This is a genomic window from Bradyrhizobium sp. WSM1743 (genome assembly GCF_000473065.1).
GTDB lineage: Bacteria > Pseudomonadota > Alphaproteobacteria > Rhizobiales > Xanthobacteraceae > Bradyrhizobium.
Genome location: NZ_AXAZ01000049.1, coordinates 1 through 55,459 on the forward strand (window position 1 = coordinate 1; position 55,459 = coordinate 55,459).

The 55,459-nt window shown below is 63.2% G+C and carries 55 protein-coding genes (1 of these 55 cut by a window edge); 26 read left to right on the forward strand and 29 right to left on the reverse strand.

From position 1 onward, the window contains the following. Window positions 1-920: 920 nt before the first annotated feature. The gene (locus YU9_RS0125485; RefSeq protein ID WP_027575341.1) at window positions 921-1,484 is read left to right on the forward strand and encodes an SRPBCC family protein; all 564 of its coding nucleotides are present in this window, start codon (window positions 921-923) and stop codon (window positions 1,482-1,484) included. A 2-nt stretch (window positions 1,485-1,486) separates the two neighbouring features. Further along, window positions 1,487-2,440, forward strand: a complete 954-nt coding sequence (locus YU9_RS0125490; protein WP_027575342.1) for a cytochrome D1 domain-containing protein — start codon at window positions 1,487-1,489, stop codon at window positions 2,438-2,440. A 79-nt stretch (window positions 2,441-2,519) separates the two neighbouring features. On the opposite strand, the gene YU9_RS0125495 is transcribed toward YU9_RS0125490, so the two are convergent. The 6 genes from YU9_RS0125495 to YU9_RS0125525 all read right to left on the reverse strand — a co-directional run bounded on the left by YU9_RS0125495 (window position 2,520) and on the right by YU9_RS0125525 (window position 10,114). Beyond that, complete coding sequence (locus tag YU9_RS0125495; RefSeq protein WP_027575343.1) at window positions 2,520-3,152, reverse strand: HAD-IA family hydrolase; 633 nt, start codon at window positions 3,150-3,152, stop codon at window positions 2,520-2,522. Window positions 3,153-3,414: 262 nt separating this feature from the next. After that, window positions 3,415-3,993, reverse strand: a complete 579-nt coding sequence (locus tag YU9_RS0125505; RefSeq protein ID WP_027575344.1) for a YcxB family protein — start codon at window positions 3,991-3,993, stop codon at window positions 3,415-3,417. Between the two features lie 195 nt (window positions 3,994-4,188). After that, on the reverse strand, window positions 4,189-7,167 hold the full coding sequence (uvrA, locus tag YU9_RS0125510) for an excinuclease ABC subunit UvrA (RefSeq protein WP_027575345.1): 2,979 nt from the start codon (window positions 7,165-7,167) through the stop codon (window positions 4,189-4,191). A gap of 276 nt (window positions 7,168-7,443) precedes the next feature. Next, window positions 7,444-8,199: an outer membrane protein gene (locus tag YU9_RS0125515; protein WP_027575346.1), complete on the reverse strand. Its 756-nt coding sequence runs from the start codon at window positions 8,197-8,199 to the stop codon at window positions 7,444-7,446. Window positions 8,200-8,435: 236 nt separating this feature from the next. Then, on the reverse strand, window positions 8,436-9,107 hold the full coding sequence (locus tag YU9_RS0125520; RefSeq protein ID WP_027575347.1) for an outer membrane protein: 672 nt from the start codon (window positions 9,105-9,107) through the stop codon (window positions 8,436-8,438). Window positions 9,108-9,346: 239 nt separating this feature from the next. Continuing rightward, window positions 9,347-10,114 (reverse strand): outer membrane protein, encoded by a 768-nt coding sequence (locus tag YU9_RS0125525; protein ID WP_027575348.1) that lies wholly within the window; start codon window positions 10,112-10,114, stop codon window positions 9,347-9,349. A 440-nt stretch (window positions 10,115-10,554) separates the two neighbouring features. On the opposite strand from YU9_RS0125525, the gene YU9_RS0125530 reads away from it, so the two are divergent. Then, entirely contained in the window at window positions 10,555-11,049 is a 495-nt protein-coding gene (locus YU9_RS0125530; RefSeq protein WP_027575349.1) for a single-stranded DNA-binding protein, read from the forward strand. Window positions 11,050-11,411: 362 nt separating this feature from the next. Continuing rightward, complete coding sequence (gene gyrA / locus YU9_RS0125535; protein WP_027575350.1) at window positions 11,412-14,150, forward strand: DNA gyrase subunit A; 2,739 nt, start codon at window positions 11,412-11,414, stop codon at window positions 14,148-14,150. Window positions 14,151-14,159: 9 nt separating this feature from the next. Here the strand turns inward: gyrA and YU9_RS0125540 are convergent, their stop codons facing one another. The 4 genes from YU9_RS0125540 to YU9_RS0125555 form a co-directional block, all read right to left on the reverse strand. Next, window positions 14,160-14,378, reverse strand: coding sequence for a hypothetical protein (locus YU9_RS0125540; protein ID WP_027575351.1), 219 nt, complete (start codon window positions 14,376-14,378; stop codon window positions 14,160-14,162). Further along, entirely contained in the window at window positions 14,378-14,602 is a 225-nt protein-coding gene (locus tag YU9_RS49200; RefSeq protein WP_198028301.1) for a hypothetical protein, read from the reverse strand. The genes YU9_RS0125540 and YU9_RS49200 overlap by 1 nt, the downstream gene beginning before the upstream one ends. Before the next feature lie 3 nt (window positions 14,603-14,605). Then, a complete protein-coding gene (locus YU9_RS0125550) occupies window positions 14,606-16,459 on the reverse strand; it encodes a potassium transporter Kup (protein WP_027575352.1) in 1,854 nt (617 codons plus the stop codon). 191 nt (window positions 16,460-16,650) lie between these two features. Further along, window positions 16,651-16,908, reverse strand: a complete 258-nt coding sequence (locus YU9_RS0125555; protein ID WP_027575353.1) for a hypothetical protein — start codon at window positions 16,906-16,908, stop codon at window positions 16,651-16,653. A gap of 261 nt (window positions 16,909-17,169) precedes the next feature. Between YU9_RS0125555 and coaD the strand changes: the two genes are divergently transcribed. From coaD to queA, 5 genes are all read left to right on the forward strand, one after another. Then, window positions 17,170-17,664: a pantetheine-phosphate adenylyltransferase gene (gene coaD, locus YU9_RS0125560; RefSeq protein WP_027575354.1), complete on the forward strand. Its 495-nt coding sequence runs from the start codon at window positions 17,170-17,172 to the stop codon at window positions 17,662-17,664. A 37-nt stretch (window positions 17,665-17,701) separates the two neighbouring features. Then, complete coding sequence (locus tag YU9_RS0125565) at window positions 17,702-18,265, forward strand: peptidylprolyl isomerase (RefSeq protein ID WP_027575355.1); 564 nt, start codon at window positions 17,702-17,704, stop codon at window positions 18,263-18,265. A gap of 8 nt (window positions 18,266-18,273) precedes the next feature. Next, on the forward strand, window positions 18,274-18,684 hold the full coding sequence (locus tag YU9_RS0125570; protein ID WP_027575356.1) for a hypothetical protein: 411 nt from the start codon (window positions 18,274-18,276) through the stop codon (window positions 18,682-18,684). After that, window positions 18,681-19,145, forward strand: coding sequence for a peptidylprolyl isomerase (locus tag YU9_RS0125575; RefSeq protein ID WP_027575357.1), 465 nt, complete (start codon window positions 18,681-18,683; stop codon window positions 19,143-19,145). Before YU9_RS0125570 ends, YU9_RS0125575 begins: the two co-directional genes overlap by 4 nt. A 164-nt stretch (window positions 19,146-19,309) precedes the next feature. After that, a complete protein-coding gene (queA, locus tag YU9_RS0125580) occupies window positions 19,310-20,380 on the forward strand; it encodes a tRNA preQ1(34) S-adenosylmethionine ribosyltransferase-isomerase QueA (protein ID WP_027575358.1) in 1,071 nt (356 codons plus the stop codon). Window positions 20,381-20,558: 178 nt separating this feature from the next. Here queA and YU9_RS0125585 read toward each other — a convergent pair whose 3' ends face one another. From YU9_RS0125585 to YU9_RS0125600, 4 genes are all read right to left on the reverse strand, one after another. Next, window positions 20,559-21,596: an aspartate-semialdehyde dehydrogenase gene (locus YU9_RS0125585; RefSeq protein WP_027575359.1), complete on the reverse strand. Its 1,038-nt coding sequence runs from the start codon at window positions 21,594-21,596 to the stop codon at window positions 20,559-20,561. A 234-nt stretch (window positions 21,597-21,830) separates the two neighbouring features. Beyond that, entirely contained in the window at window positions 21,831-22,433 is a 603-nt protein-coding gene (locus tag YU9_RS0125590) for a PepSY domain-containing protein (protein ID WP_027575360.1), read from the reverse strand. Between the two features lie 251 nt (window positions 22,434-22,684). Continuing rightward, window positions 22,685-23,431: a TetR/AcrR family transcriptional regulator gene (locus YU9_RS0125595; RefSeq protein ID WP_027575361.1), complete on the reverse strand. Its 747-nt coding sequence runs from the start codon at window positions 23,429-23,431 to the stop codon at window positions 22,685-22,687. A 134-nt stretch (window positions 23,432-23,565) separates the two neighbouring features. Continuing rightward, window positions 23,566-24,750 (reverse strand): patatin-like phospholipase family protein, encoded by a 1,185-nt coding sequence (locus YU9_RS0125600; protein WP_027575362.1) that lies wholly within the window; start codon window positions 24,748-24,750, stop codon window positions 23,566-23,568. Between the two features lie 215 nt (window positions 24,751-24,965). Between YU9_RS0125600 and tgt the strand changes: the two genes are divergently transcribed. Further along, window positions 24,966-26,111: a tRNA guanosine(34) transglycosylase Tgt gene (tgt, locus tag YU9_RS0125605; protein WP_027575363.1), complete on the forward strand. Its 1,146-nt coding sequence runs from the start codon at window positions 24,966-24,968 to the stop codon at window positions 26,109-26,111. Between the two features lies 1 nt (window position 26,112). On the opposite strand, the gene YU9_RS0125610 is transcribed toward tgt, so the two are convergent. Then, on the reverse strand, window positions 26,113-26,331 hold the full coding sequence (locus tag YU9_RS0125610; protein WP_027575364.1) for a hypothetical protein: 219 nt from the start codon (window positions 26,329-26,331) through the stop codon (window positions 26,113-26,115). A 219-nt stretch (window positions 26,332-26,550) separates the two neighbouring features. On the opposite strand from YU9_RS0125610, the gene cysK reads away from it, so the two are divergent. Both cysK and YU9_RS0125620 read left to right on the forward strand, forming a co-directional pair. After that, a complete protein-coding gene (gene cysK, locus YU9_RS0125615; RefSeq protein ID WP_027575365.1) occupies window positions 26,551-27,528 on the forward strand; it encodes a cysteine synthase A in 978 nt (325 codons plus the stop codon). Window positions 27,529-27,531: 3 nt separating this feature from the next. Then, the gene (locus YU9_RS0125620; RefSeq protein ID WP_027575366.1) at window positions 27,532-27,771 is read left to right on the forward strand and encodes a BrnA antitoxin family protein; all 240 of its coding nucleotides are present in this window, start codon (window positions 27,532-27,534) and stop codon (window positions 27,769-27,771) included. A 236-nt stretch (window positions 27,772-28,007) separates the two neighbouring features. On the opposite strand, the gene YU9_RS0125625 is transcribed toward YU9_RS0125620, so the two are convergent. Both YU9_RS0125625 and YU9_RS0125630 read right to left on the reverse strand, forming a co-directional pair. Next, a complete protein-coding gene (locus YU9_RS0125625; RefSeq protein ID WP_027575367.1) occupies window positions 28,008-29,441 on the reverse strand; it encodes a caspase family protein in 1,434 nt (477 codons plus the stop codon). A 200-nt stretch (window positions 29,442-29,641) separates the two neighbouring features. Further along, window positions 29,642-30,517: a DMT family transporter gene (locus tag YU9_RS0125630; protein ID WP_027575368.1), complete on the reverse strand. Its 876-nt coding sequence runs from the start codon at window positions 30,515-30,517 to the stop codon at window positions 29,642-29,644. Between the two features lie 151 nt (window positions 30,518-30,668). Here YU9_RS0125630 and YU9_RS0125635 point away from each other — a divergent pair, with 151 nt between their 5' ends. Then, the gene (locus YU9_RS0125635) at window positions 30,669-31,067 is read left to right on the forward strand and encodes a RidA family protein (protein WP_027575369.1); all 399 of its coding nucleotides are present in this window, start codon (window positions 30,669-30,671) and stop codon (window positions 31,065-31,067) included. Window positions 31,068-31,118: 51 nt separating this feature from the next. Here YU9_RS0125635 and YU9_RS0125640 read toward each other — a convergent pair whose 3' ends face one another. The 3 genes from YU9_RS0125640 to YU9_RS0125650 form a co-directional block, all read right to left on the reverse strand. Next, window positions 31,119-31,664 (reverse strand): hypothetical protein, encoded by a 546-nt coding sequence (locus tag YU9_RS0125640; protein ID WP_027575370.1) that lies wholly within the window; start codon window positions 31,662-31,664, stop codon window positions 31,119-31,121. After that, on the reverse strand, window positions 31,609-31,959 hold the full coding sequence (locus YU9_RS0125645) for a hypothetical protein (RefSeq protein WP_027575371.1): 351 nt from the start codon (window positions 31,957-31,959) through the stop codon (window positions 31,609-31,611). Before YU9_RS0125645 ends, YU9_RS0125640 begins: the two co-directional genes overlap by 56 nt. A 211-nt stretch (window positions 31,960-32,170) precedes the next feature. Next, the gene (locus tag YU9_RS0125650; protein ID WP_027575372.1) at window positions 32,171-32,758 is read right to left on the reverse strand and encodes a formyltransferase family protein; all 588 of its coding nucleotides are present in this window, start codon (window positions 32,756-32,758) and stop codon (window positions 32,171-32,173) included. Window positions 32,759-32,947: 189 nt separating this feature from the next. Between YU9_RS0125650 and YU9_RS0125655 the strand changes: the two genes are divergently transcribed. Beyond that, entirely contained in the window at window positions 32,948-33,232 is a 285-nt protein-coding gene (locus YU9_RS0125655) for a hypothetical protein (RefSeq protein ID WP_027575373.1), read from the forward strand. On the opposite strand, the gene YU9_RS0125660 is transcribed toward YU9_RS0125655, so the two are convergent. Continuing rightward, window positions 33,229-33,450 carry a hypothetical protein gene (locus tag YU9_RS0125660; protein WP_027575374.1) on the reverse strand — a complete coding sequence of 74 codons (222 nt, stop codon included), beginning with the start codon at window positions 33,448-33,450 and terminating at the stop codon, window positions 33,229-33,231. The genes YU9_RS0125655 and YU9_RS0125660 overlap by 4 nt on opposite strands. A gap of 214 nt (window positions 33,451-33,664) precedes the next feature. Between YU9_RS0125660 and YU9_RS0125665 the strand changes: the two genes are divergently transcribed. Both YU9_RS0125665 and YU9_RS0125670 read left to right on the forward strand, forming a co-directional pair. Beyond that, window positions 33,665-33,883: a hypothetical protein gene (locus tag YU9_RS0125665; protein WP_027575375.1), complete on the forward strand. Its 219-nt coding sequence runs from the start codon at window positions 33,665-33,667 to the stop codon at window positions 33,881-33,883. Window positions 33,884-34,052: 169 nt separating this feature from the next. Then, window positions 34,053-34,469 (forward strand): hypothetical protein, encoded by a 417-nt coding sequence (locus tag YU9_RS0125670; protein WP_027575376.1) that lies wholly within the window; start codon window positions 34,053-34,055, stop codon window positions 34,467-34,469. Between the two features lie 26 nt (window positions 34,470-34,495). On the opposite strand, the gene YU9_RS0125675 is transcribed toward YU9_RS0125670, so the two are convergent. After that, the gene (locus YU9_RS0125675; RefSeq protein ID WP_027575377.1) at window positions 34,496-34,798 is read right to left on the reverse strand and encodes a hypothetical protein; all 303 of its coding nucleotides are present in this window, start codon (window positions 34,796-34,798) and stop codon (window positions 34,496-34,498) included. Between the two features lie 106 nt (window positions 34,799-34,904). After that, entirely contained in the window at window positions 34,905-35,132 is a 228-nt protein-coding gene (locus YU9_RS0125680) for a hypothetical protein (protein ID WP_027575378.1), read from the reverse strand. A gap of 325 nt (window positions 35,133-35,457) precedes the next feature. On the opposite strand from YU9_RS0125680, the gene YU9_RS0125685 reads away from it, so the two are divergent. Next, window positions 35,458-36,537 (forward strand): AI-2E family transporter, encoded by a 1,080-nt coding sequence (locus YU9_RS0125685; RefSeq protein WP_371259197.1) that lies wholly within the window; start codon window positions 35,458-35,460, stop codon window positions 36,535-36,537. Between the two features lie 144 nt (window positions 36,538-36,681). Beyond that, complete coding sequence (locus tag YU9_RS0125690; RefSeq protein ID WP_027575380.1) at window positions 36,682-37,074, forward strand: NUDIX hydrolase; 393 nt, start codon at window positions 36,682-36,684, stop codon at window positions 37,072-37,074. A gap of 1 nt (window position 37,075) precedes the next feature. On the opposite strand, the gene YU9_RS0125695 is transcribed toward YU9_RS0125690, so the two are convergent. Next, window positions 37,076-37,360, reverse strand: coding sequence for a hypothetical protein (locus YU9_RS0125695; protein WP_027575381.1), 285 nt, complete (start codon window positions 37,358-37,360; stop codon window positions 37,076-37,078). Between the two features lie 175 nt (window positions 37,361-37,535). Beyond that, a complete protein-coding gene (locus tag YU9_RS0125700; protein WP_027575382.1) occupies window positions 37,536-37,775 on the reverse strand; it encodes a hypothetical protein in 240 nt (79 codons plus the stop codon). A gap of 708 nt (window positions 37,776-38,483) precedes the next feature. On the opposite strand from YU9_RS0125700, the gene YU9_RS0125705 reads away from it, so the two are divergent. Both YU9_RS0125705 and YU9_RS0125710 read left to right on the forward strand, forming a co-directional pair. Beyond that, window positions 38,484-41,591: a DEAD/DEAH box helicase gene (locus tag YU9_RS0125705; protein WP_027575383.1), complete on the forward strand. Its 3,108-nt coding sequence runs from the start codon at window positions 38,484-38,486 to the stop codon at window positions 41,589-41,591. 1,326 nt (window positions 41,592-42,917) lie between these two features. Further along, entirely contained in the window at window positions 42,918-43,586 is a 669-nt protein-coding gene (locus YU9_RS0125710) for a hypothetical protein (protein WP_027575384.1), read from the forward strand. Window positions 43,587-43,689: 103 nt separating this feature from the next. Here the strand turns inward: YU9_RS0125710 and YU9_RS50150 are convergent, their stop codons facing one another. The 3 genes from YU9_RS50150 to YU9_RS0125725 form a co-directional block, all read right to left on the reverse strand. After that, window positions 43,690-43,848, reverse strand: a complete 159-nt coding sequence (locus tag YU9_RS50150) for a hypothetical protein (protein WP_245266525.1) — start codon at window positions 43,846-43,848, stop codon at window positions 43,690-43,692. Between the two features lie 99 nt (window positions 43,849-43,947). Further along, window positions 43,948-44,106: a hypothetical protein gene (locus tag YU9_RS49205; protein WP_164936882.1), complete on the reverse strand. Its 159-nt coding sequence runs from the start codon at window positions 44,104-44,106 to the stop codon at window positions 43,948-43,950. Between the two features lie 167 nt (window positions 44,107-44,273). After that, window positions 44,274-44,468 carry a hypothetical protein gene (locus tag YU9_RS0125725; protein WP_027575385.1) on the reverse strand — a complete coding sequence of 65 codons (195 nt, stop codon included), beginning with the start codon at window positions 44,466-44,468 and terminating at the stop codon, window positions 44,274-44,276. 296 nt (window positions 44,469-44,764) lie between these two features. Between YU9_RS0125725 and YU9_RS48110 the strand changes: the two genes are divergently transcribed. Continuing rightward, window positions 44,765-45,004 (forward strand): hypothetical protein, encoded by a 240-nt coding sequence (locus YU9_RS48110; protein WP_156952117.1) that lies wholly within the window; start codon window positions 44,765-44,767, stop codon window positions 45,002-45,004. A 432-nt stretch (window positions 45,005-45,436) separates the two neighbouring features. Here the strand turns inward: YU9_RS48110 and YU9_RS42465 are convergent, their stop codons facing one another. Beyond that, window positions 45,437-46,720 carry an adenylate/guanylate cyclase domain-containing protein gene (locus YU9_RS42465; RefSeq protein ID WP_084299056.1) on the reverse strand — a complete coding sequence of 428 codons (1,284 nt, stop codon included), beginning with the start codon at window positions 46,718-46,720 and terminating at the stop codon, window positions 45,437-45,439. A 1,267-nt stretch (window positions 46,721-47,987) separates the two neighbouring features. Between YU9_RS42465 and YU9_RS48115 the strand changes: the two genes are divergently transcribed. The 5 genes from YU9_RS48115 to YU9_RS42485 form a co-directional block, all read left to right on the forward strand. Next, window positions 47,988-48,149 carry a hypothetical protein gene (locus YU9_RS48115; RefSeq protein ID WP_156952118.1) on the forward strand — a complete coding sequence of 54 codons (162 nt, stop codon included), beginning with the start codon at window positions 47,988-47,990 and terminating at the stop codon, window positions 48,147-48,149. Between the two features lie 3,293 nt (window positions 48,150-51,442). Beyond that, on the forward strand, window positions 51,443-52,651 hold the full coding sequence (locus YU9_RS42475; RefSeq protein WP_198028300.1) for a site-specific integrase: 1,209 nt from the start codon (window positions 51,443-51,445) through the stop codon (window positions 52,649-52,651). Further along, a complete protein-coding gene (locus YU9_RS48120; protein ID WP_156952119.1) occupies window positions 52,648-53,187 on the forward strand; it encodes a hypothetical protein in 540 nt (179 codons plus the stop codon). The genes YU9_RS42475 and YU9_RS48120 overlap by 4 nt, the downstream gene beginning before the upstream one ends. Before the next feature lie 106 nt (window positions 53,188-53,293). Further along, the gene (locus YU9_RS48125) at window positions 53,294-53,512 is read left to right on the forward strand and encodes a hypothetical protein (RefSeq protein ID WP_156952120.1); all 219 of its coding nucleotides are present in this window, start codon (window positions 53,294-53,296) and stop codon (window positions 53,510-53,512) included. 840 nt (window positions 53,513-54,352) lie between these two features. Then, window positions 54,353-55,459 carry the 5' portion of a replicative DNA helicase gene (locus tag YU9_RS42485; RefSeq protein ID WP_051380510.1) on the forward strand. 345 nt of this gene lie beyond the right edge of the window, so 1,107 of the gene's 1,452 nt are visible here — the first part of the coding sequence; its start codon is at window positions 54,353-54,355; the stop codon falls past the right edge of the window.

The window sequence follows — 55,459 nt, forward strand, 5'->3', positions numbered from 1 at the left end:
AAGCCCTACTTGCTGGCACACCTCTTGATCATCCTGCTGCTCGAGCCGCTTGCCCGCGACTTCGAGGACTCTCCCCGCTGGATGCAGGCCGCCTGACGGCACCTGGCGCTTGGCGTGTTTTGCAACAACTCGTTGCATCCTTGCTACAAGCGATCATTCCACAACCAACCATCCGTTGCTTCCGCCGCAGAAAGCGAGCGCTTGGGCGGCACCTGCGCGAGCCTCCTCGAAAACGTCCGTATCAATCGATGCTCGCGCTACCTTAACGCCTATGGGGAAGGCCGGGTGCCGGCTGGCACCCGCGGTCCGCTGTGCGCGTAATGCGCTGGAAGTGATGCACAGCGGCATACAGGTAAAGCCAAACATCCGGCCTTCCCTGCGCAGTGGTTTTACGGCTTATGTCGTGCTCTCCCCGGGGAGCGATGCACTATTGCCCCCGTCGCCTTGCGGATGGCTGATGCGCGCGCCCGGTCGGGCACGACGCATCACCGCAAGCCTTGGCGCACAGACCCCGGGCGCCAGGACCACACGATTTTGCCGTACGCAGGCTGCGCCCGTCGTGTGCGCGCCTCGCCTGCTCACGGAGTGACCCGCCCTGCAAACCACCTGCGCGCGACGCTGCCTGCGTCCACCACGTCCCATCCCGCGTTCGTGACGATCGCGATGCGCCCCTCGGCCCGGGTTGGGGTGGCCGGAAGATGCGATAATTCCGAATTCGAGTAAAGCGAATTATTTTGGGTGCGCTACGTTGACCCCGATCTCGCGTGTCTTGCCCGTCGGGCAATGCAAGGGATGGTGTGGATGACCTGCAACGGCCCCGCCACAGCCGTGCCACGAACAGGTCTCCCCATGGTCCAAAAATGCGCTACGATGACCTCAGCGCGCCCAAAGTCGCGCAGGTTGAGGAACGAGGAAACGACATGAGGATGACGATGGGAACGGCGATCGCCGGGGTGGCGGCGCTGGCGGTTGTGGGAATGGCTCTGACGGCGGCTTTCGAGCCGGTCCGGGCCCATGGGCCGACCCGGCAGAAGGTCCGGGAATCCATCGAGATCAGTGCGCCGCAGGACAAGGTCTGGGCCGCAATCCGCAACTTCCAGGACATGAGCTGGCTGCCGCCTGTGACCAAGACCACGGGCGAGAGGGGCAACGAGATCGGCGCAACGCGGACGTTGACCCTGACGGGCGGTGCGACCGTCGAAGAAGAGCTCTACAAATACGAGCCCGACATACAGAGCTATTCGTATCGCATCACCAACGTCGACGTGAAGGTGCTGCCGGTGACCAATTATTCCTCGACCTTGACGGTCTCGCCGGCGCCCGACGGAAAGGCGAAGCTGGAATGGGCCGGCGCGTTCTATCGGGGCTATCCCAACAACGATCCGCCGCCGGAGCTGAGCGACGAAGCCGCCAAGACTGCCGTGAGCGGGCTGTACAAGGCCGGGCTCGAGGCGCTCAAGAAGAAGATTGAGAGCGGCAGCTGATCGTGAGGGTGCTGGTTCTGGCGGCGCTCGCCGCCAGCCTTTGTCATGCGAGCCTCGGCAGCGCGTACGCCGAAGAGGCGTTCGTCACCAACCAGCTCAGTGACGATCTGATGATCGTGGACCTCGCGACCGCGCGCAGCGTCGCGACCATTCCCATCGGCGGCAAGCCGGCCGGCGTCGCCGTCAGTGCGGATGGACGCTTTGCCTATATCACGAGCCCCGACGCCAAGGCAGTGACGGTGGTGGACGCCGCCGCGCGGCAGGTCGCAGACCGCGTCGATGTCGGCGGTGGGCCGCTCGGCATTGCCGCGGCGCCTGATGGCCGCACCGTCTATGTCGCCGACTGGTATGCCGCCGCGGTGCGAGTGATCGATACGGCCTCGCGCAGCGTCACCGCCAGCATCGCGGTCGGCGCCTCACCCTCGGGCCTCGCCGTGACGCCTGACGGCAAGCTGCTGCTCTCTGCGGACCGTGACGACGACAGCGTCTCGGTGGTGGACACCGCGACGCGCCAGCGCAAGGCGATCACCAAGGTCGGCACGCGTCCGTTCGGCGTCACCGTCGACGCCGATGGCAGGCGCGCCTACACCGCCAATGTCGGCTCCGACGACGTCTCGGTCATCGACATCGCCGAAGGCAAAGAGATTGGCCGCGTGCCGGTCGGGATGCGTCCCTATGCGGTGGCGCTGACGCAAGAGCGCGGCTTCGTCACCGACCAGTATGGCGGCACCGTCAGCGTGTTCGACCTCGCGACGCTGAAGCCGATCAAGCGCATCAATGTCGGCGACTATCCCGAAGGCATCGCGGCGACCGCCGACGGCAAGCGCGTCATCGTCGCCTGCTGGGAAAGCAACACGCTTCATATCATCGATGCGGTCGAGCTGAAGGTGATCGGCGAGATCAAGACCGGCGATGGCCCGCGCGCGTTCGGGGCGTTCCTGCGCAGGACGGAGTAGGGCGGGTGCACTTGTAGCCCGCATGGAGCAAAGCGGAATGCGGGGCCACTTTCCCGGATTGCGCTTTGCTCCATCCGGGCTACGGCACCGGAGAAAACATCGACGCAATCTCGTCCATCCGCTCGAACACATGGTCCGGCCCGAGCGCCCGCAACGCCGCCGGCGCCGCATAGCCCCAGCACACGGCGCCGCAGGCGATGCCGACGGCCCGCGCCGCCTCGATGTCGCGGACCTCGTCGCCGATCGAAATGACCTTGCTGGGCTCGACACCCGCGCGCCGAATGACCCGGCGGAATTTTGCAGCCTTGCCGAACAGTGATGCAGAGCAGTCGAAATGTGCGAACAGCGCCGCGGCCTCGCCGAGCTTCTCGCGCGCATTGGCTTCGCTGTCGGAGGTCACCAGCGCGAGCTGCACGCCGTTCTCAGCCACCGTCCGCAGCATCGCCTCGACGCCCGCAAACAGCGAAATCTCAGCGGCTGCCTCCGCCTTCAGCCGCCGCGCATGCCGCGCGATCGCCGGCAGCTTCCACAAGGGCACCTCGAGCCGGGCGAGGATCTCGCGGCTCGATGCGCGCCGCAGCTCTTCAATCTCCTCAATCGCGACGCGGCGAAAATTGAAGCGATCGGCGACATCGTTGATGGTGCGCAGGAACCAGGGAAAGCTGTCGGCGAGGGTACCGTCGAGGTCGAAGATGGCGAGGGAGTAGGGCATGGGGGCGGATTTTGAGCTCACCGACGACCGAGAGGTCGCGTGCTAGTATTCGCGAGTTCGAGCACAGCCATGCGACACGAGCGGATCGAAATCAACCTGCAATCATCGGCGGCAAGCCTATGCTCTGGCTCGCCGATGAGTGCATCGCTGCCTCCCCTGTACGAGAGCTGCGCGCCGCTGGTCACGACGTGCCTTATATTGCCGAATATGCCGCGAGCCTGAGCGACATGGAGGTAAGGGCGCTCGCGGCCCGGCATCGCCATTAAGCGGACTTGACGGCGCTCGAGGAAACGGTGGCGGACCGCAGCCGCTCACTGGCCCATTCGGCAAAAGCAGCGCGTGCGGAGGGATTGGAAAAGGCTCGCGCCGGTATGAAAAAGCCTTGCCCTGAATTGTACCATATCCCCACCATGGTCGGCGCATCTGTCACGCCCTTGATGGAATGCCAGGACGTCCGGCGTTCGCTGCCGGAGGTTCTGACGACAATCGAGCTATCGTCAAGAGTGACGTGCCACGTCATTTGCTCTATGCGGTCTAGCTCAAATAGCTTGTCGTGAATTCGTCGGATGATCTGGCCTGTTACGAAAACCGCGTGAATCTGTCCAAGCACAAAGCAGACTATCAATACAAACAGAGTTTGCGGTGTAGGCCATTCTAGAGCCAGGGCAAGAAGACCCAATATCATCAGGACGGCCGCAATAACCAGCCCTTGAACTAGGTTGGCTTCCCAATCGATGTGGGCCTTTAGACGGTTGCTTATAAGTTTTCGGAAGAACCTGTCTTCCTCTCTGGAGATATTGAATTGGAATCGAAAGCTTGACTGATCAATGACGTCGCTCAAATCTTATCTCCGCGGCAAAGTCAGTTGAGTATAGCCACCATCCGCGAGATAACCATAGGTTGTGTCGGCGAACGAGGTCTTAGTCGTCAGAACGACTATCCACGGATGGGCCGATCGACGTGGCGCCCCTGTCTCCGATATTTGTCTGATTGCAGACCTTTGGCTTTGCGTAGATTGGCCGAGTCCAAAGCGACGTTACTCCGCCGCCTCGCTCGCCGCACGCCTTCGCTTCGGGTTCCGCGCCTTCTCCAGTACCGGCGCCAGAAACTTGCCCGTATAGCTGCGCGGCGCCTTGGCGATGTCCTCCGGCGGGCCCCAGGCGACGATCTCGCCGCCGCCGTCGCCGCCTTCGGGGCCGAGGTCGATGACCCAGTCGGCGGTCTTGATGACCTCGAGATTGTGCTCGATCACAACGACCGTATTGCCCTGCGCGACCAGCTCGTGCAGCACCTCGAGCAGCTTCTTGACGTCGTGGAAGTGCAGGCCGGTGGTGGGCTCGTCCAGGATGTAGAGCGTGCGACCGGTGGCGCGCTTGGACAGCTCTTTCGCAAGTTTGACGCGCTGGGCTTCGCCGCCCGAAAGGGTGGTCGCTTGTTGCCCCACGTGGATATAGTCCAGACCGACCCGGTGCAGGGTCTGAAAAGTCTCGCGCACGCGCGGCACCGCTTTGAAGAACTCGGCGGCTTCCTCGACGGTCATGTCGAGCACGTCGGCAATGCTCTTGCCCTTGAACAGGACCTCCAGCGTCTCGCGGTTGTAGCGCTTGCCCTTGCAGACGTCGCAGGTGACATAGACGTCGGGCAGGAAGTGCATCTCGATCTTGATGACGCCGTCGCCCTGGCAGGCCTCGCAGCGGCCGCCCTTGACGTTGAAGGAGAAGCGGCCGGGCTCGTAGCCTCGTGCCTTCGCCTCCGGCAGGCCGGCGAACCATTCGCGGATCGGCGTGAAGGCGCCGGTGTAGGTCGCGGGGTTGGAGCGCGGGGTGCGGCCGATCGGCGACTGGTCGATGTCGATGATCTTGTCGATGTGCTCGAGGCCCTCGATGCGGTCGTGCGGCGCGGCGCCTTCGCTGGCATTGTTCAGCTTGCGGGCGATGGCGCGGTAGAGCGTGTCGATCAGAAGAGTCGACTTGCCGCCGCCGGAGACGCCGGTGACGCAGGTGAACAGGCCGAGCGGAATCTCCGCCGTGACATTCTTGAGGTTATTGCCGCGCGCGTTCACCACCTTGATGGTGCGGCGATGGTTCGGCGGACGCCGCTCCGGCACCTCGACCTCGAGCTCGCCGGTGAGATACTTGCCGGTCAGCGATTTCGGGTTGCGCATGATCTCGGCGGGCGTGCCTTCGGCGACGATGTTGCCGCCATGCATGCCGGCGCCGGGGCCGATGTCGAGCACGTAGTCGGCAAGGCGAATGGCGTCCTCGTCATGCTCGACCACGACCACGGTGTTGCCGAGGTCGCGCAGCCGCTTCAGCGTATCGAGCAGGCGGGCATTGTCGCGCTGGTGCAGGCCGATCGACGGCTCGTCGAGCACGTAGAGCACGCCCGTCAGCCCCGAACCGATCTGCGAGGCCAGGCGAATGCGCTGGCTCTCGCCGCCGGACAGCGTGCCGGAGGAACGGGACAGCGTGAGATAGTTGAGGCCGACGTCGAGCAGGAAGGTGAGGCGCTCGCGGATCTCCTTCAGGATCCGCCCCGCGATCTCGTTCTGCTGCTTGTTCAGCGCCTCGGGCACGCCCGCGAACCACTCGCCGGCGCGCTTGACCGACAGCTCCGAGATCTCGCCGATATGCTTGCCGCCGACCTTGACGCAGAGCGCCTCGGGCTTGAGCCGAAAGCCGTGGCAAGCCTCGCAGGGCACGTCGTGGAAATACTTCGCCAGCTCCTCACGCGCCCACTCGCTTTCCGTCTCGCGATAGCGGCGGTTGATATTGGTGATGACGCCCTCGAACGGCTTCTTGGTGTCGTAGGAGCGCACGCCGTCCTCGTAGGAGAACTTGATCTCGTCCTCGCCCGAGCCGTAGAGGATCGCGTTCTGCGTCTTCTTCGGCAAGTCCTTCCACTTGGTGTCGAGCGTGAACTTGTAGTGCTTGCCGAGCGCGGTCAGCGTCTGCACGTAATAGGGCGATGACGATTTGGCCCAGGGCGCGATCGCGCCCTTGCGCAGCGTCAGGTCTTTCTCGGGGATGACGAGATCCTCGTCGACATGCTGCTCGACGCCGAGGCCGCCGCAGGCGGGGCAAGCGCCATAGGGATTGTTGAACGAGAACAGCCGCGGCTCGATCTCCGGAATGGTGAAGCCGGAGACCGGACAGGCGAACTTTTCCGAGAACAGGATGCGCTCGGGCCCGCTCTTGTCGTGGATCTTGGCTGTCTTCTTCTTTTCCTCGACGGGCGCGGCCGCCGGCGTGTCGGCGAACTCGACGACGGCAAGGCCTTCGGCGAGCTTCAGCGCGGTCTCGAAGCTCTCGGCGAGGCGCTGGCCGATGTCGGAGCGGACCACGATGCGGTCGACCACGACGTCGATGTCATGCGGGAATTTCTTGTCCAGCGTCGGCGCTTCCGCAAGCTCGTAGAAGGTGCCGTCGATCTTGACGCGCTGAAAGCCCTTCTTGAGCCATTCGGCGAGCTCCTTCTTGTACTCGCCCTTGCGGCCGCGCACGACCGGCGCCAGCAGATAGAGGCGGGTGCCTTCGGGTAGCGCCAGCACGCGATCGACCATCTGCGAGACGGTCTGGCTCTCGATCGGCAGGCCCGTGGCCGGCGAGTAGGGCACGCCGACGCGGGCCCACAAGAGGCGCATGTAGTCGTAGATCTCGGTGACGGTGCCGACGGTGGAGCGCGGATTCTTCGACGTTGTCTTCTGCTCGATCGAGATCGCCGGCGACAGGCCGTCGATCTGGTCGACGTCGGGCTTCTGCATCATCTCCAGGAACTGGCGGGCATAGGCCGACAGCGACTCGACGTAGCGGCGCTGGCCCTCAGCGTAGATGGTGTCGAAGGCGAGCGAGGATTTGCCGGAGCCGGAGAGGCCGGTGAACACCACCAGCTTGTCGCGGGGAATCTCTACATCGATGTTCTTGAGGTTGTGCTCGCGCGCGCCGCGGATCGTAATTGCGCGCAGGCTGGAGCCCGCGTTCTGTTGTTGGCGCTTCGCCCTGATCACTTCGTCCATCCCGCTGGTCCTCAAGGAATCCAAAGACGCGCGATCGCGCCAATGCAAAAGGCGCGCTTCGCCCGGAACCGGGATCGGCGCCGATGGGTGTGGCAGCGAACGTAGGAAGAACGGCGGAGGATTTCCAGTGGGACTTGCGAATCGTCAACGGATTGTTGGCGTGCTGGCGGCATCTGGCAGCAGGAAACACGAGGAACTACGGGGAACGCGCCCGCCCCAACTAAAAGGCCGGCGGTAAAGCCGGCCTTTCGTGACGATGTGACGTCGGTGACAAGATCAGTATCTCGCGACGACCGGGCCGCCGAACGTGTAGTTGAGGCGAACGGTAGCCATGTCCACGTCCTGCTTGATGCTGTCGGTGCGGGTGTTCACGCCGAGGAAGGTGAAGGTCTCGTTGTGCCTGCCCATGAACAGGTGGTTGTATTCGACGCCGACCGACCAGTTAGGGGCGAAGCCGAATTCTATGCCGGTGCCGACAGTACCGCCCCAGCGCGTTTCGTTCGCGGTGTCGATCGTAACGCCCGCAAAACTGCCACTGTACTTGTTGTGAGTGACGGCAGCGCCGCCCTTCACGTACCAGAGCACGTTGTTCCAGGCATAACCGACCTGGCCGGTGAAGAGGCCGATGGCGTCGATCCTGGTCTCGTTCACCACCGGCGCGAGCGCGGCAGGCGAGCTGACGTTCGAACCCTTCAGGTCAGCCCAGTCGCCCTGGGCTTCGAGACCGAACACCCAGTTGGCGGACTGCCAGCGATAACCGATCTGGCCGCCGACGAGTGCGCCGGTCGCATTGTGACAACCTTCGGCCACTGCCGGGGCGACCGCGAAGGGGCCGACACTGGTGAGATCCCAACAATTGTGGCTCCAGCCACCGCCGGCGTTGGCGCCGATGTAAAAACCGGTCCAGTTGTAGATGGCGGCCGGAGCGATCGGCGCCTTGGTGTAGGGGCGCGCCGCGAGATCGGCGGCCGAGGCCGGTGCCAACGCGCTGAGTGCGAACAAACCGGCCGAAGCCAGCAAAAGCTTCTTCATATCCATTCCCCAGTTCCGTTTCTCTTTCTCGCCTTCCGCGAAGCGGAAGAGCAGCGGACCCTATGACCCAACTGATGCCATTGCTACACCATTAAAGCTAAAGGTTGTGTCACCCGGGAGCCACATCTCGCCGAAAACGCTAGTGGCGGGCTGGCGTATATTGCTACGCGTGAAAACAACAAAAAGGCCGGCGCGAGGCCGGCCTTTCGTAACGCGGGTAGCGTCGGAGACGAAGCTTAGTACTTCGCGACGATCGGGCCGCCGAAGTGATAGTTCACGCCGACCTGCACGGTGTGGTACTCGAGCGTGCCAGTCGTGAGAGGGGCACCGATACCCGAGAAGTAGGTCTCGCCGCCGAGGTTGCGATAGAGGTACTCGCCCTTGACCGACCACTGCGGAGCGAAGAACGCCTCGACACCGGCGCCGACAGTCCAGCCCGAGTGCCACTTGGAGTCGGAGATCGACACGGCGCCCGCGGTGGCGGTGATCTTGTTGTCGACCCAGGCGTAACCGCCGGTGCCGTAGAACAGCACATTGTTGACGGCGTAGCCGATGCGGCCGCGCACGGTGCCCATCGCGTCGGTCTTCGACTTCACGGAGACGCCGAGAATGCTGACCGTGTCGCTGGCGTCAGCCCACGCACCGTCGGCCTCGACACCGAACACGATGTTGCCGGTCTGCCAGTTGTAGCCGGCGGTGCCGCCGACGAAGCCGCCCTTCATCTTGATGTCGGATGCGTTCTGCCAAGCACCGCCGCCGACGATACCGAGGTAGAAACCGGTCCAGTTGTAGACAGCAGCGATCGGAGCGACCGGAGCCTTGGTGTAGGGGCGGGCTGCCAGATCAGCTGCCGACGCGGGGGCCGCAAGAGCGAACAAACAGGCCGAAGCCAACAAAACCTTCTTCATTTTCAACTTAATCCCAGTCCCAGTTTCTGTTGTTGCCTTCCGTGACGGAAGGGCAGCGGACTCAACGGCCCAACTGACGCCGTCTCTACACCAGCAAAGCCGCAAGTTGTGTCTCCGAAAAGCCACATAGCGGCAAAAGGTGATGGTTGCTGACTTATTACGCTTAAGCGAATTCGCGCCCAAAACAAAAAGGCCGGCGCGAGGCCGGCCTTTGTTTTTCAAATAATATCAGCGAGATATCAGTACCTTGCGATCGCCGGGCCGCCCCAGCGATAGTTCACGCGGATGAGGCCGATATCGACGTCTTGGCTGATGCGCTCGGAACGCGTGACAACACCGAGCGGGGCAATGCCGAAATTGCCGGATCCGGTGAAGTTGATCGTGCGGTTGCCGAGGAAGATGTGATCGTACTCGAAGCCGACCGACCAGTTCGGCGCAAACCCGAATTCGATGCCTGCACCGACCGTGGCACCCCAACGGGTCTCGTTGGCCCGATCGAATTCGAGGCCTGTCGCCAGATCGTAGCTCCGATAGCGATCACCGACCACGGCGCCGCCGCCCTTCACGTAGAGCAGCACGTTGTTCCAGGCGTAGCCGACCTGGCCGGTGAGCAAACCGAAAGCGTTGATCTTGGAACGGTCGCGGAGGCCGGTCAGCGGGCTGACGTTGTCGCCGGAAAAGTCGGCCCAGTTGCCCTGGCCCTCGAGGCCGAACACCCAGTTCGCCGACTGCCAGCGATAGCCGGCCTGGCCACCGACCGTGCCGCCCGTCGCGTTGTGGCAGCCCTCGCCAAGAACACCGGTCACCGGCGTCACGAAGTCCCAGCACTTGTGGCTCGTGCCGCCGCCGCCGTTGATGCCGATATAGAAGCCGCTCCAGTCGTAGATGGCAGCGACCGCCGGCGCCGGAGCCTTGGTGTAAGGACGCGCAGCGAGATCCGCCGCGCTTGCCGGAGCCGACAGGACCAACGCCATTGCACTGATTGCACTAAACAGAATCTTATTCATTGCAGTCTCCCCAGTTTCGCCCGCTTCTCGAAGTCCCCGAAGCGGCTGATCAGGCGCGACGCCCATATGAACTAATTCCGAGGCAACCGTAGCCTAAGGAAAGGGCAGAGTCCGTCTCCGAAATGCCACACTCGGCCACCGACAGAAGTGGCTGCAACTTGATGAAGGTTAAGAGGTTTTCATCGTTCGCGGGAACCCGAAAAAGTTCCATCCGAGGGCTGCCTTTTTCACCGGCGTTGCGGCTGAGTGCTTTGGCGCGCCGCCGCGAAGAACAAATCTGGAACAGAGCCGAGGGCGATGCTATATGTGGGGATAACCTTGAGGGTGGCGGGCTGATCGGTGCCCGCAAGCGTATAGGGTCGCCTCGACAGGGCGCGGAGGAACGCGGGCAGCGAATTCGCCCTTTTGAAATTCAGTGGCATTCGGAGTGGAGAGCGGCGATGGCGGGAAGCGTCAACAAGGTCATTCTGGTTGGAAATCTCGGCAAGGATCCTGAAATCCGCCGCACCCAGGACGGGCGGCCGATCGCGAATTTGAGCATCGCCACGTCGGAGACCTGGCGTGACAAGAACACGGGCGAGCGCAAGGAAAAGACCGAGTGGCACCGCGTCGTGATCTTCAACGAAGGGCTCTGCAAGGTCGCCGAACAGTATCTGAAGAAGGGCGCGAAGGTTTACATCGAGGGTGCGCTGCAGACCCGCAAATGGACCGACCAGAGCGGCGTCGAGAAGTACTCGACCGAGGTCGTGCTCCAGGGCTTCAACTCGACGCTGACCATGCTCGACGGCCGCGGTGGCGGCGGAGGAGGCGGCAGCTTTGGCGACGAGCCGGGCGGCGATTTCGGCTCCTCCGGTCCGGTCAGCAGCGCACCGCGCCGTCCGGTGGCCGCCGGTGGGGGCCGCAACAGCGACATGGACGACGATATCCCGTTCTGAGCGGGTGGACGGCTTGACGAGGGCGCGCCGGCGGGCTCCGGCGGCACCTCCAGCGTCGTGTCAGCAAATCTTACTAATTGATAGGGCGGGCTCGGATTTTCCGGGCCCGCTTCATGTTTGGGATGAGGTCCGCATGGCGCCCACGCGAAGTCGGCTGACAGGGCCGCTTCCCGCGTGATCAGGCAGGCGTTGCGGGTGGTTCTGGAAGGGCCGATTCCGGGGCCGTCCAGGGCGCTGCTCCAGGGGCCTTAAGTTATTGGAAAAATAAGCGGAAAAAGCGCTTTCCGAGGGGGCTGCAAGGGTGGTTATCCGACCCCGGATGCGCTATATGATTCCCAGATAAAACCTCACCGGATTTCCCCTTGGCTGACGACGACAACAAGCCCGGCGACCAGCCGGCGCAACCCTCGGACATTCGCCCCGTCTCCATCCTCGACGAGATGAAAAAGTCCTACCTCGATTACGCCATGAGCGTGATCGTGTCGCGTGCGCTGCCCGATGCCCGCGACGGTCTGAAGCCCGTGCACCGCCGCATCCTGTTCGCGATGAACGAGGAAGGCTACACGCCCGACAAGAAGCACAAGAAGTCGGCCGGCATCGTCGGCGACGTCATGGGCCAGTATCATCCGCATGGCGACCAGGCGATCTATGACGCCCTGGTGCGCATGGCGCAGCCCTTCTCGATGCGCGAATTGCTGGTGGACGGGCAGGGCAACTTCGGCTCGGTCGACGGCGATCCGCCCGCGGCGATGCGCTACACCGAGTCGCGCCTGACCAAGATTGCGCTCAAGCTGCTCGACGACATCGACAACGAGACCGTTGATTTCCAGGACAACTATGACGGCTCGACCAAGGAGCCGGTGGTCCTGCCGGCGCGGTTCCCGAACCTGCTGGTCAACGGTGCTGGCGGCATCGCCGTCGGCATGGCCACGAACATCCCGCCGCACAATCTCGGCGAGGTGATCGATGCCTGCCTTGCGTTGATCGACAATCCGTCCCTGACCATCGACGAACTCAACAACATCATCCCTGGCCCGGATTTCCCGACCGGCGGCATCATCCTGGGACGCCAGGGCATCCGCAGCGCCTATCATCTCGGTCGTGGCTCCATCGTGATGCGCGGCAAGGTCACCTTCGAGACGATTCGGAAAGAGCGCGAGGCGATCGTCATCACCGAGATCCCGTATCAGGTGAACAAGGCGACGATGGTCGAGCGCATCGCCGAGCTCTACAAGGAGAAGAAGATCGAGGGCATCTCCGATCTGCGCGACGAGTCCGACCGCGACGGCTATCGCGTCGTCGTCGAGCTCAAGCGCGATGCCGTGCCCGACGTGGTGCTGAACCAACTCTACAAGTTCACGCCGCTGCAGACGAGTTTCGGCGTCAACGCCGTTGCACTCGATTCCGGCCGTCCGCAGACCATGAACCTGAAGGATATGCTGACGATCTTCGTCGGCTTCCGCGAGCAGGTCGTCACCCGGCGCACCAAGTACAAGCTGCGCCAGGCGCGCGAGCGCGCACATGAGCAGGTCGGCCTCGCCATCGCGGTCGCCAACATCGACGAGATCATCAAGGTGATCCGCACCTCGCCGACACCGGCGGCCGCGCGCGACACCCTGATGACGCGGGACTGGCCGGCGCGCGACGTCGAGGACATCATCACGCTGATCGACGATCCCCGCCACCGCATCAACGCGGACGGTACCATTCGCCTGTCGCTGGATCAGGCCAAGGCCATCCTCGAATTGCGCTTGGCGCGGCTCACTGCGCTTGGCCGCGACGAGATCGGCGACGAACTGGCAAAGCTTGCCGGCGAGATCGGCGACTATCTCGAGATCCTGCGCTCCCGCGCCCGCATCCTGGACATCATCAAGACCGAGCTTGCCGAGGTGAAGGCCGAGTTCGCCACGCCGCGCCGCACCGTGATCATGGAGCAGGAAGGCGAGGTCGAGGACGAGGACCTGATCCAGCGCGAGGACATGGTCGTCACGGTCTCGCACGCCGGCTACGTCAAGCGCGTGCCGCTGTCGGCCTACCGGGCGCAGCGCCGCGGCGGCAAAGGCCGCGCCGGCATGCAGACTCGCGACGAGGATTTCGTCAGCCGCCTGTTCGTGGCCTCCACGCACACGCCCGTGCTGTTCTTTTCCTCACGCGGCCAGGTCTACAAGGAAAAGGTCTGGCGGTTGCCGATGGCCGCGCCGAACGCACGCGGCAAGGCCATGATCAACATCCTGCCGCTGGAGCAGGGTGAGCGCATCACCACCATCATGCCGCTGCCGGAGGATGAATCGACCTGGGGCCAGCTCGACGTGATGTTTGCCACCACGGGCGGCAATGTCCGGCGCAACAAGCTGTCCGACTTCGTCGACGTCCGCCGCTCCGGCATCATCGCCATGAAGCTCGACGACAACGAGGCGATCGTCGACGTGCAGATCTGCACCGAGCGCGACGACGTGCTGCTGACCGCTGCCGGCGGCCAGTGCATCCGCTTCCCTGTCACCGACGTGCGCGTGTTCACCGGACGCACCTCGATGGGCGTGCGCGGCATCGCGCTCGGCGAAGGCGACAAGGTGATTTCGCTGGCGATCCTGCGCCACGTCGAGACCACCTCGGACGAGCGTTCGGCTTACTTAAAGATGCGCCGCGCGGTCGCGGGTGAGGCCGCCACGGAAGAGGCGCCAGCGGATGCCGAGGCCGAGGAGACCACGGGCAGCTTCCAGCTCCCGCAGGAGCGCTATGTCGAGATGTCGGCGCAGGAGCAGGTCGTGCTGACGGTCTCCGTCAACGGCTACGGCAAGCGGACCTCGTCCTACGAGTACCGCACCACGGGTCGCGGCGGCAAAGGCATCGTCGCCATGAGCGTCAACAACCGCAACGGCAACCTCGTCGCGTCCTTCCCGGTGGAGGAGGCCGACCAGATCATGCTGGTCACCGACAAGGGCCAGCTGATCCGCTGCCCGGTCGAAGGCATTCGCATCGCCGGCCGCTCGACGCAAGGCGTGATCGTGTTCGACACCGCCGAGGACGAGCATGTCGTCTCGGTCGAGCACATCACCGAAGAGGCCGAGAACGGGAGCGGCGAGAACGGCAATGGGGCGTGACGCCCCATTCTAAGCGGCGTTTGCAAGCTCTCTCGTCAAATCAGCAAGCGCCTCGTGCTTACCGATCTGTGCCATCCAGCACCATAGCTCCAGCGTGCAGTAGAGGCGATAGAGACGAAGCGTCTCCTGCCAGTCGGGACGCTCAATCTTGCCATAGCCCGCGAGCAGTCCCTCTCGTTTCGGCGCATCCTTCGGCGTGAAATAGTACAGCGCCTTCGCAATATCCATCAGCGTATGACTGCGTCTGCGTCGCGCTTGGCGATGAACACGTTCGAGCAGACAATTTTTGCCGCATACGAGGAGGTGAGCTGCAACAATTCCGGGCGGACAAAGGCGAGCCCGCTCAGCCCCAAAATTCCCAGAAGTAGAACCGCTACGAGAATTTTGAAGAGTGCCAGAACACGACGCAGCCCTCGTCTTTGTTCGACTCGCATCGACCCGGCTGAGTCCACGCCCTAAATCTCCAGCTCCGTCCCGAACTCCACCACCTGCCTGGTCGGCACGCCGAAGAACGCGGCCGAGCGTTCGGCGTTGCGCTGGAGGAAGGCGAACACGCCTTCGCGCCAGACCCACATTCCCGGGACGTCCTCGCGCGGAATGATGGTCTCGCGGCCAACATAGTAGGTGATGTCGGAGAGGTCGATGCCGGGCAGCTTGCCCTGGCGGCAGACGAGCTTCAGTCCTTCATAGATCGTCGGGTTCTGCATGAAGCCGTAGTGCAGGATCACGCGGGTGATGCCCGGGATGATCTCAACTATCTCGGCGCGTTCCTCGTCGGGAATGTGCGGGGATTCCTCGATCAGCAAGGTGACCAGCAGCACGCGTTCGTGCAGCACGCGATTGTGCTTAACGAACTGGGTCAGCGCCAGTGGCACGCCGCGCGGTGCAGAGGCCAGGAACACCGCGGTCCCAGGCAGCCTCGCCCTGCACTTGTTCACCGCGGTCTCGATCAGGTCCTCCTCGGGTTGGCGCAGCCGCGCCCGCGCCGCCTCGACCAGTTTCACGCCGCCCCGCCACGTCAGCATCAGGAACGCGACGAGGCCGGCGAGCAGCAGCGGAAACCAGCCACCCTCGAACAGCTTGATCGAGTTGGCCGAGAAGAAGATCAGATCGATCACGAAGAAGAAGCCGTTCACGGCAACGACGAGCCAGGGCGAAAAGCCCCACTGGATCGCCACCAGCGCGGCCAACAGCGTGGTGATCGCCATCAGCAGCGACACCGCGATGCCATAGGCGCCGGCGAGGGCGTCCGAGGAGCCGAAGCTCAGGACCGCCCCTAACGTTGCCGCGGCGAGCAGCCAGTTCACCAGCGGCACGTAGATCTGGCCGATCGCATGGCTGGTGGTGTGGCGGATCTGCATGCGCGGCAGAAAGCCGAGCTGGATTGACTGCTGCGTCAGCGAAAACACGCCGGAGATGATCGCCTGCGAGGCGATCACGGTCGCGACCGCCGAGAAGGCGACCAGCAGATAGTGCAGGGCGTCCGGGCAGAGCTGGAAGAACGGATTCTCGATCATGGCGGGATCGGTGATCAGAAGCGCGGCCTGGCCGAAATAATTCAGCACCAGGGCTGGCAGGCAGACCGCGAACCAGGCGAGGCGGATCGGGAAGCGGCAAAAATGGCCCATGTCGGCATACATGGCCTCGCCGCCCGTGACCGCGAGGAAGGCGGCGCCGAGGATTCCGAAGGAGACGTGGAAATCCTGGTGGATCAGGAAGTCGAAGGCATAGAGCGGGCTGAGCGCCGCCAGCACCGCCGGCGCCTTGACGATGCCGTGGATGCCGAGCGCGGCAAGCACGACGAACCAGGCCAGCATCACCGGGCCGAAGACACGGCCGATGAAGCCGGTGCCCTGCTTCTGCATCATGAACAACCCGATCAGGATAGCGATGGTCACGGGCACCACGGCGGGTGCCAGCGAGGGGGCGTCGACCTTGAGGCCTTCGATGGCGCTGAGCACCGAGATCGCCGGCGTGATCGCGCCGTCGCCATAGAGCAGGGCGGCGCCGATGAGGCCGACCACCAGGAGATGGGCGCGCCACGTGCCTGGCTGGGCGTGGCGGGCATGCAGCAGCGCCAGCAGCGCGACGATGCCGCCTTCGCCGCGGTTATCCGCGCGCAGGATCAGCAGCGCGTATTTCAGCGAGATGATCAGCAGCAACGCCCAGAGGATCAGCGAGGCAACCCCCAGGACAGCGTCGTGAGTCAGCGTGCCTCCATGAGCAGCCGCCTTGGCGGCTTCCTTCAGGGCGTAGAGAGGACTGGTGCCGATATCGCCGTAGACCACCCCAAGGGCGCCCATGGTCATGGCAAGCGGCAGCTGATCGGGATGGTGGCCGGAGGCGACTGCGGGCGTACTGGACAACGGCAAATCCCCCGATGGAATCGCGCCCGGCGGGCCATTCCGACGGGCGCGAGCACGAGTCTGCGACGAGACGTCGCAAATATCCACGGGGTTTATCTTGAGGGGCTTTCCTGACGCGAAACTGACAGGTCCGGCTACGGCGTGCGGTCGGCGGTCACGAGGCGGGCCTCGCGGACAGTGGCCTTGCTGCCGGCGCGGCGCAGGCAGGAGGCCTCGAAATTAGGCCAGGCCTGCTGTGAGCAGTCGCGGCCGATGGTGCGGATGTCGAGCCGGTCGCTCTTGGCCAGCGGCTGCGGCACGCTGGCTTCGACGGTCGGGGCAAAACCGGGCAGGAGGGTGAGGGCTGCGGCAACACATGCAGAGAGTGCGATCGCTGAAATGGTCTTGATCATTGACTGTCCCCTGTGATGCGGCCGCTCAACGCCCAGTGTGCGGCCCGTCATTCGTTGGCTGGATTAGTAACCATGGCCAGTTTCCGGACGTCTTCGCGGACGCTGGAAATGGTTTCGTTCGCGCTCCGTTTTGTTTCGTGGCTGCCCCGAGGGACGAAACAAAACGGTCGTTTGCCGACAGGTCCGGCGAGATAATTTCCGGGTCATGGACCGGAACCTGCCCGGCTTGCCGGGCCGGGCCGGGCGCGGTAGGACGGGACCATGTCGCGCATTGCCTTCTACCCAGGTTCCTTCGACCCCATCACCAACGGCCATCTGGACGTGGTCCGGCACAGCGTCTCGCTGTGCGACAGGCTCGTGGTCGCGATCGGCCTGCACCCCGGCAAGAAGCCGCTGTTCTCCACCGAGGAGCGCCTGAAGATGCTCCAGGACGTCTGCGGTCCGATCGCGGCCCAGGCCGGCTGCGTGCTCGAGGCGACGACGTTTGACGATCTGTCGGTGGCCGCGGCGCGCAAGCACGGCGCGACCATCATGATCCGGGGCCTGCGCGACGGCACCGACCTCGACTACGAGATGCAGCTCGCCGGCATGAACGAGGCCATGGCGCCCGAGGTGCATACGGTCTTCCTGCCGGCCTCTCCCATGGTCCGCCCGATCACCGCCACTTTGGTGCGCCAGATCGCCGGCATGGGCGGGGACATCTCGGCCTTTGTCCCGCCGCAGGTCGCGGCACAGCTCAAGGCCAAATTCGCCTGATAGCGGCGCGCTTCTTCTCATCTGATCCGGAGTTGTCATGATCCGAATTCTCGCAGTTCTTGCCGCGCTTCTGTTCGCGGTGCCGGCGGTCGCGCAGCAATTGCCGGCGAGCCTCGACAAGGCCAACGCCATCGTCATCGACAGCACCAAGGGCCGCATCGTCATCAAGCTCAGGTCCGACATCGCACCGCAGCACGCCGAGCGCATCAAGCAGCTCGCGCGCGAGGGTTTCTACAACAACGTGCCGTTCCACCGCGTGATGGACGGCTTCATGGCGCAGACGGGCGACGGCCAGAACGGCAACGGCACCGGCGGCTCGAAATATCCGAACCTGAAACAGGAATTCTCCAAGGTGCATTTTGCCCGCGGCATCGTCGGCATGGCCCGGCGCGGCGACAGCGTCGACAGCGCCAACTCGCAGTTCTTCATCATGTTCGCCGACGGCGGCAGCCTCGATGGCCAGTACACGGTGATCGGCGAGGTCGTGCAGGGCATGGACGTCGTCGACAAGCTGAAGAAGGCGCCCCCCGGCTCGCCCGGCGGCTCCGTCACCGATCCCGACAAGATGGTGAAGGTGCAGGTCGCATCCGACATCAAATAGGAGCGGTCATGGCACGCCGCGGTGGCAAGTTCCTGCTGGTTGCCGCGATGCTGCTGCTCGGCGTCCCCCGTGCGGCCGCGGAGGACGCGCCGGTCAACACGATCCAGGACATCTTCCGGCACTTGCGTACCTGCTGGAGACCGCCGTCGCCGGCCAAGGCGCGCCCCCTCGACATCACCGTCGTCGTGAGCTTTAACCGGGCCGGAAACATTCTGGGCCATCCGAGGATTACCTATGAATCCGCGGAGGCCTCCGACAATGACCGGCTGCAATACCGGATCGCGGTGATGGAGGCGTTGCAACGCTGCACGCCGGTGCCGTTTACCGACGCAATGGCAGGCGCAGCTGCGGGGCGTCCATTCGCGATCCAGTTCCGCAGCCGGAAGACTTCACCCCCAACGCAAGAGAGACGAGCATGAGCGTCACCGAAAACACCCTGATCCTCGAGACCACGCAGGGCCCCGTCACCATCGAGATGCGGCCCGACCTCGCGCCGAACCACGTCGCGCGCATCAAGGAGCTCGTGCGCGAAGGCTTCTATGACGGCATCGTGTTCCATCGCGTGATCGAGGGCTTCATGGCGCAGACCGGCTGCCCGCAAGGCACCGGCACCGGCGGCTCCGGCAAGAAGCTGAAGGCCGAGTTCAACAAGGAGCCGCATGTGCGCGGCACCGCCTCGATGGCCCGCGCCGCCAATCCCGATTCCGGAGACAGCCAGTTCTTCATCTGCTTCGACGACGCCCGCTTCCTCGACAACCAGTACACGGTGTGGGGCAAGGTCACCGAGGGCATGGAGAACGTCGACAAGATCAAGCGCGGCGAGCCGGTGATGAATCCGGACAAGATCGTCAAGGCGCGGATGGCCGCGGACAAGGAATAGGGACCGTCATTCCGGGGCGCGCTGCGCAAAATCGACGCCGATTTTGCGCTAACAGCGCGAACTATGGTGCGCAATTGCGCACCTGAGAATCTCGCGCGACAATCTCGGGATTCCGGATCGCCGCGCTCGAGGCGCGGCGTCCGGAATGACGGTGCTAGTGAGACATGCGCACCGATCTCTTCGATTTCGACCTGCCCGCCGAGCGCATCGCCTTGCGCCCGGCGAGCCCGCGCGACTCCGCGAAGATGCTGGTCGTGGAGAACGGCGCGCTGCGCGATCAGGTCATTTCCGACCTGCCGCAATGGCTGAAGCCGGGCGACCAGCTCGTCGTCAACGACACCAAGGTGATCGCGGCGCAGCTTAGGGGCCGCCGCATCGGGCGTGAGACCGAGCCGAAGATCGAGGCGACGCTGATCAAGCGGCTCGACGGCTCGCGCTGGCAGGCGCTGGTGAAGCCGGCGAAGAAGCTCACAGCCGGCGACCGCATCCGTTTCGGCAACGAAGGCAAGGTCTGCCTGCTCGGCCATCTCGATGCCGAAGTCGAGGCCAAGGGGACGGAAGGCGAGGTGACGCTGTCGTTCTCGTTCCACGGCCCGGCGCTCGACCAGGCCATCGCCGATCTCGGCAGCCCGCCGCTGCCGCCCTATATCGCCTCCAAGCGCACGCCCGACGATCAGGATTTTGCGGACTACCAGACCATGTTCGCGGCCAATGAAGGTGCGGTCGCGGCTCCCACTGCAGGCCTGCATTTCACCCCCGCGCTGGAGCAGGCGCTGCGCGCGCGCGACGTCGGCCTCAACCGCGTCACGCTGCATGTCGGGGCAGGGACGTTCCTGCCAGTCAAGGTCGACGACACCGAGAGCCACAGGATGCATGCCGAGTGGGGCACCATCTCGGCCGAAACGGCTGCAAGGCTCAACACGGCGCGGAAGAACGGCGGCCGCATCGTTGCGGTCGGCACCACGTCATTGCGGCTGCTCGAAAGCGCGGCGGACGAGGATGGCACCATTCAGCCGTTCGCCGCCGAGACCTCGATCTTCATCACCCCCGGCTATCGCTTCCGCACGGTCGACGTGCTGATGACGAATTTCCATTTGCCGAAGTCGACGCTGTTCATGCTGGTGTCGGCGTTCTCGGGGCTTGAGACGATGAAGGCTGCATACGCGCACGCGATCTCGAATGGCTATCGGTTCTATTCGTACGGCGATGCGTGCTTGTTGTTTCGGGCACAATAACCGACGGCAATCGCAAACCTATCACCGTTACCCTGAGGCGCTCTTCATGGGCGCAGCGGCGCCCATGAAGAGCCTCGAAGGGCGACGGCCCCGCTGTATCCGGTCCGTTCATCCTTCGAGGCTTTTCCTGCGCTTGCAGCGCAGGAAAAGCACCTCAGGATGACGGATTGAGTGCGCGTTACGCCATCACCCGCTGCGGCAAGAGCTCCGCGATCTGCACCGCATTCAATGCCGCGCCTTTGAGCAGTTGGTCCGCCGCCACGAACATCGAGATCGAATGTCCGGTGGGATCGCTGAGATCCTTGCGGATGCGGCCGACCAGGACGTCGTCCTGGCCCGAGGCGTCGATCGGCATCGGGAAGTAGTTCCTGGCGCGGTCATCGATCACCTTCACGCCGGGCGCTTGCGCCATGATGGCGCGGACCTGGTCCTCGGTGATCGGCTTCTCGCATTCGAAGGTGATGGCCTCACAATGGGCGCGCAGCACCGGCACGCGCACGCAGGTAACGCCGACGGCGATGGTGTCGTCCTCGAAGATCTTGCGGGTCTCCTTGATGACCTTGGTCTCTTCGTCGTTGTAGCCGGTGTCAGGATCGACGGCGGTGTTGTGGTTGAAGAGGTTGAAGGCGTAGGGGTGCGGCATCACCTTGGGCGCATAGACCTGCCCATTGAGATTGGCGCGGGTGGACTCGACGAGCTCCTCCATCGCGGCGGCGCCGGCGCCGGAGGCGGCCTGATAGGTCGAGATGATCACGCGCTTGATGCGGTTCTTCTGATGGATCGGCCACAGCGGCACCAGCGCGGTGATCGCGGCGCAGTTCGGGTTCGCAATGATGCCCTTGTGGTCGCGGATGCGGCTCGCGTTGATCTCGGGGATCACCAGCGGCACGTTCGGGTCCATGCGGAAGGCCGAGGAGTTGTCGACCACGACGGCGCCGCCTTTGACCGCTACGGGTGCGAACTTCTTGGAGATGCTGCCGCCGGCGGAGAACAGGGCGATATCGACACCTTCGAAAGACTGCTCGGTCAGTTCCTCGATGACGACGTTCTGCCCGCGGAACGACACCGTCTTGCCGGCGGAGCGGGCGCTGGCCAGCGCCTTGAGCTTACTGATGCGAAAGCCGCGCTTGTCCATGGTGGCGATGAACTCGGCGCCTACCGCACCGGTGACGCCGACAATCGCGACGACGGGATCGTTACTCACTTTGTCCTCCATTGCATTGAGAATTCAGACAACAAAAAAGCCCCGGACCATCGAGGGCGGGGCTTGCCGTAGAGTTGATGCGTTTAAGTCGACGACCTACGTGCGCACGCCTCCCCGGGCCCCTGAGGCCGTGGTGGTTTTGGTCGTGCGTTTGGTGGTCGTGAACATGGCGGCGACTTATGCGGGAGAGTCTTGCGGCCGTCAATGGCTTTTCGCCCCGGTCGATGCCGGGGAGCGGGCCCGCCGCTATTTGGCCCGTGCGCCCGGCGGCTCCAGAATGACCTCCTTGAGATCGTCGCCGCTGATCACGACGATCGCAAAATTGAGCCGGCCGCGTTCGCGCACCAACCCGCCGCTGATGGCCTTGCCCGAGGCTGCGCGCTCGGCGACGCGTACGGCATCGGCGAGGCGATGCCTGATCGCGCCGAGCGCTGCGAGATTGCTGCGGTCCTCGTGGTCGAGCTCAGTGAGGGGCAGGGCGGCTTCGCCGCCGACGAGCTCGCCGGTCGAAGCATTGATGGTGTGGCGCCAGATCCGGTCGTTGTGCAGGGTCTTGACCCGGTAGACCGGCACGCCCGAGCCGCCGTCGAAACTCACATCCGCCGTCGTGGCGCCGGCATGGCGGGCTTCCGCGATCGCCATGGCCTGGCTGATCGTGATCGACGAGCTGCGGAATCGTTCGATTTCGCGGCTGACCGCCTGGCGGTCCACCTCAGCATCACCATCTGTCTCGCTGTGAAGCGCGGCCGGCGTGCCCGCGGTCACGATTGCCTGTGCCGGCGCGGTGATGAGCAGCGCGGGCAAGGCGATCGCAAGCAGTTGCGAGGTCCATCGTTTGGCTGTCGTCATGCTCGAAACCCTCGGCCAGCGAGTGTGCCGGATGATCGTAAAGAATTCGCGGCCGGCCTTGGGCATCGGCCGGCCGCGGAGCGCCGCGGGGGCTGTACCCGCCGTGACGATCGAAGCGGTCCGGACCTCTTTGGGGCTGGTGAAAAAGCGACCCGTACCGCCTTATAACTAAACCATACCGTATCGTTTTATTTTGGTCAATGACGCCGCGCCGTCCGCCCTGGGGGAAAGCACGCGAGCTCACGGAATTGTCAGCGGGAGGAGCGGCGCCGCGGCGTGAGTTTGGGGGCGTCCTGGACGCGGTCGGCTGGCCCCAGCGCGCCGGCCAGGAACAGCTTGATCGCCGCGCGCATGCGCTTTTCGGCGGCCTTCAGCTCCAGCGCCGTTCCGAACGTCGCCATGCGGTGGGTGTGACCGACGACGACGTCGAGGAACACCTCGGCTGCAATGGTGGTATCTTCGACATCGAGCGCACCTTGCGCCACCAGATGGTCGAAGAAGCGCGCGGTGGTGGCGACGGCCTTGAGCCAGCCTTCCTCCTTGCCGAGCTTGGCGACATCGGGGAAGTTGATGGCCTGCGACGTCATTATGCGGCTGAAAGCGACGGCGTCGGGACCGCAGGTGAAGGTCAGCATCTCGCGTCCGATCTCGACCAGCCGCTGCTCGACCGAGATGTTCGAGGCGCTGGAGAGCTGTGTCTCCGCCGCCGCGGAGAGCGGCGCAAGCCAGCGTGCGATCTCGCGCCTCAGCACCGCCGCAAACAGCCCGCGCTTGTCGCCATAGCGGGAATAGACCGTGGGCTTGCTCACCCGCGCCGCTTCCGCGACCGCATCGAGCGAGGTCGCGTCAAAGCCGCGGTCCAGGAAGAGGCGCGTGGCGACCTCGATCAGCCGCTGGTCGCGCTCGATCGCGGCTGACTTCGTTGGCCGGCCGCCGCGCGATTTCGGCACCTCGCGCCGTGGCGCTGCCGGTCTTGTCCTGGTCGCAGTCAATCCCATGCCCAATGATTCCTGCGCGTTTCTGGCGGTCGTCTTTGCTCTATAACGCGCAGCAACCGGGGCGTCATCGCGAATCTGGCCGAATTGGCCGTATCGTCAACGGTCTCGATACGACCTCGTTCCCTCGTGCCGGCTCACGGAAGCGTCGAGGTCCAGGCCTGCCCGGATGCAGCCTTCTCGTATCCGTACTGATACAGCGCCCGCATATAGGCGGTATCGAACCCTTCCGAGGGCGGGGCGGGGTAATCGCGCGCGATGTAGGAGAGATGGAAGCCCAGTCGGTTGCGCTTGGCGAAATCGTAGGTCGAGAAGATGATCGAGCGCGTCTGCGATTGGGTGATCGCCGACAGGCTGCGTGAGGCAACGTCGATGGTGCCGTTGGAGACGAGTTCGAAGTTGCGTTCGATCTTCTTGTTGACGAGGATGTAGATGTCCATCCTCGCATTGCCGGGCAGACGGCCGTTCTGGAACAACAGGGCTTCCGGCAAGGTCAGCACCGGCGCCGTCACGCCGCCGTCGACATGCATCTCCTGAAACTTGCGGCCCTGGCCTTCGGCGTCGATCATGATCGGCGGAAACACCAGCGGAATGCTGGCGGAGGCCGCCATCACGTCGCGAAACAGTTTTAGGGCCTCGGGCGTTCCGACTGCGGCGATCTTGCCCATGTCCCAGATCGCGGTGCGCTGGGTGTCGAGATCGGTCGTCACCACCAATAGCTTCCGCCCCTTCGCGTGCTCGCGCGCGACCTGCGCCATTATTTCCGGACCGACATAGCGTGCGACCAGCTCGCGCAGGCGCGTGTTGCCGAACAGGCCGGATCCGAACAGCACGCGCATGATGCTGGGATCGTTCAGGAGGCTCTCCGCGATGCCGCTGGTGTAGACCTCCTTCAGCGTATCGTCATATTGCGAGCCGAGAAACGCGAAGGGCGCGATCAGGCCCCCGGTGCTGACGCCCGAGACGACCGAGAAGGTCGGACGGGTTCTGGCCGCGGTCCAGCCGTTGAGCACGCCGACGCCATAGGCGCCATCGGCGCCGCCGCCGGAGAGCGCCAGATAGGTTTTCGTCGCGGTACCGGTGTCCTTCTCGAAGCTGAATTTCGTGACGGGCTCGTCGGCGTAGCGCCGGAGGCCGTCGATATCCAGCACGCGCGAGACGCTGGCTTCAGCGGCCGTGTAGGGCGTGCGGGGCAGGGAGGTGCAGGCGCCGAGCGCCAAGCTGCAGATCAGGACCAGCAATTCGACCAGGCCGACACCTCTCTGCCTGATCCGATCACGCGAGGAGACGGATGCGTCGGTCGAACACGAAGGATACGGCATTGTCGTTGGCTGGCGATCACGCGTCTACCGCCGCCGGCAAATTCGCCGCGGCATCTCGTCCAGCCCCAAGACGAAACTACACTGTATCGTTTTGTTTATCAAGGGGGGACGAGCACCTTCCTCGCGCTGCTTGGTGTCCCAGTCTGAAGCACAAACCGGCCGGAGCGCGGCCTGGCGGGTTGATCGGCCCCCTCCGACACGCAATAAGCACCGCCATGAATCCCGACAATGACCTTCCCAATCACTTTGAGTTGCTCGCCACCGATGGCGCCGCGCGCACCGGGCGGCTGACCACCCCGCACGGCGTGGTGCGGACGCCGGCCTTCATGCCGGTCGGCACCGCCGGTGCCATGAAGGGCATGCACTGGCGCGAGGTGCGCGATGCCGGCGCCGACATCGTGCTCGGCAACACCTACCACCTGATGCTGCGTCCGAGCGCCGAGCGGATCGCGGCGCTCGGCGGCCTGCAGCGGTTCACCGGCTGGAACGGGCCGATGCTGACGGATTCCGGGGGCTTCCAGGTGATGTCGCTGTCGGATCTGCGCAAAGTCAGCGAGAACGCCGTTACGTTCCGCTCGCATATCGACGGCGCCAAGGTCGAGCTGTCGCCGGAGCGCTCGATCGAGGTGCAGCGTTTGCTCGGCTCCGACATCGCCATGCAGATGGACGAATGCGTGCGGCTGCCTGCCGAGCGCGCCGACATCGAGCGCGCCATGCATTTGTCGCTGCGCTGGGCGGAGAGAAGCAAGCGCGCCTTCGCGAGCGCCCCGGACGGCTACATGCTGTTCGGCATCGTGCAGGGCGGCGACGTGCCGCAGCTTCGTCATGTGAGTGCTACAGGCCTGGTCGCGATCGGCTTCCACGGCTATGCGATCGGCGGCCTTGCCGTCGGCGAGCCGCAGGCGGTGATGCTGGCGATGATCGATGAGACCGCGCCGTTGCTGCCGCGAGAGCGGCCGCGCTACCTCATGGGGGTCGGCACGCCCGACGACATCCTCGAAGCGGTGAAGCGCGGCATCGACATGTTCGATTGCGTGATGCCGACCCGCAATGGCCGGCACGGCGTCGCGTTCACGCGCTTCGGTCAGGTGAATTTGCGCAATGCGCGCCACGCCGACGATCCGCGTCCGCTCGATGAGGAGAGCTCGTGGCCGTCGGCGCGCAACTACGCGCGCGCCTATCTGCACCATCTCGTCAAGGCGGGCGAGACGCTGGGAGCGATGCTGCTGTCCGAAATCAATATCGCTTACTACCAGTCCCTGATGCAGGGCATCAGGGACGCGATCGCACACGGAAAGTTCGACGAGTTCTATCAGCGCACGCGCGAGGACTGGGCGAGGGGCGACATCGCTCCACACTAGATCAGTTGCAGGTGAAGCGATGCTTGACGGCGTGCTTGGTCACGAAGCCGTAGCCGCAATTATCGCAGGTCCAGAGATAGCTGATCATGTGGTCCGAGACGTAGGCGGATGCTTCGGCGGCGACCATGGAGTCGGCGCAGACAGGGCAGGTGGGCAATTCGCTGCAACGCGGATCGCGGTTGGTCGCGACGGTCGACATCACTTCAGCAACTGCTGACATCGTGGTGACCTCCCTGCTTTGAGACGTAAGTCTAACATAAGCAGAATCAGTTGACGAGGTCGCAACACAAATGCGTTGGTTTTCTGATCTTTGCCGCTCACGTGATTTTGCAATGCAGCGTATTTAACATGTGCCGCATTGTCGCTTGCGTGTCGCCGCAAGCTGTCCGTAACTGCGAGAATGGTCGCGACTGCAGATCGTCGCCACAGGGAGTTCATCATGGACGCATCGTCCACCACGGGTGCAGCGCACCAACTCGGCCGCGGCCGGATCTATGACTCGATCGTCGATGCCTTCGGCAACACGCCCATCGTGCGCTTGCGCCGGCTGCCCGGCATGCACGACGTGAACGCGACCATTTTGGCAAAACTTGAATATTTCAATCCTGCAGCAAGCGTGAAGGACCGCATCGGAGCGGCCATGATCATCGCCATGGAGAAGGCGGGCATCGTCAAGCCCGACACCGTGCTGATCGAGCCGACCTCCGGCAATACCGGCATTGCGCTCGCCTTCGTAGCGGCTTCGCGCGGCTATCGGCTCAAGCTGGTGATGCCGGAGTCAATGTCGATCGAGCGACGCAAGATGCTGGCTTTTCTCGGCGCCGAGCTGGTGCTGACGCCGGCAGCGCAAGGCATGAAGGGCGCGATAGCGGCCGCCGAGGAGCTGTTGAGGACGACGCCGAACTCGGTGATGCCGCAGCAGTTCAAGAACCTCGCAAATCCCGAAGTGCACCGCCGCACCACCGCGGAGGAGATCTGGAACGACACCGGCGGCAACATCGATTTCTTCGTGGCCGGTGTCGGCACCGGCGGTACGATCACCGGCGTCGGCCAGGTGCTCAAGCCGCGCAAGGCCTCGCTGCGTGTGGTGGCGGTCGAGCCTGAGGAGAGCCCGGTGCTGTCCGGGGGGCAGCATACCCCGCACAAGATCCAGGGCATCGGCGCCGGCTTCGTCCCCGACATCCTCGACCGCTCCGTGATCGACGAGATCGTGAAGATCAACTCGACGACGGCGATCGAGATCTCGCGCGCGCTGGCGCGGCATGAAGGCATTCCGGGCGGCATCTCCTCGGGCGCGGCGATCGCGGCCGCGCTGCAAATCGGCAAACGCCCGGAAGCTGCGGGAAAGACCATCTTAGCGGTGGTGCCGTCCTTCTCCGAGCGGTATCTTTCGACGGCTCTGTTCGAGGGAATCTAGGACATGGCGGATCAACCGAGGCGGCCGCGTACGCTTGGCGATGCCAGAACGGAAGCCGAGGCGGCGTTCAAGAAGGTGACGGCGAAGGTCGCCGCGGCGCCCCCCAAACAGAACGCCGTTCCTGGCATCAAGGAGCAGGTCACGCTGCGCATCGACCAGGACGTGCTGGAGTTCTTCCAGGAGGGCGGTCCCGGCTGGCAGGACCGTATCAACGAGGCGCTGCGCAAGGCGGCCGGGAAGTAAGCGATCGGTCCTCAGGCTGGGACGCTCCTGTGCTCGCATCTGTATCCCAACCTCGTCATTGCGAGCGAAGCGAAGCAATCCAGGCTGCCACCGCCGGGGGATTCTGGATTGCTCCGCTACGCTCGCAATGACGGGGTGAGCGGCAGCACTGTCCTTCTTCTTGTCAGAAAGAAAAAACCCGGCGTGAGCCGGGCTTTTGCGTGAGCCGGGCTTTTGCTTGAGCGACGGGCCTTGCCTCAGCGGCGGAACATGCCGCCCATCATGCCGCCGACGACACCGCCAACGAAGGCCGCACCGGCAGCATCGCCGGGGCTGCTGCGCTGTTGGGGAGCCGGCGCGGGCGCGCTGCTTGGTGCGGGGGCGCTGGCGGCGCGCCGGGCCGCCTTCTGGCTGTTGTCGCTCGCAACGGGCGGAGCAGCCACGACCTCCGAAAGCAGGGCCTTGTGCTGATGCTTGTTGAGGTAGCCTGACGACGGATAGCCGCGCGCGGCCTGCCAGCGCTTGATCACCGTGCGGGTCTCGTCGCTGAACACGCCGGTCTGCTTGGTGTCAAAGCCGAGGCCGGTGAGGCGGCGCTGCACGTCGCGGCGCCCGGTCTTATCGAGGCCGATCTGGTCCTCGGTGAGCTGGGTGGCCTCGTCGGTGAAGGTCGCAGGATCGACGCCAGCGTTGAGCGTGCGGGTCGCGGTCGAGGGGCCGCTCTTGATCGCCGCGAGGCGTGCCAGCGCCAGTGCCTTGAACTGACCGTTCGGATAGGCGGAGAGATAGGCGTTGAGCTCCTCCGGCTTGTTGGACTCCTTCACCGAGCGCCAGTATTCGAGCTCGACACCGTCCGAGCTCCCGGTCGCCGCCGGCACGACGCCGGAAGCGGTCGGGGCTGCGTTGGCGACCTGGGTGGTCGGGGCCTGATTGAGATAGACGGAGCCCGTCAGGTTGGTGTGCCCCCAAGGCAGTTGGCCTTTGCGCGTCTCTTCATTGACCTGGGCGCGCACCGCCGTCATCGCCTGCTGAATCTCGACGCCAGGCTTGGTGATGTTGTCGATCAGTGCGCGGGTAAACGGGCTGTTGTTGCCCTCCTGGCCGTCGAGCGCGGTCTGGCCAGGACCGGTGGCGAACGCGATCAGCGTGCCTTCGCCGGACTTCATCTCGGCGAGACCGCTCTGGACGTTGACGCTGCGGGTCGCCGCGTTCGACTTGATCTTGGCGGCGAACGGATTGTCGCGGCAGGCATCGAGGAAGACGAGCTTGACCTTGGCATCGCCCATGGTCTGCTCGAGCGTCAGGTCGATGTTGATGGCAGCGCCCAGCTTGACGTCCATCTCCGACTTGATGTCGGCATCGACGGGAAGCAGGTAGTTGGTACCGCTGACGGCGATGCCGTGGCCGGCATAATAGAACAGCGCGATATCGGAACCCTGCGCCTTGCGGCCGAAGTCGAGCAGCTTTTCCGTCATCTGGTCGCGGGAGAGATTGGAGCCTTCGATCACCTCGAAGCCGACATTGCGCAGCGTGGATGCCATCGCCTTGGCGTCGATCGGCGGGTTCGGCAATTGCGCGACGTTCTTGTAGGAGCCGTTGCCGACAACGAAGGCAACGCGGCGGTCAGCCTTGGCGGCACTGATCGACAGCGCCATGCACATCAGCGAGGCGAGGAGGGTGAGATAGCGCATTCTGAAATCCCCAGAATCGAATTGCAGGCAGCAACAAATTGGCAACGAACCTACACGAAGTGCCCGACTTCGCGCCACCAAAACGGCAGTCCGGTGCGTCAACCCGCTGCTGTGTGGCCGAATGTGCACGATGGAGAGCCCCTCCAACGTGATCCAAATCACACGGCCACTTTGTTTTGTCGCCCGAGGCGGCGCGAGGTTCACTGCGCGCGGGCGGGAACCGGCGAAGCGGGCTTCAAATTGAGGAGATTGCCGAAAAGGATCAGTGCCGCACCGAGCACGGTCCAGGCGTCGAGCCGCTCGGAATACAGCAGCCAGCCGGCAGTCGCGGTCAGTGGAACCCGCAGGAAGTCCATCGGAACGACGATCGTCGCGTCGGCGTAGCGCATCGCGCTGGCGAGGCAATAGTGTGAGAATGTGCCGCAGACGGCGATCACGCCGACCCAGGCCCAGGCATAGAGCGATGGCCAGGTCCAGACGAACAGCGTCGGCACGAAGCCTGCGACCGACTGCACCACCAGCATCCAGAACAGGATCGAGAGCGCGCTTTCAGTGCGGGTCAGCGATTTCACCAGCGCCATCGAGACGCCGAATCCCATGGCGGCCCCGAGCGCGATGAGCTGCCCCGGATTGATCTCCCCGGTCGCAGGTCGGACGATGACGATCACCCCGACGAGTCCCAGCACGATGGCGGCGATCTTCCAGGGCGTCATTTGTTCGGACAGGAAGCTTGCCGCGAGGATGGCCGTCCAGATCGGCATGGTGAACTCGATCGCCACGACCTGGCCGATCGGGATCAGCGTCAGCGCGAAGAACCAGCCGAGCTGGGCAATATAGTGCACTAAATTGCGCCCGACATGCTGCGGTAGGCGCGATGTCTTGAGCACCTTCAAGCCGCCGGCGCGGTAGATGATCGGCGAGAGCAACAGGAAGCCGACCAGCGACCTCACTTCCATGATCTGAAAAACATTCAGCTCGCGCGTGGTCTCACGCCCGGCGACCGCCATGACCAGCATCAGTGACAGCCAGCCGGCCATCCACAGTGCAGCCATCGTTTTGGACGGTGTCGCGCTCATCGGGGGCAGAATGCCGGAGGATGGAAACCTGAAGGACGGCCGGTATCGGCGACATCGCCGGCATTTGCAACGGTCAAATCTGCGGATGCAGCGATGCAGCGTGTCGTGCTAGGCATCTCTAAACAACGAGAAGATCGGGAGAGCTTCGCTCATGCATATCTTGCAGCCGGCCGAGTGGAAAAAACCGCGCGGCTTTTCCCATGGCGCCGTGGTCGAGGGGGCGGGCCGGTGGGTGGTTCTGGCCGGCCAAACCGGCGGCGACGAGGCTGGCAATTACGCGCCCGATATGGCCGCGCAGGTCGCGACCGCGCTGAAGCGGATCATCAAGCTCCTGGGCGAGGCCGGCGCCAGCCCCGAGCACATCGTCCGCCTGACCTGGTACCTGACCAGCCGCAGCGAATATGAAGCGGCTGGACCAGGGATTGGTGCGGCCTGGAAGGAAACGCTCGGACGCAATTTCCCGCCCTCGACGCTGCTCTATATCGGTGGCCTCGTCGACGACCGGGCCAAGGTCGAGATCGAGGTCACGGCGTTCGTGCCGGACGCATAAAAAGTCGACCCGGCGAAGCCGCCCGCTCGATTGTCGTAACAACGGTTCGCCTTAGCGCGTCATCGAGATGCTGGCGCCACGGAACTGGCTGTCCGCGCGCATCGTGACGGTCTGCTTGTTGCCGCTCGTCCTCAGCGCGATATTGGCGTTGAAGCCTGCGGCGGAGGCGACCACCTCAAAGTTTCCGCCGCCACCGCGGCCCTGGAGCGAGCCAGAGATGTTGCGGCTGGACTCGGACCAGCTTCCCGAAATGGCATTGCCCGCCGACTGAACGTTGGCGGAGAGGATGAACTTGTAGGCGTCGCTGGCACAGGTCAGCGTCATTTCCATTGTGGGCCCGATGGGAGCATACTTGGCCCGGCAACGGATGCGCTCCGTCGATCCGTCCTCGAGGCTGACGGTGCCGCCGCCGCTCCAGGTGCCTGCCATCGGGCCAAACGGGCCTGACTGAGCTTTGCTTTCGGTGTGGGCGATACCCGTCCCAAACAAAACGGCGGCCGCGATCAGCAGCCGCCGGCTTCTAGCGCGAGTCTCAGTTGGCTTATTGGCGCGATGCTTCCCACCGCCCGCTGCACGGTATGCCTGCAGATGCTCCATTCCACTTCCCCGATCCGGCGTTGCCGTTGAGTTGACCGTTGGCATATGCACCATTGATCGAAACTTTCACAAGTCCCCCACTGCCGATGGTGCCGGAAACGTTAGCACCGGGCGCGGTGATCTTGCCATCGGCAACCGTCAGCATGGAGCTCGCGGTCGGTTCGCACGAACCGCTCTTGGTCACGATGGTGACGTGCCAGTTGCCGTCATAGGGGCTCTGGGCAAAGGCGGGGACGGCGAGGGTGCCGGCGAAAACTGAGGCGGCACAGAACACCGCAATGCGACCAAAACGCATGAATTCGTCCTTGAATGTGTCTGATATGCTGACGGTTATTCGGACGAAATGTGACGGAAATTTGTTGCAATGCCAAAGCGAAAATTGTTCCTGTGGGAACAAAGGTTTATTTGCGCTTTTGGTCCCAAATTCCGAAGTGGAATCAAGGCCCCTTCACATTAAGGGTAAACGTCAGGGCGACTCAGGGAAGGCTGGCTCAGGAAAAGCTGGTTCAGGAAAGGCTCGGCGCGGAGGTGGCGAACTGCTCGTCCTGAATCTTGGCGGGCAGCGCCTTGTGCACCTTGATGTAGTCGATCACATCGGCGAGCAGCTTGAGCCCGAGCGGCGCCAGCGCGCGCTCCCAAAGCTCCCGTGCGGTCTCGCCCTTCTTGACGAAGCACCAGTCCTGGGCGGCGATCGCGCCGGCGTCCATGCGGTCGGCGAGATGGTAGATCGTGCCGCCGGCGATCGGATCGCCTTCCTTGATGGTCCATTCCACCGCGGCCTTGCCGCGATGGCGCGGCAGCAGCGAGGGGTGATAGCCGATCCCGCCGAACTTGGCGGAGGCGAGCGCGTCCCTGCCGATTCGGGCATGGCTGTGCGCGGTGATGATCAGATCGGTGTCGGGGCCAATCTCGGACGCCACCACCAGTTTCGGATTGGCCTGGACCACGACCTCGATGCCGGCGGCCCTGGCTGTCGCGGCGAGGCGATCCTCGGCATCGGCCACCACGACCCGGACGACCGCGACGCTGTGCTCCCGCAGCATGTTCAGGGTGGTCACGCCGAAATGGCGGGAGCCGACGAGGGTAATGCGCATGGGGGTCCGATCCGTCTCGCAACTGCGTCATCCCCCGATAACACGTCCGTACGCCCTGTCACCATCCGCGCGGCGTTTGCGTGGGTTATCAACAATGCGCCGCGCGGCGGCTGCGGCGAACTCTGGGATTGCGCAGACGATCGCTCCGGTGCTTCCTTGCGGGTATTGCACCGGCTCGGGAGTGAGCGCATGCGCAGCGTCCGGCTTGTCGTTCTCGCGACACTGATGGCGGTTACTTCGGCCCATGCTGGTGGCCCGTACCCGGCAGTCCCGCCCGAAACCGGCGTCGCGCCGTTGGTGGGGCCGGCCTGGGACGCCTATCGTTGCGCCCAGGGGCCGGTGATCAATTTCTATCATCGCGCCTATTACGGCGAGGAACCGCCGGCGCTCTATCGCGGCTACGCCTACCGGCCATATTACCGCTACGGCGCCTATCGCCGATTGCCGCGCACCTATTTCTGCGTCACCGACTAGAGCATGATCCGGAAAAGTGCGCAGCGGTTTTCCGAAAAGATCATGCTCAAACAATAACCCAAAGCGCGATAGCGCTTCTTCCTGAGCCCATCGCGCTTTAGCGTTGCCGCGCCGCCACGGTCGGACGGAAAGCGGCCGATGAGCGGTTCCTGTGTTTCGTTTGTAACGGAGATGCCCCTGATCGGCTGATAATGTGCGCCAACCGGGGCTGGCGACATTTCAACCGCATCCGTTTTCGAACCCGGCTTTGGCCGCTGGCGTGATCGCCGGCGGCCTTTTCGCGCCACGCATCACGACATCATCGGGCGGCAACACGATCTCAACCAGCTTGGCGTATCGACGAATCTGTCGCGGATTTGTATTGCGTACCGCGACACGAAAACGTCCGCCGGCGTGGGTGCGCCGCCGGGCCTTTTCGCCGGACGGATTTTCATGCCGAGTGCAATCGAGCAGATCGTCGACGCCTATGTGCGTCTGAAGAACCGCCGTGGACTCGACCAGCTGATGATGCACAGGCAGCGGCTCGCGGTCGATCTGAAGAGCAGGTCCGGCTACGATTTCAGCCTGCCGATCGGCCAGATCGACGAGGAGATCGCGATCATCGAGGCGGGGCTCAGCCGGCTCAAGGCGGAGAACTCCACGACGATCTAGATTGTCTGCGCCGTTGCGCGAGACTTGGGGGCCGACGCATCGTCGCAGTCCGAGCCCGGTTCATGCACGGTTCAGGCCGGCCGTGTCTCAATCGTCAGGTCGTTTCGTGGGACACGAATCCTGATAGGCTTTCCTGATAGGCTTGTCCCCGTGATTTGGAGGAGACGTCATGATCGAGCTTGCGCTGGCTGGCCTGCTTGCGTTCGCAACCGTGCCCGCGGCAACGCCGGCGCCTATGGTGGAGCAAGTTCAGTTCAGAGGTGGTCCGGGCGGACAATGTCCGCACGGCTATGATTTCAACCACTCGAACGGCCGCTGCTATCCCAACGAGTATCACGCGCCGGGTGTCTACACTGGGGTCGGACCAGGCTATGGGCGCGGTGGCGGCCTGTGTCCGCACGGATACGACTACAATTACTCGACCGGCCAGTGCTATCCGAATGATGCGCACGCGCCGGGCGCTTACGGGCGTCCCCAATATTACGGACGACGCGGCGGGCTCTGTCCGGACGGCTACGACTACAATTATTCGCAGGGACAGTGCTATCCGAACAGCGCACGCGCGCCCGGACTGTACGGGCGATAATCGATCGCCGTGCGAAGCGGGCGCGCTCAGTCGCGCCGGCCGCCGTCAATCACCGTGAACAGCGGCCGCGCCGGCGTCGGCTCGACCAGCAATTCCTCCACCAGTGCGGTGGCTGCATCGACATATTTGCGGGTCGGCTTATCCAGAGGGCGCTTGGCTTCGTCGTCAAGCGCGACCTTTGCGGCTTCGACCAGCTTGCGCATGCGTGCTGCATGGTCGTCGCCCGCCGTCAGCGTCGCGCGCGCCAGCGAGCGCAGCACGAACAGCTCGCCCTCGAGGCGGAGCAGACGGTCGTTGAGCCTGGTCAGGACGGCGTTGAGGTCGGCCATATTTGCTGTTCGGCGCGAAGGATCCGCCCTGATCTAACGGCGATCGGTGAACGGAGTCCAAACGGCGCCGGTGCAATTCGGCCGATCCTGCGACGCCGCGGACAGCTTACCACTCGACTCCCGCCCAGCGCCTGCCGAACACAGGCGGCCTCGTCTTCACGGCTTGCCAGCCGAAGAAGTGATGCTTGCCGGACCAGGCGTGCACGACGCCGCTACAGACGCCGCATTTGAAGCTGCCGGTATGGGCCTCGCTGTGCTCCTCTCTGGTCGCGGTGTAGTTCATGCCGCAACCCGCACAGGTGAACTCTTCGATCGTCCAGATGCTGTTGGCCATGGCCCAGAAGGTGTTTCGGTGACCCCGATCCACAGTAGTCATCCGCGTTTGCAGCGGGGTAAACTGGCGAGGGGAAATCCGGTTAACGGGCATTAGCCAAGCTGGGCAGGAGCGCAGACCATCCGCCCGCCCATCCAGATCAGCCGCCGTTTCGACTGTTCGAATGTCCCGGTCGATGAGCATCTGCACCCAATGGCCCCGATCTGTTCCCAATCGGGAGCATGGTCAGTTCCAGTCGCCTTGACGCAGGATGCGTTGCTGGCAATAACGGCTGGACCTCGCAAGCGCCGGAAATTGCGTTCATGCCGCAAGGAAAGCTGTGCCCGTGAAAAGCCTCCGTCAGCTCCTGACGGGAGAGGACGTCATCCAGCTCGTGATCCGGCTCGGCCTGCTCGCCCTGCTGATCATCTGGACCTTCCTGATCATCCGCCCGTTCGTGCCGATCCTGGCCTGGAGCGGCGTGCTGGCGGTTGCGTTCTATCCGGCGTTCAGCTGGGTTGCCAAGATTCTCGGCGGCCGGCCCAAGACCGCAGCAGCGATCCTGACCCTGATCACGCTGGGCATCGTCATTGGTCCGGCGACCTGGCTCGGCATCAGTGCGGTGGACGGCGTGCGCGAGCTGGCACACCAGCTCGGCACCGGCGATCTCGCGCTGCAATCGGCGCCGGAGCAGCTCAAGTCCTGGCCGCTCGTCGGCCCCTGGCTCTACGAGCTCTGGGACCAAGCCTATAACAACGTTCGGGCGGTGGTGCGCGAAGTGGCGCCGTATCTCCAGCCGCTGGCAGGCCCGCTGCTTTCGCTCGCAGGCGACGCCGGCCTTGGCACGCTCCAGTTTCTCGTCTCCGTGTTCGTCGCCGGCTTCCTGTTTCCGCATGGGCCGCGGCTGGTCGCGGCCGGCCGCAGCTTCCTGTTTCGCATCGTGCCGGAGCAGAGCGAGCATTTCCTGTCGCTTGCGGGTGCGACCATTCGCGCCGTGGCGCAGGGCGTGATCGGCGTCGCGATCGTGCAGGCGCTGCTCGCCGGCATCGGCTTCAAGCTCGCTTCGGTGCCGAGCGCGGGCCTTCTCGCCTTCATCGTGCTGCTGCTCTCGATCGTGCAGATCGGTGCTTTCCTCGTGCTGCTGCCGGTGATCATCTGGATATGGACCGCCAAGGACGTCACCACGGCGCTGCTCCTCACCGTGTTTCTCGTCGTCGTCGGTTTCATCGACACCATGTTGAAGCCGCTCGTCATGGGGCGCGGCCTGACCACCCCGACCATCGTGATCTTCGTCGGCGTGATCGGCGGCACGCTGGCCCACGGCATCGTCGGCCTGTTCATCGGCCCGATCGTCCTGTCGGTGGCCTGGGAGCTGATGATGGCCTGGATCAGGACCGAGGATCGGGCGGAGGCGGGGAAGGGCTGACCTCGCACCCCGAATGGCGCGGTCTGCCGGCCGTGCCGCGCCAGGCCCCTTGGCTGGCGTCCTATGATCAAGGCGTGCCGCGAACTTGTCTGTTCGACTAGACAAGTTACGATTGGCTTGATTCTGTTTTCGACGACGGCAGCAATGGCGAAGTCTTCCAAGCTGGTTGCCGCCAGGCGCGGCAAGGTATTGTTGGTCAGGCGCCGGTCGGATGGCCTCTGGATGTTCCCGGGCGGGCGCAAGCGTGCGCGCGAGTCGGAGAAGGACTGCCTGCGGCGGGAGATCAAGGAGGAGCTGCCCAAGCTGAAGCTCGGCAGGATCAGCCTTTGGAAGGAAGTGAAGGCGAGGAACAAGCGCTCCGGCCGCAAGATGAGTGACGCGATCTTCATCACCAAGTCCGCCAAGGGCAGGCTGGCGATCGGCGACAAGAAGGAGATCGACCGCGCCGCCTGGCACAAGCCCCGCGGCATCCGCCTGACGCCGACCTCGCGCTACATCCGCGACCGCCTGTTTCCGAGGAAGCGGCGGCGGAGCTGAGCTAGTCCTCCCGCTCCGCCGATCGCGTCCGTCCGGCGAATCTCCTCGGCTGCGCCAACTGCGGTTCGGGTGCAGCAAGCTTCGCGGTCTCAAGCTCCCGCATCTCCTTGCGGACCTTGCGTGCATTGCGCATTGCGCGCTTGATGAAGGGATGTTGGGAGTCCTCGGCGAAGAACAGCACCACTTCGCAACTCGGACATTGTCTGGAATAGCCGTCCTGCAACCGCCCGGCGCGATCGCGAAACACGTTCTTGCACCGCGTGCACTGAATCTGGACCGAACTCATGCGCGGACAACGATGGCTTTGAAAATGGAACGTCAGCTGATCCCAAATGTCTGAAGAAAGCTTGAATGCCTTCGTGGCTGGATGCTGGCAGAACGCGCGCGGCCAACCACCACCATCCGGTCGATCCGGTCGCGGCCGGCGGCGGAAGGCGCCGGTTGGAACAGACAGCCAGCCGCTATTGCCTGGCCGCCATCGTTTCCAGGCAGTGGTTGAGAAAGGCAGTGCGATCCCTGGGCAGCACCTTCTCGAGGTCCGCCTTCAGGGCGCATTCACGCTGGCGCAACTGCTCGGCCCGGCGCTTCTCGGCCGCCTCGCGATATTCGGGAGCAACCTTGTTGGGATCGACCAGCGTCTGTGCGTGGGCGGGGACCGTCGCAAGCAGCGCGATGGCGCCGATGAAAATGAATGGTTTCAAATCAGCCTCCGTCAAAGGAGGCATCCTAGCGCGCTGCTTGCGCAAACCCAAACCGGAGGGATGCGGTACCGCATTCCTGATAGATCGGAACCGATATTGCGCCGACCGCGCCGGCAGACTTCCCGCCCACCTGCTTGGAACGACTCTGCGCCTCGCGCGTAGATTCTTGGCTCCCGGCCCAGTCCCCAACCCCAAAAGCCCCCGGGCCGTGAGAAAACCTTCCCCACAAAGGTTGGCGACCTCAGGGCCTTCGCACTGAGGTCGTTTGGTGTACGCGTGTGAACCAGTTCACAAGCGCGCGGTGAAACCGCTGCTATGATGACGTCATTGTTTAACCGCTTCATTTTGAACGAACGCCCCAGCGTGGCTCCAAGCGCTGGGGCTTTTTCGTGCCTACTACTGCGTCGAGCGCTCGATCGCATTGACCGTCGCATCGAGAGCACGGGCCGCATTTGGGCCAAACCGCGGGGGATCGCGATGGCGTCCCCGGACGTTACCCGCGAGGGGTGCGTTCACGAGGCAAATCCCATATGCATGGCGGCGAGTTGCCGATTCGAGATGAAGGCGGCTCGCATTCAGTTTGCGACGGTTCAAGACCAGAAACGGGTTCAAGTGAGGCTTTCCAAAAAGGCAGGGGCGGCCAAGAAGGCGCCGAAGAAGAGCAAAGGATCGCAGCGCGCCACGATCTCGTCTTCGTCGCCCCTCGGCATGATGGCTCTCCATCTGCTTGCACAATGGAAGCAGTCCGGACGCAGCGGCATCGTCTTTCTCGCCGAGAACGAGAACAGGGCGGAGCGGCTGGGCAGCGTCATTCACGCGCTCGACCCATCCTGCGAGGTGCTGGTGTTTCCGCGATTGAACACTTTGCCGTTCGATCAGCTCGAGCCGTCGCACGAGCTCGCGGGGCGCAGAGCCTCCGTGCTGAGGCGCCTCGCAAAATCCAAGAGACCCCTGTTTCTGGTGTCGACGGCGGAAGCCGTGATGGAGCGCCTGCCGCCGCCAGCGAGCCTGTCGCGCCTGAGCCTGAGCCTGAAGGTGGGCGGCACGTTCTCCGAGCGGGACCTCGAGACTCGCCTCGAGACCCTGGGATACGATCTCGACGATGAACCGGACTATCCAGGCGGGGCGCTGTTCCACGGGCAGACCTTCGAGATATTCCCCGCGGGCGCGCTGGGGCCGTTCCGGATCGAGCATTCGCAGCATGCGATCAAACGGATCGTGGCGTTCGACCCGCATGAGCACAGGATCGTCTTCGAGACCAGGGAGCTGCTCGTCGATCCGATGTCGGAGCGGCTCGGCCTTGCCGGCAAACGCGGCAAGCGCGCGAGCCTATTCGACTATTGCGGGAGCGCGAAGTGGATCGCGGACGCCGGGGTCCCGCTGCACGCCGACGGATGGCTGGATACGATCGAGGAAGCCGCAGGCCGGGCGGAGCGTGAGCGTGAATACCTCGGACGGCGCGACTGGAAGCAGCTCTCCAAGGGCATGAAGGTGCTGCCGCGGACGGCGTCCTTTCAGCCCATCCCGGAGTTTTCGAAGCTGACGTCCTCAAGGAAGGCGCTGCGGGCCTTTGTCGAGGAGACACGCCGGGCCGGATCGCGACTGATCCTCGTCGCCGCGCACGAGGACGATCTGCGCGTGATGGAGCGGATGAGCGGCGTCAAGGCGGAGCGCTGCGAGGACTGGGACGAGGCGGCGCGCAGGCGGGGCGGCGAGGCGGCGCTGCTGGCCGATCTCGATGCCGGCTTCGTCGTGCCAGGGAAGAAGCCTCTGGTCGTGGTGACGGCGTCCGACGTGCTCGGCAGCCGCGCGCATCATCCACAGCCGATGGCGCGCGCCTGGAGCGCGGCCTTCGACCATGCCGATGTGCCCGAGCAGGGCACGGTGGTGGTCCATCTCCAGCGCGGCCTTGCCGTGCTCGACGGCTTGCAGACCGTCAACACCGGCGGCGGCGCGATGCGCGAGATGATCCGCCTGAAGTTCGCCGGCGACAATGCGGTTCTGGCGCCGCCGCCCGATCTCGCCTTGATGTGGCCTTACGCAACCGAGCTCGGCAAGCTGACGCTCGACAAGGCGGACGGCAGCACATGGTGGGCGCGCCGCGGCGAGGCCGAGCGCGAGATCCAGATCGCCGGCAAGGTGCTCGCCAGGCACATCAGCCAGCGCCGCCGGCGGCGCGGCGAAAAGCTGGTGCCGCTGGGATCGGCCTACGAGAAGTTCGTCGCGCGCTTCCCTTACTTCACGACGAGCGATCAGGCCAAGGCGATCAACGACGTGCTGGACGATCTTGCATCCGGTCATCCGATGGACCGGGTGATCTGCGGCGACGTCGGCTTTGGCAAGACCGAGGTGGCGCTGCGGGCCGCGGCCGCGGTGGTGCTGTCGGGCAAGCAGGTGGCGGTCGCGGTGCCGACGACGGTGCTGGCCCGGCAGCACGTCGCCACGTTCCAGAGGCGCTTTGCGCCGTTCGGCATCGAGGTGGGAAATCTGTCGCGTGCGACCTCGGGCGCGGAGCTGCGGGAGACCAAGGAGGGACTGCGCAGCGGCCGCATCAAGGTCGTGATCGGCACGCAGGCGCTCACGGGCAAGGACGTCAAGTTCGACGATCTCGGCCTCGTCATCATCGACGAGGAGCAGCATTTTGGCGCGGCCGAGAAGGCCAAGCTCGCAGGCCTCGCCAGGAACGTCCATGTGCTGATGATGAGCGCGACGCCGATCCCGCGGACACTCGCCGCCGGCCTTGCCGGCTTCCGCGATCTCAGCGTGATCGCTTCGCCCCCGGTGCACCGGCTTCCGGTCGCAACCAGGATCGCGCCGCTATCGGATGCGGCCATCGCCTCCGCACTGCTGCGCGAGCAGCGCCGCCACGGCCAGAGCTTTCTGATCTGTCCGCGCATCCATGATCTCGATCCGATGCTGGCGCGGGTGCAGGCGGTGGCGCCGGATCTGCGCATCGTCTGTCTGCACGGGAAGCTGCCCGCCGACGAGATCGACGATCGCATGATGAGCTTCGTCGAGGGCGGAGCCGACGTCCTGCTCGCGACCAACATCGTGGAGAGCGGCCTCGACATTCCCCGCGCCAACACCATCGTGGTCTGCTGGCCGGAAAAGTTCGGCCTTGCCCAGCTGCACCAGCTGCGCGGACGCGTCGGCCGTGGCGGCATCCGCGCCTTCGCCCATCTCCTGACCGAGACGGAGTCCGGACAGTCCGAGAAGCGGCTCGCCGTGCTCGAGGAATTCAGCCGGCCGGGCGCCGGCTTTGCCATCAGCGAGCGCGACCTCGATCTCAGAGGTGCGGGCGACCTGTTCTCGGAGCAGCAATCGGGTCACGTCCAGGTGTTCGGGCCGGTGCTCTACAGCCACCTCCTGAAAATGGCCTCGGAGAAGGCCGATGAGGAGCGCGCCGCGGTGTGGGTGCCCGACCTCAACCTTCCGGTCGGGGACATGCTGCCCGAGAGCTATGTGCAGTCCGAGCCGGTGCGGCTCGAGCTCTATGCGCGCGCCGCACGATGCAGCAGCGAGGACGATCTCGACGACCTCGAGGAGGAAACCTCCCGCCGCTTCGGACCCTTGCCGAAGGTCGCGCGCGACTTCTTCGCTGCGGCGAAGCTCAGGATCGAGTGCAAGCGCAGAGGCATCATCCGGCTGGACGTCGGCCCTGAAGCTGCGGCCGTGACGTTCCTGCCCGGACGCTTGCGGAAGTCGCGGGGGAAGTCGCTGCAGCGCGACGGCGATCGCGTCATCTATCACAGCCCGATGCGGGACGCGCCGTTCGAGCGGGTGGAGGAATTGTTCGAGTTGCTCGATGAGGGGTGAGGGGCTCCGCCTTCGTCGGCAACGGATACCGGAAGCAAGGTACGACTTCTTCAATCGCGAGTTCGTAGCGGGAACCCGGTTCCACCATTATGGTTAACGAGGCGTGGCGAAGGAGATTGTCCGATGTCCCATGCCATCCCCGCGGTCATAGTCGCGATTGTCGCAAGCTCGTATCTGTTGGCGCAGGCAGGCGGCGCAAATGCCGGGTCCGCAGGAGCGGGCATGGGAACGGGGGCGGGTAGCGCGGGCGGGTCGGCACCGTCTGGAATGGGGACGAGTGCAGGCAATGCGGGTCCCTCGGCACCTCCAGGGATGGGGACGAAAGACACCGCCACCGGCGGAGATCTGGGCACCAACAGCCAACCGACCAATCCGAACGTTCAGCCCGCCACGCCCGCGAGGTCGCGGGCGGCAGGTCAGGCCGCAAGAAATGCCGGGGTTGGTCACGCTCCAAATGGCCTGCCGATCGGCGCGATTGGGAGCGGCACGAGCAATGAGGATCAATTGGCCACTGGTTCGGCGCCGCTCCAGAACAGATTCCGGCCGGCAACACAGGCTCAAGGAAACGCCAATGTTGGTTCAGAGGGTCTGTCAGGGAGAGGCTCGAGCCTTTCGGACCAGATCAGGCAACCGCGAGCTGCACGAGCTGGAGACAAGGTGCTGGATGCAAAAGCGCAGGTCGAGCGACGAACGAATGTGTCGCGCAGACGCGTTCCGAACCCGATAAAGCCAGGTTCGTAATCTGCGAGTGAAGGGGCGAAGAGACAGGATCGGCGCAATGGATCGTCGCGCTCTACCACAGCCCGATGCGGGATGGTTCGGGCGGGTGGAGGAGTGGTTCGAGCTGCTGAGGGTTAGGGCGCATCAAAAAATGCGAAAACAACCCCATGCACAGTAGCTAAGTGCTTCTGCCATCACGTCTTCTGCATCGTCGGTCGCGATCACTGCTCCGGGCTGACACAGCTGTTGGTCTCATGATCCGGATGGGGCCAACTGCTCATGCCGCATCTCTGGCGCCGGAGCTCCAGCACGCATCCGGTTGCACCGTCGGGCAAAACAGGGGTATTCTGCCAGCTTCGGAAAATCCGTTTCGAGGCGTGTTCAGGGGGCCCACAGTCAGGGTAGCTTCCCGGCTGTTTTCGTCACTGCATCGCATCGCCCCCCGTAATCGGCCGGGGTCGCTGAGCCGTCGGCCAGCCCCGCCGCTAACGTGGAATTAATCCGAAATGCTCACAATTTTAGGCAGTTGGAGTTGGGTGCTGCGTACAAGGATTCGTCGCGAGGACGTTCCAGGGGCGGCTTCCTGTTGCTCGCTCACTGGGGTCAATGCACGTGACCACGACATTCGAAACGCCAACCTTCGCCGAAGAACTCGATGCGGTCGCCCTTGCTGCCGCCGCAGCAGCGCACGAGCCCGCAGCCCTGGAAGCACCAGCGCCGATCAAGCGCGCCAGCCGGAAATCGATCTTGGCACTCTCGGTGTGTGCCTTGGCCATCAATGGCGCCGCGGCCATCTATATGTTGCCGTCCGGCTTGCCGTCGCTGAATGTCAGCAGCCTGGCTGAGCTCCTTCCGCGCCAGGAAGCGCCCGCGCCGAAGCCGGATCCGGTTGCCGCCGCCTTGAAGGAGATCCAGTCGGCCCAGCAGCAACACACGGCTTCGCTGCAGGAGAACAATCAGGCCTTGCAGCAAAATGCCGCCCTGCTGCAGCAGGATTCATTGGTGCTGCTGTCCCTGCGGCAGAGCATCACGGACGAACGGGTCGACGTGAAGAAGATATCGTCGCAGCTGTCCACGCTGATCGCGAAGGTCGACTCGCTGCAGAATGTGATGATGTCGGACGTCACGTCCTCCATTCGACGAGCGAATGCCCGCTATGGGCTGTCCGCAGCGATGCGCAAACGGATGGCGCGGCCGCCGAAGCCCGTCGGGCCGGTTTCGGTGGGAGGGGCACCGCTGAGCGTGCCGGCAGCGACGGCGGCTCCGGAGAGCTGAAGACGAGTAGCGCGTAGGATGGGTTGAGCCCTTGCGAAACCCATCGCCGGCAATTTGGTCGATCACTCCGCGGCATGAGTGATGGGTTCAGTAATCAAGGGCTTCAATTGTTGAGCCGTGACCTCCAGCCGTATTCCTGATGCGAAATCGTGGCGGTGATGTCGGCCTCCTTGTCCGCTGAGAGGCGCCAGGCTGCAACTCCGAAGCACAACGTCAAGACCAGGGCCGTCGCAAGCAGAAGCATCGAGACGAAATGGCTCACGCGCGTCACCAGGAGTTTGAAACTACGAGAGAGCGAACACGAGTTGGCGATTCGGAAAATGCAGGCGCGCTGACCTAAAGGCCTGATTTCCACATCCAGTCACACAGGACCAAAGGCGCTCACGATCCCGATCGTGATCGGGACCAGCGCGACGATTGTCCATAAGGCGGGCGAGCTGGAGGATAGGCCGGCGAAAAAGATCAAGAGACCGAAGCCCACGAGGGCCGCCGAGATGGCATACGCGAGTGCTTTTTCCACCGTTCGATCCACGAGGAATACGGGATGGATTGCGCCTTTAGGACTCACCGCCGGCCGAAACGTTCCTACCCTCATATTTGGGCTACAACTGCAGCCCCGAAGCTGGAGACACAAAATCAGTCGGATGTCCGCGCTGACCTGGCCCGCGGGATTAGCGGCGCACGCTTCTAGGGCCGAGACGGGTCAGTCCCGGTCTTCCGCTCAAGCATCGCCATTTCAACCTGGTCAGCCAGGACCGTGAGGTGGCACGCAAGCCGATCGAACACTTCGCGCTTGGCTGGATCGGTTGCCAAATCGCGGATCAGGGCGCATTCGGCCGCATCTTTCCGAAGTTTCTCAAGCTGGGCCAGATAGTCCTTCATCGGTAACTGGCTCCCGTTCCCCGCAAATGGAACTGTACAGCCAATGTCCGAAAGCGAACAGAAGAGATTGCCGTTTTTTCCCGCGGTCGGGGCCGTCATTGGTAATGGCCCGATCTATCGATCGCATCCCGTGAGGCTGGCCCTTCTACGCGTTCGCGACATGGGGCGTTTGAGCCATTTTTGCAGTGCACGGCGCTGCGACAACGGCGCAGCATTTTCACAGGAACTGTCCCCTCGCTATCGCATTTTCTCGCCTGCATAGTTTTCCCGATCGGTCGGGACTGGGGGGGCGTGCAATGGGCACTTTTGATCACACCGCTGTGCTGCAACAGCGTTGCGACGAGCTTGCTTCCGGCCTTTCCGAGTTAGAAAATTTGCGCTCCCGCGTGATCGCGGCCGAGCAAATGCAGGAGATGCGTAGCGTCGACCGCAAATCGGCCGCAGCAATTCGCAGGAGTGCTAAATCCAAATCGTCATCGGCAAAAGCCGATCGGCCAAAGCGGCGCTTGGCGCGGCCGCCCAACGTCAGGCAATGACGTCGGACGCAGGGCGTCCGGCATGCCAATGCCGGTCAGAGACAGGCAACCTTCATCAGCATTCGAGCGTGGCCGAAATACTCAACTAGTGAACTACGCGAAGAAAATAGTAGCTGACGCCGCCGATGACGAGCACCGTAGGGATGGCCCAAAGTATGAATACCGGCATGTCTACCTCCTCCAGTTGCCTCCGGTAGTGGGATAACTTGGCAGAGATGGTGCCGTTCCGGCCTATGTCAGGAAGACTGTACCGAGGTTCGGGTCTACTGCCAGCGCGGAGGATGGGTTGAGCTCTTGCGAAATCCATCGTCGGCAATTCGCGGCGGCGACTCCTCGGCCCTTTGAACATTGCTCCGATCACCGATGGCGGATCGCAGTGGCGCTGATCGCAACGAGTGATGGGTTTCGCAAGAGCTCAACCCATCCAGCGGGCTAGCAGGAAAAGCCGGTCAAACGTCGGTTACATTCGGCAAAGAATTTTTCGTTTGGCAGCCGCCCCTCGGCATCGCGCGAAAATTCTGGTTTCAGGCGGTTGAGGAAGAACATTTCGAGCACGCGGTGGTGCTTCGTTTCGATGGCACCTCTCGGCTCAAGATCGAAGAGTGATCTCACGTGTCCAGCGACTGTCTCCGAGACATTGATCCGGCCGGGAGCGCCGTTCATCTCCATGAGCGCCGCCGTATTCACCGCATCGCCCCAGATATCGAAAGTGAACTTCTGTCGGCCGACCACGCCGGAAATGACCGGCCCTGTATGCAGGCCGACGCGCAGCTCAAGCGAGGGCAATCGAATCTTCTCACGTTGAGCCTTCATGCGGGCGACGGCGCTTTGAAGTTCGAGCGCGGCAAGGCAGGCTTCGATTGGATGCCTGCGATCAGCCGCGGGCACACCGGCGACCGCCATGTAGGCATCGCCGATCGTCTTGAGCTTTTCAAGCTTATGACGTGTTACGATCTCATCAAAAACGGTGAAGTATTGGTCGAGCAGTCCGATCAGAGCGACTGGCTCGATGCGCTCTGCCAGCAAGGTGAACCCCTTGAAATCGGCGAAGATGATGGTGGCCGAGGGGATGTATTTCGGCTGGACTCTGCCATCCTTCCTGAGCTCATCAGCGATCGATGCTGGCAGTATATTGATGAGCAGCTCTTCGACGCGCGCCTTCTCGGCGACGATGTCCTTCCGCGCCTGGTCCAGATCCTTATTTGCCCGGTCAAGCTCGATCAGTCTTCGACGTAGCTCTAGCTGCGCCATTACCTGATGCGACAGCCGACGCAGCGATTCGGCCTGTTCGAATGCAAGGTGGCGCGGTTCGAAATCCATGACGCACAGAGTCCCGAGCGCGTACCCCTCAGTGTTGACAAGCGGCATGCCGCAATAGAATTTGAAGTACGGTTCGCCGGTGACAAATGGAAGCCTGCTGAAGCGCGCATCCTGCCTGAGGTCGGGTGCTACAACGAGCTCAGTGCCGCAGACCGTCTCCGTGCAGAAGGCAATTTCGCGTGGGCACTGGTGAAAATCCGGCGGCAAACCGTATTTGGCCTTGAGCCACAGGCGATCGTCATCCATCAAGCTGATATAGGCGACCGGACACTGACAAATCTGTGCCGCCAGCTCACCTATTTCATCATAGGCGATGTCCGGCGCCGTATCGAGTAGATTGAGCGCGCGAACCGCAGTAAGCCGTTCAGCCTCGTTGGCGGGTATTGGGAATGACATTTTGCCCTCCCGACTCCAGTCCGAACCCGGCTGGCGCTCGATCCGAAGACGAGCGCCGCCTTGGCTGGCGATCCTACCGCCTCGACGACCGGTTTGGTAAGCTCAATGCGGTTGGACGCGCGGAAAGCGTACCAACCTGGCATCCAGCAGCGAGTGATGGGTTTCGCAAGAGCTCGACCCATCCTACGCGCCAAGCTGGCCCGCGCGACCGGTCTCCTTCGCCGCGGTCGACACGAGCCGCCATCGAGGATGCGTATGCGGCCGCGGTCTATTGCCGTTCTTCGTACCTGTTACAGCGACCATCGCCCAGTTGCACCCGGTTGAGTTCCTGAAATGGCGGGTCGCAACGCAGAAGCGTGTACGTCCTGTTGGAAGGCGGCGGGACGCGCCAGCAAAGCGTCTGGCCCGCGGGTACCTGGTACGTCTGCCCGTTCGCTATCGTATAGCTGCACGAAGGGCTGGGGTCTTTCATCTGCGCCTCTGCGTTGGCCTGGGTGAACGAAGCCGCCGCGAGGAGTGCCACTGACAATACACGCATGGTTTCCCTTTCTCCGCACATGTGACCTGCAATGGTGAGTTGGGATGCGGGCGTCAGTGCGACAAGACAGCTCCAGATGACAAATTTCCAAGAAGCACGATGGTTGTGAGGGCCTGACGTGTAACCTCTTTGCTGTTGAAGCTGCACGCGCTCCGGCCGCGGCAATCGAGGACCGGCTTGCACCGCAAGAACCTTCTCTCTCCTGCTTGTGAAGGTGCGATGGATTGTGGCGAGCCGATCGGCGCATCAAATAACAATAGACGATTGCTCGATTGGAGTTGATGTGATGCGGGCTCTCTTTGCCGTGGGTCTGTTACTGGTGCTGTGCACCTCCGCAAACGCCGCAACGGTGCATCACGCCCGCGCACGCCATCCTGCGGCAGGCCGGCCCCACGCGAACGTGTCTCCGCCGGCGCGCTTTGCCGTCCCAGGCTGGAGCGATGATGCAACGCTGCGCTGGCTGAACAATGCCTCGTCAAACGTCGGCCAAGGCGGATAACAGCGGAAGCGGGCGCCGGTCGCAAGAGTCTCAACCCATCCTACATGCTGAAAACATCGCCCGCGCCTCCGCGCCACGCTTTGCAGCGCCAGCGCAGAGACGAACATTTGAATTGCATTGCTGCTATCAAGCTTAACCTCGACTTAAAGACTCCATCCGATTGCGTTGGTGGGCGTAAAGCAGGATCATTCCGAACGGTTATACGACGCTGTTCGAAAGAGGAGCCTGCCATGACACTGCAGGATGCTTTGGCGGTCTACCTGTATGCTTGGATGAGGGACAAATCTCTCGACGAGGGCCACGAGCGGGTCATCGATGCGGCGGTGAGGGTCATCGAACAGCAGGCGCGGAAAGCATTGGCGGCGCATTCGCAGAGCGACGAAATGGAATAGCGCCGCGCGTGTGATCGCCATATCCGGCGGTGCTTTACCGCAGGGCGGCCCCGCGCCTCTGCCCGGCCTAGTCACCCCTTGGGAAACTTCGGCGCACCTCCGCACCGCGCCTGCCGCACACGAACCGGTTTGGAGATCGGACAGCGTGTAGGATGGGTTGAGCTCTTGCGAGACCATCGCCGGCAATTCGATCGGTCACTTCGCGACCGTCGAGGATTGCTCCGATGATCGATCGATCGCGGATCGCAGCGCGCTGATCGCAACGAGTGATGGGTTTCGCAAGAGCTCAATCCATCCTACGTGCTAATGCCGGACACGGGTGGCCTCCGCGGCTCGGAGCTTCTCTCTCAGCTCCTCAAGGTTCTTCATCGCCTCAAGCAATCGCACCAGATCGGAAACCATGTGTGCCAGAGTAGGCTTGCGCGGCTTTGGGACTCGAGATTTCTGTTTCATTGCGAAACGGCTCCCTGCCAGGACCCGACGGCGATACACTGGATTGGCAAGGACTGTGCCGGCGGGAATGCAATTGGGATTTCACGTCAGGGAGCGAAAAGGGCGGCGTCTACGCGCCGCGAGCCTTAGTGCAAAACGCGGGCGGCCTCGGCCAGCCGGACCTTCTCTCTTAGATCCTCAAGTTCCTGAAGCATTTTCAGGAGATCGGGCAGAGGGTGTGCCCGCTTCAAAATGGGGGCCTTTTGTCCCATCGCTATACGCCTCTATGACACGCTGACGGCGAGCGACATCAAGGCGCAAGCACGCAAATTTTCCCCTGCAAGGGAATGGACAATCTTAACCAAAATATGGTGGGGATGGCTCTGGGTTTGATCACCCGGACCAGAGCTTGGCCGCATTCAAGAAATCACTCGTTTGACGACGAGCGATTGCGGCTGAAAATGACGGACGCGCTGGGCGGCGCGGCTCAGGAAGCGGGACCGGCAGCGGCCGATGACGCACCGCCGACGGCTGAAGCGTTACATGACGGAAGGGCGCGGGGCTCCGGTCCCGCGTTCGCCCTATTCAGCCTCGTTGCCGGATTTTGGACAACCCGTTGTGGCTTGCTCGCTAGTCTAGAGCGGCCGTTCTTTGCGTCATAACTTCGTCAGCCACGTGATGACACGTCGTTAGGACAAATGCCGCTCTGTTGCATCGCCATTCACTACCGAGGGCAGCACTCGAGACTGGCTCATGAGCGGCCAATCCGAACAGAGCGGCCGCGCCGATCAGCAAATTTACGATAACGAGCTTGCGTGCTTTGCGAGTCCATGTTGGGCTGATCATAGAGGGTCGTTCCCTTCTGGGGCATGCGCTGGAAGAGAGGAGGGTGGGCCTCGTTTGTTTCAGGCCGACTTCGCGGCCTGGCAAAAATGGCTTCATGGCGCGGCCATAACGAACGGGCGGCCACGAAGCCCTGATTTGCTCATGCTGAGGATCGATTCGGAAGCATCTCGGTTAGGCGAGCATGGGCATCCACGCGATGACGCAGGCGGTATTGGTCGGCCTTTCTGGCCTACTTGTCTCTGCTTGCGTGAGCTCTGACCAGGTCACTTCAGGTTCGGCAGTTCGATCAAGGGCACCATGGGCGCGAGACCTCAATGAGCCGCCCCCAAGTCGGCAGCCGGCTAATGCAGCAATCTCGGGCATAAAAGCGGATCTGAATGCTGCGCGCGAGAGACCTTCGCGCTAGATCTGGGCTTCGGCTCGCCCTCACAGCGCCCGCCGGTTCTCGCTGGCGGGCATTTGCAAGCCTTCCGATATTATATATTTAAATTCGATGGCGTTATAATTATAACATTTAATCAAATTAAATATGGACACGATTTAAATTTGGGCTAGGATTAGAATTGCTTGGCGCCGGACGAACGCGTCAAGGATCTCCGAGAAACGGCCCCGGCAATCCTTAGTCCCCTGCTTATGCCATAGGGGCCGTTTCTTCGATTGGTGAGAACATGCTGCACTTATCACCGGGTGACCTGTGTCTTGTCTCCGCGATGACGGGGGCGGTCTTATTGGTTGAAATCGGACTTTTCATCATTTTGGGCGTGATCTAACAGTCGCCGAAAAGGACGTTGGGGCGAAGGACACCGCGAACGCCCATCTCTCGCATCTTGCCAAGCGTGATCTTCACCGGCCGGCCGTCCGCGTGCGCAGTTGTGTGGCGTCGAGCTGAGCGAGGCATCCCGCCATCGAAACGCGGCGCCGGCGAGAGTCAAATTATCAATCCCTTGGCCTTCGAACGCGCGCAAGTTACTGCGCGTCATGGGTGTGGAAAAGCTCCGAGGGCGGCGGTTCTATATGGAAGGGCTAACGGATCCGCAGGGCTCACGGGTTATGAGCGCGTGCCCGCGCCGCCAATTTTTGAGCACGTGCCCGTTCCAACATTCATGGTGTTTTTGGGCGAAGCCAATCAAGGCCAGGATCATCAAAGCCACTGCCGTGCATACGGCTACAAAGTTCTTCATGGCTACCACCACTCCGGGTAACTCTGACGGAGCTTACTCGGCCAGGCCGTCCACCTCTATCGGATCCTCGAAAGGCCGCCCCCCAGCCCTTGGTCATGGCCTGTTCCGGTATCCCATGACTGCAATCTGCCGATGGCCTCCATCAAAGTCAGGCCGAACATCGGCGCCGCGACCACCGCACCGCCCGCAGACGAAGCGCGGTTCGAGATCTGACAGCCGCAGGTCGTTCGGCCAATGATCCGCATCGAGCGCCACGTGATGGCCGCAGTGGCAAGAGACCAGGACGCCGCGCAAGGCCCATCTCGCACATCTCGCCGAAGGTGATTTTCAGCGGGCGGCCGTCGGGGTGCGTCGGGGTGTGATGTCGGACAGGGCGAGGCATGCCGCCCTCGAGACGCGGCGCCAGCGAGAGTCAAATTATCAATCCCTTGGGCCAAGGAGCGCGCGGGAGCTACTGCGCGTCGTGAGTGTGGATAATGCTGCGGCGTGTACGCCCCGAGGCCGCCCGCATGCGTGACCAGCATATATCTTCGCGCGCCGCGCAGCGTCACAATCAATTTGCCAACACGGTGCCCACACAGAGCTTTTTCGGTCGGTTCGTCTTTTCGGCTAAATCCTTGATCCGACGTGGTGAGCGCGCTGGGGCTCGAACCCAGGACCCCGTGATTAAAAGTTATATGCTCAAGCTTTCCGGCTAATTCGGGCCGTTGCCGCGCGTTTCGCGGTGAGCTTTTCCACCTGTAATTCCCATTGGTTCTTATCGCCGGTTGTTTCCGGCAATTTCCGGGGGTATGCCTAGGTGGTGCTTACCCGATGCTTACCGGAGCGAAATCAGTGGCGTCCGATCGGCAATTCACCTGGGATCCGGATTTTCCCGGCTTTGGTCTCCAGACCACGAAGACGGGTCATCAATCCTTCGTCTATCAGTACCGCGCCGGCACAATTAGCAGGCGCATGAAGCTTGACGGGAGCTGGTTCCGGTTCGAGGCCCAACGCGCTGGGAAACTCGCACCAGCGGCCAAGGGAACGGCTCGGGCGACCGCCAAAAGGGAAGCCGAGGCTGTCCGAGGCGCCATTGCTCAGGGCAGGGACCCGCTCGCGGAAATGCGGAAGGCGAAGGAAGCCGCCGGGAACACGTTCAAGGCCATTGCCGAGGATTACCTCGCCCGCGATGGGAGCCGTTTGCGCTCAAAAGCAGACCGGGAAGACGTTCTAGAGCGGCTGGTTTATCCCCGCATTGGCGCCAAGCAGATTGACGCCATCAAGCGCCGTGACATCGTGAAAATGCTGGACAAAGTTGAGGAGGAGAACGGCCCCGTCCAGGCCGATCACGTCCTTGCCTATGTCCGCAAAATCTTCAACTGGCATGCTGCCCGAACCGACGATTTCAATTCGCCTATCGTTCGTGGGATGGCCCGCACAAAGCCCAAGGAGCGGCGCCGGCAGCGCATCCTGACCGATGACGAGCTAAGAGCCGTCTGGAAGGCCGCTGAGGGTCAGAAAACGCCCTTTGCCTGGCTGGTGCGATTTATCCTGCTCACCATGACTCGCCGCAATGAAAGCGCCCGGATGAGCAGTAGAGAGGCTGTAGACGGCAATTGGACGATTCCCGCCAAGCGCCACAAGTCGAAAAAGGATTTCCTGCTGCCGCTGTCGCAAGCCGCTGCCGATCTCCTGTCGGACATCCCCACCATCGGCCGGCGGAATGATCCCTACGTCTTCACAACCAGCGGCAAGACCCCAATTTCCGGCTTCTCCAAGTTCAAGGCTGATTTCGACAAGCTGTGTGGCGTAACCGGCTGGACGCTACACGACCTGCGCCGAACAGGCCGAACCCTCTGCTCTCGAGCTGGCGCTGACCCTGACCACGCCGAGCTGGCCTATGGGCATACTGTGCAGGGCGTTCGCGGCGTCTATGACGTGTGGCAGTACCGGGACGAGAAATTGCGGGTGTTTGAATTGCTGGCGGCGCAGGTCGATCGCATTGTGAATCCGCCAGCCTCCAACGTGGCGCGGCTCAGGGTCGGCGAGAGCGCCGCATGACGAACGACCGTGAAGAAGCTGCTCGTAAAGTCGCATTCTCCGGTATCGAGTTGTTGCATGGCGGTGAGGAAGGGAAGCGCAATCGCGCTCGCGCCTATTGGGCGGCATGGGTGGACCTGCTTAAACTAGGTCCCGCCGCGCTGCCGTCGGGCCTGCATGCACAGCTGATCGGACATTTAGAATATTTGGCGGCCGGAATTATTCCGGCGCCTATCGCCGATTGTGCTGGTCCAGGAAATCCTGTCGGCCCGAGCGAGGAGAAAGACATCAGGGCCGCGGTGGTCTATGCAATTGCTGCACAACGCGGGCTCATAACAGACAAGTTCTACGTGAAAACTATTGGCACCATTTACCGTGCATCCCGTCATAGTGTTGAGGGCTGGATCAGAAAAAGGCGTGAAACCATCTCAGCCGAAGAGTTGACGAATCCAGAAGCAATAATCTCTGCCATGAGGGGCGCGGGTGAGCGCTATAGCGTGTCCGGGCGAACGCATAAAGCAAACGAAGCCAAACATCGGAAGACCAGGGGCTCCTAGCTGCTAAAATAACCCCCGCATTTCGTCCAGCATTCCGATCAAGCGGGATTTGGCGTTCTCTCGCGTTGCCCGGCAATTCGCCGCAAACGGTCGGAGAGAACTACAGATGACGAAAGAATTTTACACTCGAGATGAGCTAGGCGCGTATCTGCGTGAGGCCGGTTATCCGATCGGCAAAAGCACACTCGATAAGCTGTGTTCTCCGTCAATCGCGGAAGGACCCCCAGTTGCGAAGTATTGGGGCCAGCGTCCGCTCTACACGGCGGAAGCCGGTTTGGCATGGGCGGAAGCCCGCGCCCGCAAACCTGATGCGCAAGCAGCGTAACGCGCCCGCGCAACACCCAACGCCCAAAGAAAAACCCGGAAGCGCATTTCCTGGCGGGACCGCGCGACCGGGTTCTAGGAAAATTCAAATGCTATCGAACGAACATGACTTAACCCGTATTGGGTTTCACTGCAACATCGCCGCCCCGGATTTCCGGGAATTTCCATTGCCTGCTTTGCGCGCGTCCCCTGCGACCGCTGCGGGGCGCTACGTGCATTGCCATTACCCGGTGAGTGCTAGGCAAGCCGATTTGATCGCCGCCCTCGCGGGCCTCGGCGGAGGCGAAGCATGAGCAGACTTCCAGAAGTCTACCCTGACGCTCCCGGCTTCAAAGCTCGCGGCCCTTCAGAGCAGGCGGCTCAGGCCATCAAGGGGCCCGCCAAAACTTTGCGCGAAGAAGTATTGCGGACGATTTCTCTCGCGCCGTCGGGATTGACGGCCGATGCCGTCGCGGATCGCCTTGGCCGCTCAATCCTGTCCGTCCGCCCCCGCGTGAGTGAACTGCATCGCCAAGGCGAAATTCGGCCCGCTCCGCAGCGAGGAAGGAACAATAGCGGCATGAGTGCCACTGTTTGGGTGGTATCGCCGCCGCTTTCCGGACCCTCCGGTAAGGAGGACTCTCATGCGTAGGAGCGCGCGTCTTTTCGATATCGAGACGGAGCGGCAAAATATCCTTTTCGCGAAGTACTGCGGTGCGCTGACACGATGCGAGAGGGGGTATGGAAGCCCGGTCGCGGTGACGGCGGCATGGGATGCCTTCCTTTGCCGTTACCTTCCCGACGCTGAACAGCGAGAAACGATTCCGCTGCCTGCCGCTGCCCGGAAATTGGAGGCGCGGGCATGAACGCCCCAGCTAGAATCGGGACTATGCCGGCGCCTATCGTTTCCGATGGACACCAGCGCGCTGCTATTGAAGTAGAACAAGCCCTGCTTGGGGCGATCCTCTGTCATCCGGAAGGGCTCGGTTTTGCCGAACGCCACGTAATGGCAGACGATTTCATTGAGGCGACGCATCGCGAATTGTTCGCGCGGTTCCTCCAGGCGAGAGAGCAGGGCAGGGCAATCAATCATCAGCTTGCCCGGGCCTTCCTTGCCGACTTTGGCGAGGCACCGCTAGTCGATGGCATGAACGTGAACCAGTACGTTGCCAGGCTCTACGCGGAAGCAACAGGCCTGCTGAACGTAGCCGATTTCGCAAGGACGGTGCGGGAGATGGCGGACCAGCGGCGACTGGCAGCCATCAGCGAACAGATTGCCGATGATGTCAGGCGAGGAGCGGACGTGCGCGCCGCAACGCTCGACGCAATCGACGCCCTTGATGCGGTAGCCGCGCAATCGGACGGCGCAGCCGTGCGACAAGTCAGCTTGCGAGAGGCCAATCAAATATCACTGGAACGGATGCAGTTTGCAATCCAGAATCCCGGATTGTTGCCGGGCCTGAGTTGGGGACTAAAAAGCCTGGATGAAAAGACCGGAGGCCTGAAGGCGGGCGAGTTGTTGGTATTGGCCGGCCGTCCCGGCATGGGGAAGACAGCGCTAGGTGTTTGTATCGCGCGCAACGTCGCCAGGGCTGGGGATCCGGTTTTTTTCTCGTCGCTCGAAATGGGCGCCGTTAGCCTCTCCGACCGCAGCCTTGCCGATGGAGCTTACCAGCGCTGCAGGCCGATACCGTACTATGCGATTGCCAACGGTGCACTAAGCAGCCAGGAAGCGGAACGCGTCATTGAGGCGGCCCGGGTGCAACGCGACTGGCCGCTCAAGATCGATCCGGCGCCGGGTCTCACCATCTCGCAGATTGCGGGCAGGGCGAGGCGCTATAGTCAGGCGCTTGCCAGGCAAGGAAAGCGGCTCGGGCTTATCGTCGTCGATCACCTTCACATTGCGAAGCCTTCAAATCGTTATGCGGGCGCGCGGGTTAACGAGGTTGGTGAGATTTCCGCGGCGCTG

What these genes read in the sequence shown, in the direction of transcription:
- YU9_RS0125485 (WP_027575341.1), top strand. Translation starts at nt 921, where the DNA reads ATGAGGATGACGATGGGAACGGCGATCGCCGGGGTGGCGGCGCTGGCG.
- YU9_RS0125495 (WP_027575343.1), bottom strand. Translation starts at nt 3,152, where the DNA reads ATGCCCTACTCCCTCGCCATCTTCGACCTCGACGGTACCCTCGCCGAC.
- uvrA (WP_027575345.1), bottom strand. Translation starts at nt 7,167, where the DNA reads ATGGACGAAGTGATCAGGGCGAAGCGCCAACAACAGAACGCGGGCTCC.
- YU9_RS0125515 (WP_027575346.1), bottom strand. Translation starts at nt 8,199, where the DNA reads ATGAAGAAGCTTTTGCTGGCTTCGGCCGGTTTGTTCGCACTCAGCGCG.
- YU9_RS0125520 (WP_027575347.1), bottom strand. Translation starts at nt 9,107, where the DNA reads ATGAAGAAGGTTTTGTTGGCTTCGGCCTGTTTGTTCGCTCTTGCGGCC.
- YU9_RS0125525 (WP_027575348.1), bottom strand. Translation starts at nt 10,114, where the DNA reads ATGAATAAGATTCTGTTTAGTGCAATCAGTGCAATGGCGTTGGTCCTG.
- YU9_RS0125530 (WP_027575349.1), top strand. Translation starts at nt 10,555, where the DNA reads ATGGCGGGAAGCGTCAACAAGGTCATTCTGGTTGGAAATCTCGGCAAG.
- YU9_RS0125540 (WP_027575351.1), bottom strand. Translation starts at nt 14,378, where the DNA reads ATGGATATTGCGAAGGCGCTGTACTATTTCACGCCGAAGGATGCGCCG.
- YU9_RS0125550 (WP_027575352.1), bottom strand. Translation starts at nt 16,459, where the DNA reads ATGACCATGGGCGCCCTTGGGGTGGTCTACGGCGATATCGGCACCAGT.
- YU9_RS0125555 (WP_027575353.1), bottom strand. Translation starts at nt 16,908, where the DNA reads ATGATCAAGACCATTTCAGCGATCGCACTCTCTGCATGTGTTGCCGCA.
- coaD (WP_027575354.1), top strand. Translation starts at nt 17,170, where the DNA reads ATGTCGCGCATTGCCTTCTACCCAGGTTCCTTCGACCCCATCACCAAC.
- YU9_RS0125565 (WP_027575355.1), top strand. Translation starts at nt 17,702, where the DNA reads ATGATCCGAATTCTCGCAGTTCTTGCCGCGCTTCTGTTCGCGGTGCCG.
- YU9_RS0125570 (WP_027575356.1), top strand. Translation starts at nt 18,274, where the DNA reads ATGGCACGCCGCGGTGGCAAGTTCCTGCTGGTTGCCGCGATGCTGCTG.
- YU9_RS0125575 (WP_027575357.1), top strand. Translation starts at nt 18,681, where the DNA reads ATGAGCGTCACCGAAAACACCCTGATCCTCGAGACCACGCAGGGCCCC.
- queA (WP_027575358.1), top strand. Translation starts at nt 19,310, where the DNA reads ATGCGCACCGATCTCTTCGATTTCGACCTGCCCGCCGAGCGCATCGCC.
- YU9_RS0125585 (WP_027575359.1), bottom strand. Translation starts at nt 21,596, where the DNA reads ATGGAGGACAAAGTGAGTAACGATCCCGTCGTCGCGATTGTCGGCGTC.
- YU9_RS0125590 (WP_027575360.1), bottom strand. Translation starts at nt 22,433, where the DNA reads ATGACGACAGCCAAACGATGGACCTCGCAACTGCTTGCGATCGCCTTG.
- YU9_RS0125595 (WP_027575361.1), bottom strand. Translation starts at nt 23,431, where the DNA reads ATGGGATTGACTGCGACCAGGACAAGACCGGCAGCGCCACGGCGCGAG.
- YU9_RS0125600 (WP_027575362.1), bottom strand. Translation starts at nt 24,750, where the DNA reads ATGCCGTATCCTTCGTGTTCGACCGACGCATCCGTCTCCTCGCGTGAT.
- tgt (WP_027575363.1), top strand. Translation starts at nt 24,966, where the DNA reads ATGAATCCCGACAATGACCTTCCCAATCACTTTGAGTTGCTCGCCACC.
- YU9_RS0125610 (WP_027575364.1), bottom strand. Translation starts at nt 26,331, where the DNA reads ATGTCAGCAGTTGCTGAAGTGATGTCGACCGTCGCGACCAACCGCGAT.
- cysK (WP_027575365.1), top strand. Translation starts at nt 26,551, where the DNA reads ATGGACGCATCGTCCACCACGGGTGCAGCGCACCAACTCGGCCGCGGC.
- YU9_RS0125620 (WP_027575366.1), top strand. Translation starts at nt 27,532, where the DNA reads ATGGCGGATCAACCGAGGCGGCCGCGTACGCTTGGCGATGCCAGAACG.
- YU9_RS0125625 (WP_027575367.1), bottom strand. Translation starts at nt 29,441, where the DNA reads ATGCGCTATCTCACCCTCCTCGCCTCGCTGATGTGCATGGCGCTGTCG.
- YU9_RS0125630 (WP_027575368.1), bottom strand. Translation starts at nt 30,517, where the DNA reads ATGAGCGCGACACCGTCCAAAACGATGGCTGCACTGTGGATGGCCGGC.
- YU9_RS0125635 (WP_027575369.1), top strand. Translation starts at nt 30,669, where the DNA reads ATGCATATCTTGCAGCCGGCCGAGTGGAAAAAACCGCGCGGCTTTTCC.
- YU9_RS0125640 (WP_027575370.1), bottom strand. Translation starts at nt 31,664, where the DNA reads ATGGAGCATCTGCAGGCATACCGTGCAGCGGGCGGTGGGAAGCATCGC.
- YU9_RS0125645 (WP_027575371.1), bottom strand. Translation starts at nt 31,959, where the DNA reads ATGCGTTTTGGTCGCATTGCGGTGTTCTGTGCCGCCTCAGTTTTCGCC.
- YU9_RS0125650 (WP_027575372.1), bottom strand. Translation starts at nt 32,758, where the DNA reads ATGCGCATTACCCTCGTCGGCTCCCGCCATTTCGGCGTGACCACCCTG.
- YU9_RS0125655 (WP_027575373.1), top strand. Translation starts at nt 32,948, where the DNA reads ATGCGCAGCGTCCGGCTTGTCGTTCTCGCGACACTGATGGCGGTTACT.
- YU9_RS0125660 (WP_027575374.1), bottom strand. Translation starts at nt 33,450, where the DNA reads ATGTCGCCAGCCCCGGTTGGCGCACATTATCAGCCGATCAGGGGCATC.
- YU9_RS0125665 (WP_027575375.1), top strand. Translation starts at nt 33,665, where the DNA reads ATGCCGAGTGCAATCGAGCAGATCGTCGACGCCTATGTGCGTCTGAAG.
- YU9_RS0125670 (WP_027575376.1), top strand. Translation starts at nt 34,053, where the DNA reads ATGATCGAGCTTGCGCTGGCTGGCCTGCTTGCGTTCGCAACCGTGCCC.
- YU9_RS0125675 (WP_027575377.1), bottom strand. Translation starts at nt 34,798, where the DNA reads ATGGCCGACCTCAACGCCGTCCTGACCAGGCTCAACGACCGTCTGCTC.
- YU9_RS0125680 (WP_027575378.1), bottom strand. Translation starts at nt 35,132, where the DNA reads ATGGCCAACAGCATCTGGACGATCGAAGAGTTCACCTGTGCGGGTTGC.
- YU9_RS0125690 (WP_027575380.1), top strand. Translation starts at nt 36,682, where the DNA reads ATGGCGAAGTCTTCCAAGCTGGTTGCCGCCAGGCGCGGCAAGGTATTG.
- YU9_RS0125695 (WP_027575381.1), bottom strand. Translation starts at nt 37,360, where the DNA reads ATGAGTTCGGTCCAGATTCAGTGCACGCGGTGCAAGAACGTGTTTCGC.
- YU9_RS0125705 (WP_027575383.1), top strand. Translation starts at nt 38,484, where the DNA reads ATGATGGCTCTCCATCTGCTTGCACAATGGAAGCAGTCCGGACGCAGC.
- YU9_RS0125710 (WP_027575384.1), top strand. Translation starts at nt 42,918, where the DNA reads ATGCACGTGACCACGACATTCGAAACGCCAACCTTCGCCGAAGAACTC.
- YU9_RS0125725 (WP_027575385.1), bottom strand. Translation starts at nt 44,468, where the DNA reads ATGAAGGACTATCTGGCCCAGCTTGAGAAACTTCGGAAAGATGCGGCC.
- YU9_RS48110 (WP_156952117.1), top strand. Translation starts at nt 44,765, where the DNA reads ATGGGCACTTTTGATCACACCGCTGTGCTGCAACAGCGTTGCGACGAG.
- YU9_RS42465 (WP_084299056.1), bottom strand. Translation starts at nt 46,720, where the DNA reads ATGTCATTCCCAATACCCGCCAACGAGGCTGAACGGCTTACTGCGGTT.
- YU9_RS48115 (WP_156952118.1), top strand. Translation starts at nt 47,988, where the DNA reads ATGACACTGCAGGATGCTTTGGCGGTCTACCTGTATGCTTGGATGAGG.
- YU9_RS48120 (WP_156952119.1), top strand. Translation starts at nt 52,648, where the DNA reads ATGACGAACGACCGTGAAGAAGCTGCTCGTAAAGTCGCATTCTCCGGT.
- YU9_RS48125 (WP_156952120.1), top strand. Translation starts at nt 53,294, where the DNA reads ATGACGAAAGAATTTTACACTCGAGATGAGCTAGGCGCGTATCTGCGT.